Genomic DNA, 57,671 nt, shown 5'->3' with positions numbered 1-57,671 from the left:
GAGAAAACAGAAGTACATTTAAAAGAAACAGGAAACAATCATTTAAGATATTTATCAAATTCACGCAGTCTTGGAATGATACGACTTGTCAGTGGGATGACCTTTGCGAATAACCCACTGAATATGATGGCAAGTTTAAGTAATATTGTAGCGATTGCTTTTACGACAGGCGCATTCGGATTGATTTTTTCAACCATGTGGAATATGGGTCTTGATTTTTCTGTATGGCGATTATTTGGAATTTCCATCATGGCAATTTTAGGTATGCTCGTTTGGATAATGGTCTCCCATGGTCTATGGGAATCTACAAAAAAAGCTAAGCATAAAAGAATTGTAATGTTATATAATTTAACAACCATCATGACTTTATTGATAGCCATTGTTATATATTATATGATTTTATATTTATTATTCTTAATAGCAGAGCTTGTGTTATTACCTCCAGGATTTTTAGGACAACAAGTAGGTTTAAAAGGACCAGCCAGTGTCCAACTTTATTTAAGTATTCCTTGGTTTGCAACCTCAATATCTACTGTTGCAGGAGCAATAGGCGCAGGTTTGCTTAATGATCAATTAATTAAAGAAAGCACATATGGTTACCGTCAAAAAATACGTTATGAAAAGAATAACTAATTAGTAATAATGAAGTGAGAAACACTTCATTATTTTTTATATAATATAATAAATTTATAGAAAATATCTTTAAAGTCGTTTGAAATCATGAATAAATATAAGTGTGAATGGATATATGATTTTTCAAGTATGACTGAAAAGGAAGTTAAAAAGATAGTTGGAAAATATAAAATTCATATAAGAGTGTATAGATTATGAATTGATTACAAGGATTTAGTAGTTAATTATAATCCTAGTTTTAAAGAAAAGGTAGTAATTACAGTTGAAGTTGCTTCAATAATGAAAAAAACGGTTATGAAGTAGGTACTTATTTAAGTAGGAATAAAATAAAACTTATATTTGTAGTTCGAATAAAAAATGTATGTTTATTTTAAAATAAATATTCCCTAAACTTTCTTGACTTTCTCCTCAAAACTCGTTAAAGTATTAGCATATTATTCTGACAATTCTGATAGGTATTAGATTAATAAATTTGTAAATACTGAGGAGGGACCATAGGTTTATGTCAGTATCAAAGATAACGTATGAGAGTTTTGATGGCGATCCATTTATTGACTCCATTTCTACTGACGACGCGACAAAGGGTGCCTATGAAATTTTAAAATGGGCTTATACTACGTATGGTGAAGATATCGTTTACTCATGTAGTTTTGGGGCGGAGAGCATGGTACTTATTCATTTGATTTATCAAATTAAACCAGATGCTCAAATTGTATTTTTAGATACAGATTTACATTTTCAAGAAACATACGATTTAATTGATAGAGTAAAAGAACGTTTTCCTAAGTTACGTATTGAAATGAAGAAACCAGAATTGACGCTTGAAGAACAAGCTGAGAAATACAATCCTGCATTATGGAAAAATAATCCAAATCAATGTTGTTATATTCGTAAAATTAAACCTTTAGAAGAGGTACTAGGTGGTGCGATTGCCTGGATTTCAGGACTACGAAGAGATCAATCTCCGACTCGTGCTAAAACAAATTTCATTAATAAAGATGAACGTTTTAAATCGATTAAAGTATGTCCTTTAATTTATTGGACGGAAGATGATGTTTGGGATTATATTAAACAACATGATTTACCTTATAATGAACTTCATGACCAGCATTATCCAAGTATTGGTTGTATTCCTTGTACAGCGCCAGTATTCAATTCTGATGATTCCAGAGCAGGACGTTGGTCAAGTTTTGAAAAAACAGAATGTGGACTTCATGTTGCAGATAAACCGTGATGTAAGGTTTAAAAAATTTTTTATATAAAACATAGTATTCTGATAAGGATTTAAAAATATTCTATATTCGATTTTTACTGGAAAGTCGAATATAGATTACATAATATAGAGATAGTAAGTATTTTAAATAAAATAAAGATTGAAATGATAGAGGTGGATGAATTGAATCTAAGTGTTACCAATAGTCCTTTTACTGAAGGACAAGCCACACAAATTAATGAATTATTACAGACACTTACGCCAGAACAAAAAGTATGGCTAAGTGGCTATTTAGTTGCAAATCAGCAACTTACATCAGGAACATCTGAGACACAAGGTTCACAAATAGGAGCTGTTTCAAAGGATACTGAAACAATGCTTCAACAAAATGAACCAACAATTCAACCTGAAAAACGTGCGATTACATTATTATATGGTTCAGAAACAGGAAATGCACAAGGTTTAGCAGAAATATTTGAAGAACGTCTTTCAAATATTGGACATAATGTAACGTTAAAAGCAATGGATGAATTTAAACCTAAAAATCTTAAAAATGTCGAAGATTTATTTATTATTACTTCCACACAAGGTGAAGGAGATCCACCGGATAATGCAGCCGAATTACATGAATTTATTCATGGTAGAAAAGCCCCTAAATTAGAAGGAGTAAGATTTTCAGTACTTGCATTAGGTGATCAAACCTATGAATTCTTCTGCCAAACAGGTAGAGATTTTGATAAAAAACTTGAAGAACTTGGGGCCGAACGATTATATGAACGTGTTGATTGTGATGTTGATTATGAAGAAGATGCCGAAAAATGGATGGCTAATGTCATTAATACTATTGAGTCAGCACCTGAAGGTACACAAAGTGAACAAGTTGTAAGTGAATCAATTAAATCTGCGAAAGAAAAAAAATACTCAAAGGCGAATCCATACCAAGCTGAAGTATTAGAAAATATTAATTTAAATGGTAGAGGATCTAATAAAGAAACACGTCATATTGAATTCTTATTAGATAATTTTGGTGAAGAATATGAAGTAGGGGATTGCTTAGTCGTTTTACCACAAAATGATCCAGCTTTAGTTGAATTACTGATGAGTACATTAGGATGGGATCCGGGCCATCAAATTCAAATCTCAGAAGATGGAGATACGATTTCATTAGAAGAAGCATTAACATCTTACTTTGAAATTACAAAATTAACGAAACCATTACTTCAAAATGCAGCAGCATATTTTGATAATGAAGCGTTAGAAGACAAAGTTCAAGATAATGAGTGGATACAAAATTATATTGAAGGTAGAGATTTTATTGATTTACTCAATGATTTCCCACCTGAAGAATTAGAACCTGAAGATTTATATCAAATTCTTAGAAAATTACCTCCTAGAGAATATTCTATATCAAGTAGTTATCAATCATTACCTGATGAAGTTCACATTACGGTTGGTGCAGTAAGATATAACACACACGGTAGAGATCGTTCAGGTGTATGTTCTGTTCAATTTGCTGAACGTATTCAACCAGGAGATACTGTTCCAATTTATCTTAAACGTAATCCAAACTTTAAATTCCCTAAAGATGGAGATACACCTGTCATTATGATAGGACCTGGTACAGGCATTGCACCATTTAGAGCACATATGCAAGAACGTGAAGAATATGGTTATAAAGGTAATACGTGGTTATTCTTCGGCGATCAACACTTTACTACTGATTTCTTATATCAAACAGAATGGCAAGAATGGTTAAAAGATGGTGTTCTTGAAAAAATGAATGTCGCTTTCTCACGTGATACAGATCAAAAAGTATATGTACAACATCGCATTGCTGAACATAGTAAAGAATTTAATGAGTGGCTAGAAAAAGGTGCATCGATCTATATTTGTGGTGATGAAAAAAATATGGCTAAAGATGTACATCAAGCTATTCGCAATGTATTAGTGAAAGAACAAAATTTAACTGAAGAAGATGCTGAAAGCTACTTAAAACAAATGAAAAAAGATAAACGTTATCAACGTGACGTGTACTAAAGAAAGGGTGGAGAGTGAATGGCTAAAACGATTAAACAAATTGCTGATGAGTTAAATGAAAACCTTGATGCGTTAGAACATTTAAAAACTGAAAGTAATTATTTACGCGGTACGATTGAAGAAGGCTTAGCAGATCCTTTAACTGGTGCCATTTCTGATGACGATACTAAATTACTTAAGTTTCATGGGAGTTATCAACAAGATGACCGAGATGTACGTGATGAACGTCGTAAACAAAAATTAGAACCTGCATATGCTTTCATGATTCGTGTGCGACTACCTGGAGGTAAAGCAACACCTGAGCAATGGATTGCAATGGATGATATTTCTAATAATTATGCGAATCATACATTGAAACTCACAACACGTCAAACTTTCCAATTTCATGGTATTTTAAAACGAAATTTAAAATCATCTATGAAAAAAATTAATGAATCAGTGTTAGATACGATTGCAGCATGTGGGGATGTCAATCGTAATACGATGTGTAACCCAAATCCATATCAATCAAATATTAATAAAGAAATACTTGATTATGCTACAGCCATTAGTGATCATTTATTACCTAAAACGAATGCCTATCATGAAATTTGGTTAGATGGAGAGAAAGTGCTTGATTCTAAAGAAGAAGTGGAGCCAATGTACGGGGAAAAATATTTACCACGTAAATTTAAAATTGGTATTGCCGTACCACCATCAAACGATATTGATGTATTTTCACAAGATATTGGTTTAATTGCAATTGTAGAAAATGATGAACTCGTTGGATTTAATGTGGCTATTGGTGGTGGCATGGGTATGACGCATGGTAATCCAGATACATACCCTCAAGTAGGACGCATTGCTGGATTTATTCCTAAAGATAAAGTCATAGATGTATGTGAAGCATTACTTACAATTCAACGTGATCTTGGTAATCGTTCAAATCGTAAAAATGCACGTTTTAAATATACAGTAGATCGTTTTGGTGTAGATAATATTGTTAAAGAATTAAATACACGTCTAGGCTGGGAAATCAGTGAAGCTCGCGAATTTAAATTTGAACATAATGGCGATCGTTTAGGTTGGATTGAAGGTGAAAAAGGTGTATGGAATTATACATTATTCATTCAAAATGGACGTGTAAAAGATACAGAAGACTATAAGTTAAAAACGGCGTTAAGAGAAATTGCAGAAACACATACGGGTGATTTTAGATTATCTCCAAACCAAAATTTAATTATTGCTAATGTAACTGAAGAGAAAAAAGCAGATATTCAATCTCTTATTGATAAATACGGTTTAACTGATGGTAAAAATTATAGTGGTTTAAGACGTAATTCAATGGCTTGTGTAGCATTTCCAACTTGTGGTTTAGCAATGGCTGAATCAGAACGTTATTTACCAACGCTATTATCTAAAATTGAAGATTTATTAGATGAAGCTGGTGTTAGTGAAGAAGAGATTACTATACGTATGACAGGTTGTCCTAATGGATGTGCAAGACCTGCATTAGCTGAGATTGCATTTATTGGTAAAGCACCTGGCAAATATAATATGTATTTAGGTGGAAGCTTTAACGGTGATCGCTTAAATAAACTATATAAAGAAAACATCGATGAAAAAGAAATTCTCGAAAGCTTACGTCCAATTTTAATGGATTATGGAAAATCACGTCTCGAAGGTGAACATTTCGGAGACTTCGTTATTCGTTCGGGTGTAGTAGCTAAAGTTCATGATGGTAGAGATTTTCACAGCTAATGTTTAAAGAAATAGAAGGCGAACGGGGTGATAAGATGGGAAAGGTTTATCTTGTAGGTGCAGGACCTGGTGATCCTGATTTAATAACTGTAAAAGGTATGAAAGCGATTCAAGCGTCAGATGTGATTTTATATGACCGCTTAGTGAACAAGGACATTTTAGATTTTGCAAAACCCAACACAAAGTTTTTCTATTGTGGTAAAGATCCAAATAAACATTCATTGCCACAAGAGGAAACAAATCGGATGTTAGTGAATTTAGCGAAAAAAGGTCACACCATTACACGATTAAAGGGTGGTGATCCTTTCGTTTTTGGACGTGGTGGTGAAGAAGCAGAGATATTAGCGGATAATCAAATTCCATTTGAAATTGTTCCTGGTATTACATCAGGAATTGCAGCTCCTGCTTATGCAGGAATTCCTGTTACTCACAGAGATTATAGTTCATCAGTTGCGTTTGTTACAGCGGTGAATAAACCAGGTATGACGAAAGAAGCATATTGGGAACATTTAGCGCATGGTCCTGAAACATTGTGTATTTATATGGGTGTAAAACGTTTGCCTGAAATTTGTGAACTATTAGTGCGTCATGGTAAGTCAGTAGATACACCTGTAGCGCTAGTACATTTAGGGACAACCGTTTCTCAAAAAACAGTCACTGGGACATTAGGTAGCATTGTACAACGTGCATCTGAAATCAAAAATCCTGCAATGATTGTGATTGGTGATGTGGTAAATATGCGTCAAAAAATTAGCTGGTTTAAAGAACAAATATCAGATGTTGAAATGACATTACCATAATTTGAAAAATATCTAATATAGGAGGACGACAATATGAATCATATGCCGCTCATGATTGATTTAAGCCAGAAATCGATTGTCATAGTAGGTGGCGGGAAAGTTGCAACGAAACGAGCTTCAACTTTAATCGAATATTGTGATGATGTTCATATTGTTAGTCCTATTATTTCAACAACTTTAAAAGAACTATTAGATAACGAAATGATCACTTGGAGCCAAAAAGAATTTGAGCCACAAGATGTTGAACATGCCGATCTTGTAGTGATTGCCACAAATAATAACGACGTCAATACAAAAGTGTTAGAAAGTGTTCCTCATTATGCATTATGTAATCATGCTTCGAAAGCCCAAGTTGGAAATGTTACGATTCCAAGTATTTTAAAACGTGGAAAACTTTCTATTAGCGTGTCAACCAATGGGGCAAGTCCTAAATTGAATAAAAAAATTATTTCAAGAATAAGCGATATGTACGATGAATCATATGAAATGTATATTGATTTTTTATATGAAAGTAGACAACTAATTAAACGATTATCAATCGAGCCATCTAGGAAACAGGATTTATTACAACACATTTTATCTGATGAGTATTTAGATGAGGTTAAGCAACGAGAATTCACACGATGGCTTCATTTACAAGTTTAGGTATGAAGGGATATGTGATATATGAGAAAATTGTTTATATTTGCATTAGCTGGATTTTTAGCACAACTTGTTGATGGATCACTCGGAATGGGATTCGGTGCCTCCTCATCATCCATATTATTAACATACGGAATAGCACCTGCGATTGTTTCAGCAACGGTACATTTTTCAGAAATAGCAACGACTGCTGCATCTGGTACATCACATTGGAAATTTGAAAATGTACATAAGCCAACCATGTTGAAACTTGCAATACCAGGATCGATCAGTGGATTTATCGGTGCAGCATTATTAACTCAAATACATGGTGACTATATTAAACCTTATATAGCACTATTCTTACTTTCAATGGGTTTTTATATTTTGTATCAGTTCTTATTTAAACGTCACAAAGACTTTCATACACATGTAGGAACACTTAGTAGTGTGAAACTTGTTCCACAAGGAGCCGTTGCTGGTTTTCTAGATGCTATTGGTGGTGGAGGCTGGGGACCAGTCAATACACCGTTGTTACTTGCAAGCCATAAAATTCAACCACGCTATGCCATTGGTACAGTGTCTGCAAGTGAATTTTTTGTAACACTTTCAACATCATTAAGTTTTATTATCTTTTTAGGATTTACTCAAATTAATTGGTGGTTTGTCATTGCATTAAGTATAGGCGGTATGATTGCCGCCCCCATTTCAGCCTATTTAACTAAAATATTACCCATTAATATTTTAGCAATTTGTGTAGGTGGCCTTATTATTTTTACAAATAGTAATGCTTTAATGACGTATTTCATCAAAGACACTACAGTGACAAATGTTATTCGATTCGCAATTATTTGTGCGATTATTGTATTAGTTATTATTACTATTATTCGTAACAAAAAATTGTCTTTTTCTTATAAATAAAGCCGAGTAAACTAATCAAAATAATTAGAAAAGGGGTTATCAATGATGACAACAAATGAAGATATTATCAATTATACAATTAAGCCACATGGTGGAGAGTTAATTAATCGAGTTGTAGAAGGAAAGGAAAGAGAAGCATTAATTGAAAAAGCGAACACTTTTAAATCCTTAACTTTAAATCCTTGGTCAATTTCAGATTTAGAATTAATCGCTATTGGTGGTTTTAGTCCACTTACTGGATTTATGGGAGAAGCGGATTATAAAAAAGTTGTTGAAGATACACATCTTGAAAATGGACTAGTATGGAGTATTCCTATCACTTTACCTGTCACTGAGACACAAGCGAATGAATTTAATATTGGTGATGATATTGCTTTATATGGTGAAGATGGAGTACTTTATGGTACTTTAAAACTTGAAGAAAAATATACGTATGATAAAGAAAAAGAAGCTCAAAATGTCTACGGTACGACTGAAGAAGCTCATCCAGGTGTCAAAAAAGTATATGAAAAAGGGAACGTTTATTTAGCAGGTCCTATTCAATTAGTAAATCGTCCTAAACATGATGAATTTTCAGATTATCATTTAGATCCTGCTGAAACACGCCAATTGTTCAAAGACTTAGGGTGGAAAACAGTAGTCGGATTCCAAACACGTAATCCTGTCCACCGTGCACATGAATATATTCAAAAATCTGCATTAGAAATTGTAGATGGTTTATTATTAAATCCTTTAGTTGGCGAAACTAAAGCGGATGATATCCCTGCAGATGTCCGTATGGAAAGTTATCAAGCTATCTTGAAAAATTACTTTCCTAAAGATAGAGCACGTTTAGTTATCTATCCCGCAGCGATGCGTTATGCAGGTCCACGTGAAGCAATTTTACATGCTACAGTTCGTAAAAATTATGGTTGTACACACTTTATTGTTGGACGTGATCACGCAGGTGTGGGTGATTATTATGGTACTTATGAAGCACAAGAACTTATCTCTCAATTTGAAGATGAATTAGATATCCATATTTTAAAATTTGAACATGCATTTTACTGTAAAAAATGTAGCAATATGGCTACAGCTAAAACGTGTCCACATGATGCATCAGACCATGTACATTTAAGTGGTACAAAAGTAAGAGAAAAATTACGTAATGGTGAATCATTACCAAAAGAATTCTCAAGACCTGAAGTTGCAGAAGTATTAATTAAAGGATTAAGACAAAAGTAATTTGGGGGAGTATATAAAATGAGTCAATCAACAAATATTACATGGCATGATTCAGAAGTAACTAAAGAAGATAGACAACATCAAAATGGTCATAAAAGTGCTGTCATTTGGTTTACAGGGTTATCTGGTTCTGGTAAGTCAACAATCTCTGTGGCACTTGAAAAGGCTCTATTTGAAAAAGGTAAACATTCATATCGATTAGATGGCGATAATGTCCGTCACGGTTTAAATAAAAATTTAGGTTTTAGCCCAGAAGACCGTAAAGAAAATATTCGTCGCATCGGTGAAGTAAGTAAATTGCTTGTAGATGCGGGAACAATTGCAATTACTGCATTTATTTCTCCATATAGAGAAGATCGTGATGAAGTACGTGATATTCTAGAAGACGGAGAATTCATTGAAGTATATACGGAGTGTAGTGTAGAAGAATGTGAGAAACGAGACCCTAAAGGTTTATATGAAAAAGCACGTTCAGGTGAAATTAAAGAATTTACAGGAATTAGTGCGCCTTATGAAGCGCCAAAACATCCTGAAATAACTATTAATACTGAAATACAAAGTATAGATGAATCAGTTGAACATATTCTTAATTACTTAAAAGAACACAAATATATTTAATGAATAACCAAACGAGTGAGATAACGAATTCAAAGTGAATGTTGTCTCACTCGTTTTTTGCTATAAATTCTTGAAAATAATAGATAATATTCCCTTATTTTATGAAATAAAACATATTTAAAATAATCAGATATATTACACCGTCTGTAATGACACTGTTGATTAAATTGATAAAAGGGCTGATAATAAAGCATTTTGAATGATGTAATAAAAGAGAGGTTTAATTACAAAAACCGTCGTATTATTATGATTCAATTACAAGGTATTAACAACACCCACAAACGCTTGTTTATCTGATAAAGTATATCTTGTCGTTAATTAACGAGTAAAAATAATTCGAAGTAATTTAATATTGAGATGTCATTTGAAAGTAGCCACGTGATAAATAAAGGAAGAATGTTTTAAATTTCTAGGAGGATATTTAATTATGAAAAAAATCGCTACAGTAACTATCGCCACAGCCGGAATCGCTACAGTTGGATTTGCGCATCATGACGCACATGCAGCGGAAAATAATGGATATAATCCTAATGATCCAACTTCATATAGCTACTCTTATACAATTGATCAACAAGGCAACTATCATTACACATGGAAAGGTAATTGGAGTCCTGATCGTTTAAATCACACTAATGATTCAAATCATAGTCAATCTAACTATAATAATAATTACAGTAATAATAGCTATAATTACAATAGTAATTATTCATATACAACAAACAATAATCAAACATCTACTAACAATAATCAATCTTATACAACTAATAATACGACAGGTGGATTAGGCGCTAACACTGCATCAACATCAAATAGTAATGTAAAAGTTACAACTCAAAGTGCACCAAGAACACAATCAACTGCTTCGACTCAAGCATTTTCAGGTAAAACAAATTCAGGTGCGAATTACTATACTTGGGGTCAATGTACGTATTATGTATATGATAAAGTTGGTGGTTCAATCGGTAACACTTGGGGTAATGCAAATAACTGGGCTAACGCAGCAGCGCAATCTGGTTATACTGTAAACAATACACCTAAAGCAGGTGCTGTGATGCAAACAACTCAAGGTGGTTATGGTCACGTTGCATATGTTGAAAATGTAAATAGTGATGGTTCTGTTACAGTATCTGAAATGAACTATCAAGGCGTAGGTGTAGTATCTACACGTACAATTTCAGCAAGTCAAGCAAGTTCATACAATTACATTTCATAATTTAAGGAAATAAATTATTTAAACAATAATGTTATTTAAAAGAGCAAGTATATGAATTCAAAACGAATTCTACCTTGCTCTTTTTTTATTTTTAAAAATCGCATTTAATATGATTTAAATCGCTTTATAAAGGGAAATATATAACTACTAATTCTTATAGTGTTCAAATATAAAGGTGGTGATTCACAATGGCGTTAGGAGTACTTCAATGGATCCTAGTGATCGCAATTGTGGTAATTACGATTGGCGTCATAGTTGGCCTCATTTGGGGTTCTCTTTTTGAGGAACGCTTTTATAGAAGTCGTTCTAAAAAAGAAGAAGAAGCACGTATTGAGAAAAATCTTAAAATGGCAAAAGGCCATACCGATGATGACGTAGCATATGATGAAGAAGGTCGTGCATCACTCAACGAAGATGATAAAAAACAATAAATATTCATAAACCTTTAAGAATCCGTTTGATTTTTAAAGGTTTTTTCTTATCAAAATATTTATATTAATTAACTTTATGCAATTATATACTTTTAACAAATAAAAGTGATAAAATAGATATGTTAAAAAATTCACATGAATTATTTAAAGTTAGGAGTTATTATAATGCTACTGTTTATAGTAGAAATTATCATAATGATTGTAGCCATTATGCTAGGATTGCGCACAGCAGGTGCTTTAGGCTGTGGTATTTTTGCTATTGTGGCCCAACTGATTATGATATTTGGTTTTCAACTTCCTCCTGGTTCTGCCCCTGTTACAGCAGTCCTAATTATTCTGGCAATTGGTATAGCTGGAGGAACGTTACAAGTTACAGGCGGAATTGATTATCTTGTCTATCTTGCTTCGAAAATCATTGAACGATTTCCAAAATCAATTATTTTTATTGCACCGATGATTGTATTTGTCTTCGTATTTGGAGTAGGGACTGCAAACATTGCTTTATCACTAGAACCTATTATTGCTCAAACCGCAGTAAAAGCTAAAATCCAACCTAAGCGACCACTCATTGCTTCAGTATTAACTGCTAATTTGGCTTTACTTTGTAGTCCAGCTGCATCCGCAACAGCCTATATTATTTCAGTACTTGCAGGTCATGACATTTCAATGGGTCAATATTTGAGTATCGTCTTACCTACATCATTAATCACTATGTTTATGTTAAGTATATTTTGTACGTTTGTAGGACGTAAAAATACAATTACTGAAAGTGAAATTGCCCATACACCTGACGTTGAAGTAAATCATGCTTTTTCTACTAGAGTAAAGATAGGTGTTTTAGCATTTATTTTATGTGTGTTTGGTATTCTTACATTTGGTATTTTTCCTCAATTCATGCCTTCGTTTAATGTCAATGGAAAAGATGTCACTGTATCAATGACAGAGATTGTACAATTCTTTATGTATTTAAGTGCAGCAATTAATTTATTGATGTTAAAAGTGAATACGAGTGATATTCTCTCTTCAAATATTACACAATCTGCTATTGGTGCATTATTTGCAGTACTCGGACCTGGTTGGTTAGGTGCGACAGTATTTAACGCACCTCATAATTTACATATCATACAAAATGATGTTGGCAAAACGATTCAACATATGCCCTGGCTTGTGATTATTCTTGTAGCTGTAGTAGCGATGATTGTTATTTCACAAACAGCAACAGCATCGATTATGGTACCTATCGTCATGAGTATGGGAATTCCACCCATGTATTTTGTAGCAATGGTACAAACATTAAATGTTAACTTTGTTATACCTGCGCAACCCACGTTATTATTCGCAGTTAATTTAGATGAAACAGGACGTACACGACCTACAAGCTTTATTATTCCAGGATTCTTTGCAATAGGTATTTCAGTTATTGTTGGTTTTATAATAAAAACAATATTAGGATATTAGTTTATAATAGAGTATTAGTCATATAAACGATGTAAAGTTTCATGAAAATTTAATAGATTGAGAAGACCTTTTGTGCCTTTTTGAATATTGAAGAGAAGAATGTGAATTCTATTATGAATTGCATTCTTCTCTTATTTTTAATTTAAAACAGAGAATTTCAAAAAAATATATATTCATTAAAAGTGAATAAAAATTCAATGTTTATAATTTAATATTTGTTTAAAACGTTTATTTTTAATTTAACACTATTGATATAGTTAAATTTTTCGATAGTTTCAATGGAATAAAATATATAAATATTCAGTTTTGCTCAAATGATTTTATGAATGTAATTTGCATTTTTATTTAATTTTAGATATTGTCATCATGTGGTTCATTCACGTAAATACATTATAAGTCGTACATATAATATTCAAAGGAGGATCTTAGTTGAAAAAAGAAAAAATAATGGATTGGCCCACCTTTATAGGTACTGTTATTGTCTTACTTGCAGCAGTTATACCTATGATGGTCTTTCCAAGTGCAAGTGAGAAAGTTATTACTGATATAAATAGTGCTATTTCTAACTCGATAGGATCTGTTTACTTATTTATAGGTTTAGCTGTTTTATCCTTTGTACTCTATATTGCTTTCGGCCGATATGGTAATGTGACTTTAGGAAAAGCAAGTGATAAACCTGAATTCAATAATTTTAGTTGGGCTGCAATGCTATTTTGTGCAGGTATTGGTTCAGATATTCTTTATTGGGGTGTTATCGAATGGGCCTTTTATTATCAGGTACCTCCAAATGGAGCTAAAGGAATGACTGATGAGGCGCTTACATATGCAACGCAATATGGTATGTTTCATTGGGGACCTATTGCATGGGCAATTTATGTATTACCAGCTTTGCCTATTGGCTATTTAGTATTTGTAAAGAAACAACCAGTATATAAAATTAGTCAAGCTTGTCGTCCAGTACTTAAAGGACAAACTGATAAATTTTTAGGTAAATTAGTAGATATCTTATTTATATTTGGACTATTAGGAGGAGCGGCAACCTCTTTAGCATTAGGTGTGCCATTAATTTCTTCTGGAATTGAACGATTAACAGGTATAGATGGAGACAATATGGTTATTCGCTCAATTATACTTTTCACAATCACAGTCATTTTTGCAATTAGTTCTTATACTGGTTTAAAAAAAGGAATACAAAAATTAAGTGATATTAACGTATGGTTATCATTCTTACTACTTGCATTTGTATTTATTGTAGGTCCAACAATCTTTATTATGGAAACCACTTTAACTGGCTTTGGGAATATGATGCGAGATTTCTTCCATATGGCAACATGGATGGAGCCATTTGGTGGAATTAGAAACCGTAAAGAAACAAATTTCCCTCAAGATTGGACGATATTTTATTGGTCATGGTGGCTTGTATATGCGCCATTTATTGGTTTATTTATTGCTCGAATTTCAAAAGGTCGTCGTCTCAAAGAAGTCATATTAGGAACAATTGCTTATGGTACATTGGGATGTGTCTTATTCTTTGGTATTTTTGGTAACTATGCCGTTTATTTACAAATTAGTGGACAGTTTAATGTTGTTGATTTTTTAAATAAACATAGTACTGAAGCAACAATTATAGAAGTTATGCACCAATTGCCAATGGGTTCTTTAATTATAGTGTTGTTCTTAATATCTGCATTCTTATTCTTAGCAACGACTTTTGATTCAGGTTCTTATATTTTAGCAGCTGCTTCTCAGAAGAAGGTAATAGGGGAACCATTAAAAGCGAATCGTTTATTCTGGGCTTTCGCTTTATGTCTATTACCTTTCTCCCTTATGTTAGTTGGTGGAGAACGAGCTCTTGAAGTGTTAAAGACTGCTTCATTATTAGCAAGTGTACCACTTCTATTTATATTTACGTTTATGATGATATCCTTTATTATCACACTTAATAAAGATCGGATTAAACTGGAAACAAGAGCAGATAAACTAAAAGAAGTAGAACGACGTTCACTTCGTATTGTTCAAGTTAAATCAGACCCTGAAGACGATAATTTATAATGTAAAAAATGATAGTACATTTAAAAATCCTCAGAAATTAGATAATAAATCTAATTTCTGAGGATTTTTGAATCATATTGATATTGAATTAAGTTATAAATCTTCTTCTTTTGGTATAGGATAATGTTCGAAAATGTCTCCAGATTCAATCGCAGAGATTAAATTTTCTAACCATTTATAATATAATTTTGTGTGGTTCAATTGGGATTGTATACTATCTATTTTTTCTTTTTCTTCTTCACTTAAATTATTAGTTTGTATTATGTTTTGAAGAATGTTTTCTGCTTTTTTCGTCGCTTCTAAATTTGTATCGATTTCACGTTCCCATTTTTGTGTGAAAAAGTTTCGAAAAAAATTAAAAAAATCTTTCTCGGCTATAAAATGCTGTTTTCGACTGCCACGGGTAAATTGTTGCTTAACGATATCGTATTCTTGCAATTTTTTTACACCCGCACTCATACTAGGTTTGCTCATTTGCAAATGTTCACGCATTTCATCAAGCGTCATACTACCTTCAAAAACCATCGTACCGTAAAGATTACCAACACTACGATTTGTACCATATAAATCCATGGTTTCACCAATTGAGTTGATAACTAAATCTTTCGCTTCCTCTATTTTTTGATTAATATTATAAGAATTGTTCATATTGCACCTCACTTATTTTAACCTTCATAAGATGTGAAATATTAACACAAATTTTACATTCTCACTCATTATATGATTTTTTCTTAAGAGTTTCAAAACTCAATTTTAATTCCCACAATATTTAAAATGATATAAAAATATATAAAGATGCTTTTTGCAATGACTTAAAAAGTATGATACGCTACTTTTGTAAAATTCGTTAAATAAAAATTTAACAAACTTAACGGAGGTAGTATGATGGAACTTGTAAAAGCATTGTCTAATCGCCAATATATCAATGGTGAATGGGTAGAGAGCGCTAACAAAAATACTAGAGATATTATTAATCCATATAATCAAGAAGTGATTTTTACTGTTACTGAAGGGACTAAGGAAGATGCAGAACAGGCTATTTTAGCAGCACGTCGTTCATTTGAAAATGGTGAGTGGTCACAAGAAACAAGTGAAGTCAGAGGTAAAAAAGTAAGAGCAATTGCTGATAAAATTACAGAAAATCGTGATGAATTAGCCAAATTAGAAACGTTAGATACCGGTAAAACATTAGAGGAATCTTATGCAGATATGGATGATATTGCAAATGTGTTTAATTATTTTGCAGGTTTGGCGGATAAAGACGGAGGAGAAATTATTGATTCTCCAATACCTAACACTGAAAGTAAACTTGTCAAAGAACCTGTAGGTGTAGTTACACAAATTACGCCTTGGAATTATCCATTATTACAAGCTTCATGGAAAATTGCACCTGCATTAGCAACTGGTTGCTCATTAGTAATGAAACCAAGTGAAATTACGCCATTAACAACAATTCGTGTATTTGAATTAATGGAAGAAGTTGGATTCCCTAAAGGGGTTATCAACCTAATATTAAGTAGTGGTGAAGAAGTAGGAGATACATTATCAGGTCATAAAGAAGTTGATTTAGTATCATTTACGGGTGGAATTGAAACTGGTAAACACATTATGAAGAATGCTGCAAATCATGTAACTAATATTGCATTAGAGCTTGGCGGAAAGAATCCAAATATTATTTTTGATGATGCTGATTTTGAATTAGCTGTAGATCAAGCATTAAATGGCGGATATTTCCATGCAGGTCAAGTTTGTTCAGCAGGTTCAAGAATTTTAGTGCATAACGATATTAAAGATAAATTTGAAAAAGCATTAATTGAACGTGTTGGAAAAATTAAATTAGGTAATGGATTTGATAGTGATACAGAAATGGGTCCAGTGATTTCTCCAGAACATCGAGATAAAATTGAAAAATACATGAAAGTTGCTAAAGATGATGGTGCAACCATTGCTATCGGTGGGAAACGTCCAGACGATGAAGATTTAAAAGATGGTTTATTCTTTGAACCAACTGTAATCACTAATTGCGATACTCATATGAGAATTGTTCAAGAAGAAGTATTTGGTCCTGTTGTTACAGTAGAAGGGTTCGATAATGAAGAAGAAGCGATTGCACTCGCTAATGATTCAATTTATGGTTTAGCAGGTGCAGTATTTTCTAAAGATATAGGAAAAGCACAACGTGTAGCTAATAAATTAAAACTAGGCACAGTTTGGATTAATGACTTCCATCCTTACTTCGCTCAAGCGCCATGGGGTGGTTATAAACAATCTGGTATTGGACGTGAGTTAGGTAAAGAAGGATTAGAAGAATATTTAATCTCTAAACATATTCTTACAAATAGAAATCCAGAACCTGTAAATTTCTTTAGTAAATAACTTTTACAATTTAACTATAAAGGACCGTAGGCGTATTATTTTACGGTCCATTTATTTTGAAGTATAAAGATGTATCAAATTAAACTAAATTGTATTTAAATAGAAGATTTATATTTTTAGGGGAGGACGACAATATATGAGTAAAAATCAATCATATGATTACGTAATTATTGGTGGAGGAAGCGCTGGATCAGTATTAGGAAATCGTTTGTCAGAAGATAAAAATAAAGAAGTACTTGTACTAGAGGCAGGACGTAGTGATTATCCATGGGATTTATTTATACAAATGCCTGCAGCATTGATGTTTCCTTCAGGAAATCCATTTTACGATTGGAGATACCAAACTGAAGAAGAACCGCATATGGGACGTAAGGTAGACCATGCTCGAGGTAAAGTATTAGGTGGTTCAAGTTCAATTAATGGCATGATTTATCAACGTGGTAATCCAATGGATTATGAAGGCTGGGCTGAACCAGAAGGAATGGAAACTTGGGATTTTGCACATTGTTTACCTTATTTTAAAAAACTAGAAAAAACATTTGGAGCTGCGCCATATGATAAATATAGAGGACATGATGGTCCGATTAAATTAAAACGTGGGCCAGCCACAAATCCATTATTTAAATCATTCTTCGATGCAGGTGTTGAAGCAGGTTATCATAAAACAAACGACGTCAATGGATATAGACAAGAAGGCTTTGGTCCATTTGATAGCCAAGTACATAATGGTCGTCGTGTTTCAGCTTCACGTGCCTATTTACGTCCTGCAATGAAGCGTAAGAATTTAACAGTTAAAACACGTGCATTTGTTACTAAAATACATTTTGAAGGTAAGAAAGCTACAGGTGTAACATTTAAACGTAATGGTAAACTTCATACTGTAAATGCCGGTGAAGTGATTCTTTCAGGTGGTGCATTTAATACACCTCAGTTATTGCAATTGTCTGGTATCGGTGATTCTGAATTCTTAAAATCTAAAGGTATAGAACCACGCATGCACTTACCTGGTGTTGGAGAAAACTTCGAAGACCATTTAGAAGTATATATTCAACATAAATGTAAGCAGCCAGTTTCACTACAACCAAGCTTAGATGTAAAACGTATGCCTTGGATTGGATTACAATGGATATTTGCACGTAAAGGTGCAGCAGCTTCAAACCACTTTGAAGGTGGCGCTTTTGTTAGATCTAACAATCAAGTTGCATATCCAAATTTAATGTTCCATTTCTTACCGATTGCTGTAAGATATGATGGTCAAAAAGCACCAGTGGCGCATGGGTATCAAGTACATGTTGGTCCTATGTATTCAAATTCACGTGGTAGTTTAAAAATTAAATCAAAAGATCCATTTGAAAAACCAAGTATTGTATTCAATTATTTATCAACAAAAGAAGATAAACAAGAATGGGTTGAAGCAATTCGAGTTGCACGTAATATTCTATCTCAACCTGCGATGGATCCATATAATGGCGGTGAAATCTCACCAGGACCATCTGTACAAACAGATGAAGACATTCTTGATTGGGTACGTAAAGATGGCGAAACTGCTTTACATCCTTCTTGTAGTGCTAAAATGGGGCCAGCGTCAGATCCAATGGCAGTTGTAGATCCATTAACTATGAAAGTACATGGTATGGAAAATTTACGTGTTGTTGATGCGTCTGCTATGCCTCGCACTACTAATGGTAATATTCATGCACCAGTTTTAATGCTCGCTGAAAAAGCAGCTGATATCATTCGTGGTAAAAAACCATTAGAACCACAATATGTTGATTACTATAAACATGGTGTGAGTGATGAAAACGCTGGAGCAATGGAATTCGATCCATACTATAAACATTAATAAAATAGTTATATGAAATAAGGGTTGGAATCAAAGATGATTCTGACCTTTTTATTTTAAATATCCCCTTCTACAACATTTTTAATACGTAAAGGCATATAATGAATGAAAGAGAAGGAGTGAAATGAAATGATTAAAGATTTAGTGCAACGTTTACAAGATAAGGAAAAACGTATGATCGAGGTTCGCAGACATTTACATGAATATCCTGAGCTATCATTTCATGAAACTGAGACACCCAAATATATTGCTAATTTTTATAAAGATAAAGATTGTAAGGTAGAAACAAATATAGGACAAAATGGTGTAAAAGTAACGATAGATAGTGGTAAACCTGGGAAAACGATTGCTATTCGAGCAGATTTTGATGCGCTTCCCATTCAAGAAGATACTGGTGTATCATTTGCTTCTAAAAACGAGGGAGTCATGCATGCGTGTGGACATGATGCACATACAGCATATATGCTTATTTTGGCAGAAACATTGATAGAAATGAAATCTCAGTTCAGTGGCAAAGTAATTGTTATTCATCAACCCGCTGAAGAAATGCCACCTGGTGGAGCTAAAGGTATGATTGAAGATGGCGTATTGGATGGCGTGGACCATGTTTTAGGTACCCATGTGATGACGAATATGGCGCCTGGTAAAGTCTATTATCATAAGGGTAACGTTCAAACAGGACGTTCTTACTTTAAATTAATTGTAAAAGGTGAAGGAGGACATGGTTCTTCTCCGCATACTGCAAATGATGCGATTGTAGCGGGAGCTCATTTCGTTACTACCGCTCAAACAGTGGTCTCACGTCGTCTTAATCCATTTGAAACGGGTGTCGTCACAATTGGATCATTTGATGGTAAAGGTCAATTTAATGTGATTAAAGATAAAGTAACCATTGAAGGTGACGTTCGCGCTTTGACAGATGCTACACGTGATCGTATTGAAACGGCTTTAAAACAAATGGTTCACGGTTTGGAAGAAACATTTGGTGTAAATTGTGAGTTTACATTTAGTAAAGATTATCCTGCATTGTATAATGATCCTGACTTTACTGAATATGTTGCAGAAACAATTAAACAGTCAAAATTAGCTGATGTTAAAGGCGTAGAAATATGTGAACCTCAACCGCCATCTGAGGATTTCGCTTTTTATGCTAAAACATTGCCAAGTACTTTTATATATTCTGGAGCAAAACCTAGAAAGGGTAAAGCATATCCACATCATCATCCTAAATTTACGATTGATGAATCAAGTATGTTAGTTGCAGCAGAAGCAGTAGGTGCTGTGGTATTAAACTATCTAACTATTGAATAAGCAGTCATACTATATATTTATAAGAAATCAATTTACATTTTTAAAGTAGAAGTCGAGATGATATTCTAGTATTAAAGAATGTGTCATGATAGTATTATTCTATATTTAGATATTGGGGTGAGTTGATGAGTTTCTATGATTTTATGCAAGGATTTATTGATGATAAGACCCCATTAGGTGAACTTGCATCATGGATAAATCAAGACCAAGATTTTCCAAAACATGAATATCTTGCTGAAAATATACTTGATTACTTTTCTAAGATGTCGATGTTAGATCATGAATGCTTAGAAATTGTTAAACGTTCCCTTTCGTTATATGAAGGAAGATAGATGTGAATAGCAAAAATAAAAAATGATAGCTTAAAGCTAGTTAAGAAATGAAGGAACAAAGAAATGACTTTAACTGATAGTTATAAAACATATGTCATAGAAGAAAAAGAAGATCAAACGATGTCTATCGAAAAAAATAATGATGTTCAATTATATACAGTACTTGAGTCAATAAATGAGTTAACAAACGATTCAATGTGTGTTTTAAATCACTTGTTTGTTAATGAAGGTAATGAACCTCAATTTGAATCTAAATTTTTAAAGCGCACTAAATATTTACAAGATGTGCCAGGATTCAAAGCTTTACGTTTTTTACGTCCTCAAACTAAGCATCGTCATTATATTATTTTGACGTTATGGAAAGATCGACAATCGTTCTATGATTGGCAAAGTTCAGACGCTTATGGTAAAACGCATAAAAAAAGAGGCACTAAACAAGGTGTCGATAATAAAATAGTTAATCGCGATTTATCTTATAATGTAAGAATAGAACTTGCTAATTTAGAAACGAGTATTGATATAGATAATATGTTTAATATTCAAAGATTAAGTTTCTAAAAAAGTAATATACTGGTATAGAAACTTAATCTTTTTTATATTTAAAACAAATACCGCGTAGAATTGCATGAAATTAAGATGTATGATTTTATGAACGATGAAGATTTAAAAATTGGAAGGAAAGTAAAGTAATGAATCATTTAAATTTATTAGCACCAGAGATATATAATATTGTATTTGAAATAGAAAAACATGCTTCAAATCAAAATAAACAAGCAATTATTTATGAAAATGGTGTAGAAGAACCCATTAGTGTGACATACTCTGAATTAATTAAAAATGCTAATAAAGTAGGACATGTATTATTAAACCATGGACTAAAAAAAGGCGATAAAGTGTTAATCATGATGCCACGTGCTATCATCACGTATGAACTTTATATTGCAGCATTAAAATTAGGTATTGCAATTATCCCGAGTTCTGAAATGTTAAGAACAAAAGATTTACAATATCGTATTACGCATGGAGAAATTAATGCAGTTATTGCATTAGCTGACTTTATAGAAGAATTTAGAGACATTAAAGAATATCATGAATTAACAAAATTTGTTATTAATGGAAATGAAGAGAATTGGATTAGTATTGAAGATGAAAAAGTAAAGCAAAGTGATGAATTAGACACAGCCAATACAACAAGAGATGATGTTGCTATTTTATCTTATACTTCTGGAACTACAGGTAATCCAAAAGCTGTTACACATTCTCATGGTTGGGGATATGCTCATATGAAAATGGCACCTGAACATTGGTTAGCTATAAAAGAAGATGACTTAGTGTGGGCAACAGCTGCACCTGGTTGGCAAAAATGGGTATGGAGTCCATTCCTATCTATTATGGGATCAGGAGCGACAGCATTTGTGTATAATGGTAAATTTAATCCTTCCCGTTATTTATCATTATTACAAAAATTTAAAATTAATGTGCTTTGTTGTACACCAACAGAATACCGTATGATGGCAAAATTAGATAACTTAGATAAATACAATTTAGATCATTTACACAGTGCAGTATCTGCAGGGGAACCATTAAATAGAGAAGTCGTTGAACAATTCCGTAAACATTTTAATTTAACAGTGCGCGACGGATATGGACAAACAGAAAGTACGTTATTAATTGGTTTCTTAAAAGATACAGAACAACGTCCTGGTTCTATGGGTAAAGCAATTCCTGGTAGTCGTGTAGCAGTTGTTGATGATGAGGGAAACAAAGTGGATACAAATGTAAAAGGTAATATAGCATTACCACTTGATTTTCCTGGATTATTTAAAGGTTACTTTAAAGATGAGAAACGTACAAAAGATGCACATGCAGGAGATTATTATATTACTGGAGATTTAGCACATATCGATGAAGATGGCTATTTCTGGTTTGAAGGTCGCCGTGACGATATTATTATTAGTTCTGGCTATACTATTGGACCTTTCGAAGTTGAAGATGCACTCACAAATCATGAATCGGTAAAAGAATGTGCAGTTGTAGCAAGTCCACATCCAATTCGTGGCAATATTGTTAAAGCATTTATTATTTTAAAAGAGGGCTATAAACCAAGTGATGATTTAGTGAAAGAGTTACAAACTTTCTCTAAAAAAGTAGTCGCACCATATAAATATCCACGGGCGATTGAATTTGTAGAAGATTTACCAAAAACAAACTCTGGCAAAATTCGTCGTGTTGAATTACGCGAAGCTGAACGCACAAAACATAACAACCCTCAAAATAAATAATCATATTCATCACACTGATAAATTAGTATGTCACTAATTTATCAGTGTTTTTTATGCTGATTTTTAATCCTGAGAATACTAATGTATCAGATAGCATCAATATTGAAAATATGTCTATATTTAGAAAAATTAAAAATAAAGATAATTTTAATTGTATTTCACGTATTATTATGACATACTTTTAAATAATTAGTATGACATAATAAAAATTTGAGGTGACTTATAATGACTAAATATATTTATGCTTTTGATGAAGGACAAAAATCAATGAGAGATGTATTGGGAGGTAAAGGAGCCAATCTATCTGAAATGAAACGCTTAGGTTTACCTGTACCAGATGGTTTCACCATTACCACAACAGCATGTATTGAGTATTTAAAACAAGGTAAGTCATTATCTACTGACATCAAAACAGAATTAATTGATCACTTGGCTTCATTTTCAGAGAGAACCGGAAAAATCTTCTCTTCTGATACGAATTTATTGCTTGTTTCTGTAAGAAGTGGTGCAAAAATTTCTATGCCAGGAATGATGGATACAATATTAAACTTGGGTTTAAATGATGAGAATGTAGAAAAATTAGCTGAAAAAACTGGGGATAAACGTTTTGCTTATGACTGTTATCGTCGTTTATTACAAATGTTTGGTGAAGTCGTATATAGTGTGCCTATGCAAGCATTTGATACATATTTCGAACAGTATAAAAAACAACACCATTTTGAGAATGACGCTGCCATTAGTGCAGATGGCTTAAAAGAAATTTGTAAGCGCTTTAAAGAGATATATGTAGAAGAAGTACATCAACCTTTCCCACAAGAGCCTTTGAAACAACTGGAAGAAGCTATAGAAGCTGTATTTAAATCTTGGGATAATGATCGTGCTCGTATTTACCGCGATTTAAATGATATTCCACATGACATTGGTACAGCAGTAAATATCCAAGAAATGGTTTTCGGTAATAGTGGAGATAATAGTGGGACAGGCGTTGCTTTTACACGTAATCCAGTGACTGGCGAAAATAAATTATTTGGTGAATATTTGCTTAATGCGCAAGGAGAAGATGTTGTTGCAGGTATTCGTACACCTAAAGATATCTCAACATTACATGATCAAATGCCAGAGGTTCATCAAGAATTTGTAGATGTGACAAAACAATTAGAAAAACATTATAAAGATATGCAAGATATTGAATTTACAATTGAAAATGGACAATTATATTTACTCCAAACTCGTAATGGTAAACGTACAGCACGTGCGGCTATTCAAATTGCTGTAGATTTAGTGAATGAAGGCATTATTACTAAAAAAGAAGCAATGAGAAAAGTTGAAGTAAAATCAATTGATCAACTTTTACATCCTAATTTCGATGAGTCTTCATTAAAAGAAGCAACAGTTGTATCTAAAATGGGATTGCCAGCGAGCCCAGGTGCTGCAACAGGTCAAATTGTATTTACTGCTGAAGAGGCGAAAGTACAATCAGAGCAAGGTAAAAAGGTGATCTTGATGAGACCAGAAACGTCTCCTGAAGATATTGAAGGTATGATTGCAAGTGAAGCGATTGTAACCACACATGGTGGCATGACGTCTCATGCAGCAGTTGTAGCTCGTGGAATGGGTAAATGTTGTGTGACAGGATGTTCTGATTTAGAAATTAATACGAGTGCTAAGACGGTATACTATGGCGATCAAACACTACATGAAGGAGATATGGTTTCAGTTGATGGTTCAGAAGGTGACATTTATTTAGGTGAGATTAAAACAGTCAATGCTGAGCATAGTGAGTCATTTAATCAATTTATGGAGTGGTCAGAAAAAACAGCTCGTTTAAAAGTACGTATGAATGCAGAAACACCTCAAGATATTAAAGTAGGTTATCAATTTGGTGCTAAAGGCATCGGATTAGTACGTACAGAGCATATGTTCTTTGGAGCTGAGCGACTAGTAGAGATGAGACGTTTCATCTTATCATCATCTCGTGAAGATCGTCTCGAAGCACTGAATCATATTAAACAATATCAAATAGAAGACTTTAAAGAAATTTTTAAATTATCAGGTGAACATCCTACAATAGTGCGTTTACTTGATCCGCCATTGCATGAGTTCTTACCACATTCTGAAGAAGATATTGCGAATGTTGCGAAGCAATTAAATATACCGAAGGAAACATTAGATAAACGCATTGTGGATTTAAACGAAGTGAATCCAATGCTTGGACATCGTGGTTGTCGTTTAGCAATCACATACCCTGAGTTATATGAAATGCAAGTAGAAGCGATTATTGAAAGTGTATTTAAATTAAAAGAAGAAGGCATTCAGTGTAAACCAGAAATTATGATTCCGTTAGTGTCTACAGTAGAAGAATTTACCACTTTAAAAGAAAACCTTGTTAAGACGATTACCCAATTAGAAAAACAACATCAGAAAAGCGTAGATTACTTAATGGGAACAATGATCGAAACGCCTCGTGCATGTCTTGTTTCAGACGAATTAGCAAAACATTGTGATTTCTTCAGCTTTGGTACGAACGATTTAACACAATTGTCATTTGGTTTTTCTAGAGATGATGCAGGGAAGTTTATAAATGTGTATACTGAAAGAAATATATTGAAACTTGACCCGTTCCAAACATTAGATAAAGATGGTGTTGGAAAACTAATTGAAATGGCAGTTAAACAGGCAAAGAAAGTGAACGAAAATATAAAGATTGGTGTATGTGGTGAATTAGGTGGAGATGCAAAATCTATTCATTATTTCAATCACTTATCAATTGATTATGTATCATGTTCACCATTCCGAATTCCAGGAGCAATTTTAGCGACTGCTCAGAGTCAAGTGGAGGAAAGTGAGTAATCAAAAATGAATGAAGTCGAGTCACAAGCACATAATTTAAAATTGTTTATTGTTTCAGATTCAATTGGAGAAACTGCTCAACGTATGATTCATGCAACCTTAACCCAGTTTCCAGATTTAAATAATGTAGAAATAAAAAAATTTCCTTATATTAAAGATGAGGAAGAATTTTTAAATATATTAAATTTAGCGAAAGAACACAACGCAATAGTAGCTACGACATTAGTAAGTGAATCATTTAATGCACTTGGTCACGAATTTGCTAGAGAACATGATATCCCATATGTAGATTATATGTCTGATTTAATTAGCATTGTTGAACACGTGACAGGTGAAAAACCATTGATGGAAAGTGGTGCATTAAGAAAGTTAAATGAAGCTTATTTTAAGCGTATTGAAGCCATTGAATATTCAGTTAAATATGATGATGGTAAGCATTTTTCTGATATAGGTGAAGCGGATGCATTGATTGTAGGGGTATCGCGTACTTCAAAGACACCATTAAGTATGTATTTAGCGAATAAAGGATACAAAATAGCAAACATTCCTTTAGTACCTGAAGTTAGTATTCCAGACAGTGTTTTTAAGCAAAAAGGGTTACAAGTATTTGGATTAACTGCAAGTCCACAGTATATTGCAAATATACGAAAAAGTCGTGCTGAAACATTAGGTTTGTCAAAAGCGTCTCAATATAATAATTTAAATCGTATAAAAGAAGAACTCAGTTATGCAGAAGAAGTATTTAAAAAATTAAATGCTACAGTGATTAATACTGAGTATAAATCAATTGAAGAATCAGCTTTTTATATTGAAAAGTTTTTACAAAATAATAAATAATCATTATATAAGGTTGTAAGTAAATCATTAAGTGATTGTAATGACATCATGTTATAATAAAACTTTGATCATTCAACTATTCTTACTATTTAGCTTGTATTGATAAATATTTCTGCTTAATTTAATGATAATGAATTCGTTAATTCAAATAATTAAGTTTTTCTGATTTACAATTGACTATATTTGTTTTAACATAGTAATGAAAGACTTAACACATTACTAAAAACAATATATTGATTACTAGATATTAGGGAAACAAGAGCAACAGGTAATTATATTATATTGTGAAACATAATTTTTGGAGAGGTGTACAAACATGACAGAATCAAAAGATATGATTATTGTCGGTGCTGGTGTAATTAGTACAACAGTTGCATCTATGTTCAATGAACTTGTACCTAACTGGAACATCGATCTTTATGAACGTTTAGATCGTCCAGGTATTGAAAGTTCAAATGAACGTAACAATGCTGGTACTGGTCACGCTGCATTATGTGAATTAAACTATACTGTAAGACAACCAGATGGTACGATTGACATTGAAAAAGCAAAAGAAATTAACGAACAATTTGAAATTTCTAAACAATTTTGGGGTCATTTAGTAGAATCAGGACAAATTAAAGATCCTAGAGATTTCATTCATCCTTTACCACATATCAGTTTCGTACGTGGTAAAAACAACGTTCAATTCTTAAAAGAACGTTATGAAAAAATGAAAGATTTCCCTATGTTCGATGATATCGAATACACTGAAGACATCGAAGTAATGAGAAAATGGATTCCATTAATGATGCAAGGTCGTTTCGATGATGGCTTAATGGCTGCTAGTAAAATCGACGAAGGTACTGACGTTAACTACGGTGAATTAACTCGTAAAATGGCACATAACTTACAAAACGACGATTCAAACGTAAACGTCAACTATAATCATGAAGTACAAGACTTCAAACGTTTATCTAACGGTAAATGGCAAGTTAAAATTAAAGACTTAGCTAACAATAAAGTCTTTACTAAAGAAGCTGACCATGTATTCATCGGTGCTGGTGGTGGATCTATTCCATTATTACAAAAAACTGGTATCGAAGAAGGTAAACATATCGGTGGTTTCCCAATCATTGGTCAATTTATCGCTTGTACAAATCCAGAAGTTATCGAACAACATGATGCGAAAGTTTATGGTAAAGAGCCACCTGGCACACCACCAATGACTGTTCCTCACTTAGATACTCGTTATATCGATGGTGAAAGAACATTATTATTCGGACCATTCGCAAATGTTGGCCCTAAATTCTTAATTCACGGTTCTAACTTAGATTTATTCAAATCAGTTAAACCACACAATATCACTACGTTATTAGCTGCAGCAGTTAAGAATATGTCATTACTTAAATATTCATTTGACCAAATCATCATGACTAAAGAAGGTTGTATGAACCACTTACGTACGTTCTACCCTGAAGCTCGTGATGAAGATTGGCAAGTATATACTGCTGGTACACGTGTACAAGTTATTAAAGATGATGAAAAAGAAGGTAAAGGATTCATCCAATTCGGTACAGAAGTGGTTGACTCTAAAGACCACTCTATCATTGCTTTACTTGGTGAATCACCAGGGGCTTCTACATCAGTTTCAGTAGCGTTAGAAGTTATCGAAAGAAACTTCGAACAATATTTAGATGAATGGAAACCAAAAATCAAAAAAATGATTCCTTCATATGGTGAATCATTAATTCATGATGTTGACTTAATGAGAAAAACTCGTCGTTTAACATCTAAACAATTAGAATTAGGTTTCTATGAAAATACTAATGCTAAATAAGAAAAATTAGAAAACTGTTAACAGGACATCACGTTCTGTTAACAGTTTTTTTATTAAATAAATTTAATGGTTATAACTGCTTAAAAACATGAAAAAAGTGATGAGCACGTTACTCATCACTTTTGAATAAAAATCTGACTATTAATTTTTATTTACTGAAGCATCGTAGATTGAATCTACTGCATCGCCTAAAGCTTTATCAAATTCTTCTTTTGATTGGCCTGCACGTAAATCACTTGCTAATGCACGTGAGAAGCTTGCAATTAATTCATCATTGTCTTTTAATAATTTGTTTGCTTCGTCTCTGCTGTAGCCACCAGATAATACAACAACACGAACCACATTTGGATGATCAGCTAATTCTTTGTATAAGTTAGCTTTAGTAGGGATAGTTAATTTTAGCATTACTAATTGATCATCATTTAAAGAATCTAAGCCTTTTTTAAGTTCAGCTTTTAATACTTCTTCGATTTCAGCTTTGTCTTTAGCGTTAATGTTTACTTCAGGTTCAATGATAGGTACTAAACCTTTAGCAATGATTTTTTTAGCAATTTCAAATTGTTGTTCAACAACGTCTTTGATACCTTGTTCATTTAATTCTAAGATGTTAGAACGCATTTTAGTACCGAAGATATGACGTTCAACTGCACGGTCTAAAGTTTCATCTAAGTTATCGATAGGTTTCATTAATTGAACACCATTTTGCTCTTCAGCTAAACCTTTGTCGACTTTTAAGAAAGGAACGACACCTTTATCAGCTAAGTAGTCACCAGTATATTTACCTTCAACTTCACGATCCATAGTTTGTTCAAATAGAATCGCACCTAAAATTTTATCTGAAGTAAATGAAGGTGAAGTGACAACACGTGTACGCATATCATGTACAAGTTGGAACATTTCGTCATCATTGCTGTATTGATCTTCGTTTACACCATATTCTTTTAATGCTTTTGGAGTACTACCACCACTTTGGTCTAATGCAGCGATGAATCCTTTCCCATGACTTACTTTTTCTAATTGTTCTTTATTCATTATGCCTTTCACTCCTTTAATAAACTTTCAATATCATTATCGTAAAAAATAATAATATTCTCAAGTATAAAGTAATTAATTATTGAAATTTCTTAATTAACAATTTACAATTTTATGAAATTACCGTATTTTATACATTTAATGTAAACAGTCAAACATATTCAAAGGGGATTGTTATGAAACAACGTATATTAATTATTGGTAGCCCTGGTTCTGGAAAATCAACATTGGCATATCAACTACACTTAAAATATCAACTGCCACTTTACCATATTGATCAAATTCAATGGCTTAATAATAAAAACGTCATTACTTTTGAAGAATTAAAACAAAAACTTGAATCTATTGTAGTAAAAGAGGAATGGATTATTGATGGAAATTATTCTAGTACACTTAGTATGAGATTAAAATATACAACTAAAGTCATATGGATTAAAGAACCAAGAGTAAAATGTATACTTAGAGTAATCAAGCGTTATATATATTCACTATTTAAAAGAGAACATATCGGAGGAAATCCTAAAACATTAAGTTTTGAATTTATTAAGTATATTTGGGATTTTCCTAAAAATAATGAGCAATTTATCATGCAACAAATGAAAAGATCAACATCAAATGTTCAGTGGATTATCGATGATTCTAAAGCATTATCTTTACGTTTTCTTTAAAAAATATAAACTAATTTCTTTAAAATTTTAATATATTTAAATATTAAATAGAATATTTTATAAAACTTTAGTGTATCGTATATTTTTTGTTGAAATATGATATTCTAAAATAAGTTAAGTTCTTATTAATTGAAGTTAGTCTTTATTTTTAAATCGTTTATATATGATAACTAAGTTCTTAATTAATACGTATATACTTTCTTGGAGGAACAGTAATGAAGAAAAATAAAATTTTTGCTGTATTAACAACAAGTGCTCTATTACTGGCGGCTTGTAGTAATGGAGATAATGCATCTGATAGTGGACAAAAAGATGGAAATCAGAAAAATGAGCAATCTAGTAATAAAAGTGGTAATAGTCAAAGTGATGAATTGAAAAAGAATAATGATAAAAATACAAATGAAAATAAAGTAGATTATCCTAAAGATGGTGTTAAAGGGATTTATGTAACAAGTAATTCTACACAGGGCAAAAAAATGGATGAGTTAGTTAAATTCATCAAAGATTCTAATTTAAATACCATGGTTATCGATGTGAAAGATGATACAGGTAACATTACTATGAAATTAAATACTGGCAATAAACAAGTGGATAAAAATACGCTTGATATTGTAGATGGTAAAAAATTATTAAAAAAACTGCATGATAATAATATTTACCCAATTGCACGTATTGTAACATTTAAAGATACAAAATTAGCAAATGAACACCCTGAATGGACATTCAAAAATAGTGATGGTTCTGTTTGGACAAATGGTAAAGGGGATAGCTTTGTTAATCCATTTATGAAGGAAGTATGGAAGTATGATATTGATGTTGCAAAAGCAGCTGCAAAAGCAGGCTTCCAAGATATTCAATTTGACTATGTACGCTTCCCTGAAGGATTTGAAAATCAAGCGGATAGCTTAACGTATAATAAAGGGGAATATAAAAATAGTCAGATGAGTTCAGGCGACCAACGTGTAGATACAATTACTAAATTCTTAGAATATGCAAATAAAGAATTAAAACCAATGGGCGTCAATGTGTCAGCTGATGTATTTGGTTATTCTGCATTAGTTGAAAATGCGCCTGGTATTGGTCAAAGCTTCCCTAAAATCTCTAAAAATGTAGATGCCATTTCATCAATGATTTATCCATCTCATTGGAGCAATGGAGATTTCGGTTTACAAGCACCAGATACTGAACCATATAAAACAGTCAATCGCTATATTCAAAAAGAAAATAATTTATTAGATACATTAGGTAAAGATAAGCCTATTTCAAGACCATGGATTCAAGACTTTACCGCTTCATATTTAGGTGCTGGCAATTATATTGATTATGATGCAAAAGCGATATCTGAAGAAGTTCAAGCTTTAAAAGATAACGGGGTTAATGAATTCTTATTATGGAATGCAGGTAATGATTATACAGAAGGTGTTAATTATAATCCTAAAAAAGGTAATGCTAAAGAACAAGATCCTGAAGGTGCAGAGCAAACTAATAACAAAGATGATCAACATTCTGATAGTCAAGATAATGAACAAGCGGATAATAAAAATAAATAATACGGAGATAGTTTCTCGTGTATTCATTTAGTATGGAAATGATTTATCTTGTAGAACTATTTAAACGAAAGGAGTGAGTCAGAATTCATTTTGAATTCGTTGATTCACTCCTTTTTTATTTATTAAAAATGTTTAGTAGATCAATAAGAATGACTATGATGTTTTCGTTTCAGTAATAATGAAGTTCCCATAACTAATAGAAGTGAGGCTAAAAGTTGAGTTGAGTGTTGTTGTGTAACGTCTCCAGTACTTGGGAGTGTTTTAACAGAAGATTGTGATGTTTGAGTATCTTTAAGTGACTTAGATGATGGTACCTCAGAAGAAGCAACCGTTCCTACATAATAACGGTTGAGTTCACGTGCACAATCAACAGAATGAACTTGTTTATGATTAGAAGAGGTTGTTTTAGCGGCTTTAGCGATACCTGATTCTGCATGAATGCGTGTATCTTGAAGTTGATTAAAGTCACTATATCTACCATTTTTGTACTCAACTTCGCCATTTTTATGAACTTTATACATTCCACTACCTTCATTTAACCTATTATGACTTATAATTTCAAAGTAGTCTCCTTTGTTAACAGTACGACCCAATCGTTGTAGGTTTGGATTACCTCCACTATTAGATAATGCCTCTGTAGCAATTTGTTTAGCATTTTCTTTAGTCACTAAGTTAGTAGTATGTGCTTCTACAGATTGAGTCGTTGTAAGTAGCATTGTACTTGTTAAAAGTGTAGATGCAACGAAAGATACTTTCTTCATAATGAAAACCCCATTTCATTCATGATCAATTACAACTAGAGTGTAGCATTTGAATAGATCAGAAACAGGGATTTAAAAAAAACATAATAAATCTTTAACTTAACTTAAAGAATAAATAATTTGTAAACATTAAATCAATATTTATCACATGATTTATATAGGACATTAATACTTCTTTTTAGAAAAATATGGAATGGAACAAGCCATTAAAATCATAAAAATAATATGAGCAATCATCCATAAACCGTATTCATTCCAGCTAAAGTGAAAGAATGAACGCTTTGCCATAACGACGAGTGACGGATAAAGAGAGGCAAAAACAATCATTAATAAGACATAACTTATTTTATATAATGGTTTAAAGACGTGATAAATAAGTAAGAAAATAAAATATATTAACCATCCTATAAAAACATGAATGGCTAGTTCTAATAATAACGGCGTTTTGCTTGGATCAATTAAGAAATCGATGTTAATTAACAATAAAGTAAGATGAGTCGATTGAACTATGCCATCCATGATAGTCATTGTAATTAATAAGATAATACTTATCACTAAAGCACTAAGACAATGATAAAAATAACGGATCATAATTTTCCTTCCTTCTTATATACATACTATAAGAATATTCCCTGAAATATTAGATTTAACACTTTTTAAATTTTTAGAATATTGAAAAAACATGTTGACCAAAGTTTAAATCAATGATAAGTTATTAATAATTCAATAATCTATTAACTCTTATCAAGAGTGGTGGAGGGATGTGCCCTACGAAACCCAGCAACCGTCATTGTATGACACGGTGCTAATTCACATAAAGTTAATCATACTTTAGAAGATGAGAGAAAGTGTGTCGATGCTTTCTCTTAATAGTTGAAAGTATTTTTTTATGTCTTTACATATCTAGTAAGAGGAAATGAGAATTGAAAATTTATAAAAAGGTGTCAATACATATGAAAAAATTAATAGGTATGATCAGTATTTTGTTAGTAACGATAACGCTAGCAGCTTGTGGAAATCAGAAAGAAGATAATAAAAAAATTACCGTAGCAGCGTCGCCAGCACCTCATGGTGATGTGTTAAAAAAAGCTAAGGAAGAAATGAAGAAAAAAGGATATGATTTAGAAGTCAAAGAAGTTAATGATTATAAGGTGCCTAATAAATTATTAGATAAAGGCGATGTTGATGCGAACTTCTTCCAACATGTCCCATATTTGAATGCTGAAAAGAAAAGTCATGGTTATAAAATTGAAGAATTAGGTAAAGTGTTTACGACGCCTATGGGTGTATATAGTGAAAAATATAAAAATTTAAAAGACATTCCAGATGGATCGACGATTTACGTTTCTAATAATCCTGCAGAAGAAGGACGTTTTTTATCATTCTTTGTTAATGAAGGATTAATTAAATTAAAAAAAGGCGTTAAAATTGAAAATGCAAAATTTGAGGATATTGCTGAAAATAAAAAACACTTGAAATTTAACCATCAACAAGGTGCAGAGTTTTTACCAAAAACATATAAGAATGGTGAAGGAGCTGCAGTCATTATAAATTCAAACTATGCGCTTGATAATGGTTTAAAACCGTCTAAAGATGCTATTGTTATGGAAGGTAAATCATCACCATTTGCGAATACGATTGCCGTTCAAGAAGGTCATAAAAATGATGAAAAATTCCAAACATTATTAAAAGTTATGCAATCTAAAGAAATCAAAGCGTATATTAAAAAAGAATATGGCGATGATGTTATTCCATACGAAAACAAATAAGTCATAAAAGGTCTCTATTAGAGGCCTTTTATGATTTATATTTATCATTGTTTAAAAGATAGAAACAATATATTTTAATTTTTCTGAAAATATTTACAAATCTGACAATTATTAGTAAGATATTGATTATTATCACAAGAATTGAAGTCAATAAAGAAAGTTAGATATAAGTTGTTGATACTTTGGGAGAGGATGAGTCAATTTGAGTAAAGCAGAGGATATGATAAAAGAAGATAGTAAGTATTTTGCTACTTCAGGACGTATAAAATATTATCCACTAGTGATTGATCATGGATATGGAGCAACTTTAGTAGATATAGATGGAAAAGAATACATCGATTTGTTAGCTAGTGCAAGCTCACAAAATGTGGGTCATGCACCAAAACAGGTAACAGAGGCGATTAAAAAGCAAGTAGATAAATTTATTCATTATACCCCCGCATATATGTATCACGAGCCTTTAGTGAAACTGTCTAAAAAGTTATGCGATATTGCGCCAGGTGATTATGAAAAACGTGTCACATTTGGTTTAAGTGGTTCGGATGCGAATGATGGTATTATCAAATTTGCACGTGCTTATACAGGACGACCCTATATTATCAGCTTTACAAATGCTTATCATGGCTCTACATTTGGAGCGTTATCAATGTCGGCTATCAGTTTAAATATGCGTAAACATTATGGCCCTTTATTAAATGGTTTTTATCATATTCCATTTCCAGATAAATACAGAGGGATGTTTGAACAATCTAAATCAAACACTGTTGAAGAATATTTAGCGCCATTGAAAGAGATGTTTGCTAAATATGTTCCAGCTGAGGAAGTAGCTTGTATTGTGTTAGAAACGATTCAAGGAGATGGTGGACTATTAGAACCAGTAGAAGGCTATTTTGAAGCACTTGAAGCGTTATGTCGAGAATACGGTATTTTAATTGCTGTTGATGATATCCAACAAGGATTAGGTCGTACAGGTTCTTGGAGCTCTGTGGACCACTTTAACTTTACACCAGATCTCATTACATTTGGTAAATCATTAGCAGGTGGATTACCAATGTCAGCGATTGTGGGTCGAAAAGAAATTATTGAAAGTCTTGAAGCACCAGCACATCTATTTACGACAGGGGCAAATCCAGTAAGTTGTGAAGCGGCTCTTGCTACGATTGAAATGATAGAAAACGACGACTTACTAACAGCTAGTTCTGAAAAAGGAAACTACGTGCGTCAACGTATGAATCAATGGGTAGATCAATACAATTACGTAGGAGATGTGCGCGGTATTGGGTTATCTATTGGAATTGATATTGTTAAAGACAAACAGTCAAAAGAAAGAGCTGCTGAAGAAGCATTGAAAATTTGTAATTACTGTTTTGAACATGGTGTAGTGATTATTGCAGTTGCTGGGAACGTCTTACGTTTTCAACCGCCACTCGTTATTACTTATGAACAGTTAGATAAAGCGTTAGATGTTATTGAAGAAGCGCTTCAAGCACTACAAGATGGTAATTTAAATCAATATAGTATAGAAGGACAAGGTTGGTAAAATATATTAAAAGAGCAAGAAAAGACGTTAAGTGAATGTCTTTTCTTGCTCTTTTTACTCCCCTTAAAAAACAATTGAATGTTTCTAAAGGGGATATGAGAAATATAAGTGAGTTCATTATCTTAATCTTTTGGTACGACATAATCATCTTCATCATTCTTTTTAGAATGTTTAATACCATAGAATATATAAATAACAATACCAACTAAGAACCAGATTAATGTATAAAGTTTAGCTTCAAAACTTAATCCCCAGAATACAAGCAAGACTAATAAAAAGGTAATGACAGGTAATACAGGGAAGAACGGTACTTTAAATGCTGGAACCGGTAAATCTTTGCCTTCACGTTTTCTTAAACTATACATTGCAATAGATACAAACATAAATGCGATTAATGTACCTGCTGAAATTAATTGAGCTAAGAAAGCAAATGGGAACATTGAACCAATTAAAACACCGATAATAGTGAGAATAACAAGCGCTCTATTAGGTAAATGTTTATCATTTAATTTGGCTAACCAAGAAGGTAATAATCCGTCACGACCAAATGAATAAAGTAAACGTGAACCAGCTAACATCATACCGATTAATGCTGTAAACATACCGATGACTGAAATAGCTTGAACTACTGCTGCTACTACACCATGTCCACTTTGACGAAGTGCCCAACCAACAGGTTCAGCATTCCCAGCATATTTTGAATAATGGAACATACCAACTAATACTAAAGCTACAGCTACGAATAAAACAATCGCAATGATTAATGAACCTAAAATACCACGTGGCATCGTTTTTTGCGGATTAATAGCTTCAGCTGAGTTGGCAGCAATTGAATCAAATCCTATGTATGCCAAGAAAATCATTGATACACCTGCATAAATACCTTGCCATCCACCAAAATCACCAGTTGCAGTGACTTTATGCTCAGGAATAAATGGAACATAATTACTTGCTTGAATTGCTGTTAATCCAACAATAACGAATAAAACAATCGCTAGAACTTTTAAAATAACAAGAATATTTTCGATACGAGCAGCTTCACTCATACCACGAGATAATAATAATGCAGTTAAAATAATAACAATTGCTGCAACTAAGTCTATAATTCCTCCATTTGCACCAAAAGGGTTAGATAAAGACTTAGGTAACTCTATACCTAAAGGAGACACAAGTCCTCTTAAATTGGCTGAAAAACCAGAAGCTACAAAGGCAACGGCAATAAAGTATTCGGCAAGTAATGCCCAACCAGCTACCCATCCAAAGAATTCACCAAATAAAACGTTAATCCAAGAATATGCAGAACCAGCAAAAGGCATGGCTGCAGCCATTTCGGCATATGAAAATGCAACTAAACCAGCAACAATTGCAGCTAATAAGAAAGATAAAGCTACGGCTGGACCAGCATGCTCTGCTGCTACTACACCAGGTAAAGTGAAAATGGATGTTGATACAATAGTACCTACACCTAATGCAAGAAAATCTTTAACACGTAAAGTACGTTTTAAATGTCCATCTTTACTTTGATAGATAGTGGGATCTTCTTTTCTAGTAAAATTTTTGAAAAAACTGGCCATAATTATGAACCTCCACTAATAAGTTTAAAATTTAATTAATTAGCTTGTTAGCTATATAACATTTATTATCATAGCATAAAAGAATGGTATTTTGTCTAAAATTTCTGAAAATTTTAATTTTTCTTACTTTTAATTAAACAAGAACACAAAACTAGAAAATTTAAATGATAGATTCGATTATATCAGATAAATCTAAAATAAAAACAACAAAAAAGAGTATATTTACTCTCAAAATATAAAAAGTAGTAATTATATCAATATTGGCACTATAATTATAGAAGACAAGTCAAGTCATTAGACCTGTTTAATTGTGTCATTTTACAATGGTTAAAGTATATTGACCTATTCCAATATGGAATGGTTACTATCGAAAATATGTATTTTATTAATGTTTCGATGCGTACTATAATAAGAAACGTAATAAAGTTACAACGTATTCAAATGTTCTAATAAGTATGTCTTACTATCATTCCCTTAAACATGACATATATAATAGAAAACTCCCATCTCATATTTGAATATGTCTAATTAACTGAGGTTACACTTCAACTTTAAAAATTGAAGTTATTTAAATATAAAGAAGCCGCAATTAACATGTGACTAAGTCTTTCCCTCTTTTTCCCTAAAAAAATAGACATGTGTGTGGCTTCTTTTTAATTGAGTATAAAAAAATAGAAAAGTAATTTTGAAATAAAAACTTTAAATTACAAATGTAAACTTGAAAGGATATGAATATAAAATGGCTAAAGAAAACTATTCTGCTGCAGATATGGTCATTGATACTTTAAAAAATAATAATGTGGATTATGTATTTGGTATTCCAGGTGCAAAAATCGACTATTTATTCGATGCATTAGAAGATGATGGCCCAGAACTTATTGTTACACGTCACGAACAAAATGCTGCAATGATGGCACAAGGCATTGGACGTTTAACAGGTAAACCTGGTGTTGCATTAGTAACAAGTGGTCCAGGGGTAAGTAACTTAACAACTGGATTATTAACAGCTACTTCAGAAGGTGACCCTGTATTAGCAATCGGTGGTCAAGTTAAACGAAATGATTTATTACGTCTTACTCACCAAGCTGTAGATAACGCTGCGTTACTAAAATCATCAACTAAATATAGTGCAGAGGTTCAAGATCCTGAATCATTATCTGAAGTTATGACAAATGCAATCCGCACTGCAACTTCTGGTAAAAATGGTGCAAGTTTCATTAGTATTCCACAAGACGTTATTTCATCTCAAGTGCAAAGTAAAGCAATCGACTTACCAGAAAAACCTCATTTAGGCGTACCAACAGATGAAGAAGTGAATGAAGTGCTTCAAGCAATTAAAGATGCTAAATTCCCTGTATTACTTGCAGGTATGAGAAGTTCTAGTGAAAAAGAAACAGAAGCAATTCGTAAATTTGTTGAAAAAACAAGCTTACCTGTTGTAGAAACTTTCCAAGGTGCTGGTGTAATTAGTCGTGAATTAGAAGACCATTTCTTTGGTCGTGTTGGTTTATTCCGTAACCAAGTGGGTGACGAATTACTAAGAAAAGCTGATTTAGTAGTTGCAATCGGTTATGATCCAATTGAATACGAAGCAAGTAACTGGAATAAAGAATTAGATACTGAAATTATCTCAATTGACGAAGTACATGCTGAAATTACAAATTACTTACGTCCTAAAAAAGAATTAGTAGGTAATATTGCAGGTACAATTCAAATGATGTCAGAAAAAGTATCTGAACCAATTATTGATCAAAAACATTTAGATGACTTAGAAGAATTAAGAGCAAATATTATCGAAGCTACTGGTATTAAATATGAACATGAAGATGGTATTTTACATCCAGTAGAAATTATTAATACAATGCAAAAAACGTTAACTGATGATACAACTGTTACAGTAGACGTAGGTAGTCACTATATTTGGATGGCTCGTAAATTTAGAAGTTACAATCCAAGACACTTATTATTCAGTAACGGTATGCAAACTTTAGGTGTTGCGTTACCATGGGCTATAGCAGCTGCATTAGTACGTCCAAACACACAAGTTGTGTCAGTTGCTGGTGATGGCGGTTTCTTATTCTCAGGTCAAGATTTAGAAACTGCTGTACGTAAAAAATTAAATATCATTCAATTAATTTGGAATGATGGTAAATACAACATGGTTGAATTCCAAGAAGAAATGAAATATAAACGTGCAGCTGGTGTAGCATTTGGTCCAGTAGATTATGTTAAATATGCAGAGTCATTTGGTGCGAAAGGTATTCGAGTAACAAGCCCAGAAGAACTTGAAGCTGCAATTAAAGAAGGTTACGAAACAGAAGGACCTGTTTTAATTGATATTCCAGTAAATTATAAAGATAATATTAAATTATCAACAAATATGTTACCAGATTCTTTAAATTAATTTTCTAAAAAATAGGAGTGAATATTAATATGGGTCATGTATTATATCAACATGGTACATTAGGTACATTGATGGCAGGTTTATTAGAAGGAACTGCCACAATCGATGAATTATTAAAACATGGTGATTCAGGACTAGCAACACTTACAGGTTCAGACGGTGAAGTTATCTTCATTAATGGAGAAGCGTACCATGCAAATGAAAAAAAAGAATTCGTTAAACTTAAAGGTGATGAATTAACACCTTTTGCAACAATTACTAAATTTGAAGCAGATGAATCTTATGAAACTTCTAATAAAGATTCTGAAACAGTATTAAATGAAGTTAAAGAACATATGCTAAGTGATAATTTATTCTCAGCAGTAAAAATCACTGGTAAATTTAAAAAAATGCATGTTCGCATGATGCCAAAACAAGAACCACCATATACAAGATTAATTGATTCAGCACGTAGACAACCTGAAGAAACTCAAGAAGATGTTAACGGTACAGTGATTGGCTTCTTTACACCTGAATTATTCCATGGCATTGGTTCTGGTGGTTTCCATATTCATTTCGCCAACGATGATCGTAATTTCGGTGGACACATTTTAGATTTTGAAGTAGATGATGTAAAAGTTGAAATTCAAAACTTTGAAACATTTGAACAACACTTCCCAATCGATAATAAAACGTTCACTAATACTGAAATTGATTATGCAGATATCGATGCAGAAATCAGAGAAGCTGAATAATATATCATCATTAGAGTTCGAATCTATTAAGATTCGAACTTTTTTTATTTTATGAAAATAATATTTTAAGCAATTCAATTTAATGGTATAATAATTTCGGATTTTATGTTTATGGAAGTATATAGGATGCAATGTCCAAATTGTGGTCATTTATATCAACAAGGAGATTTATTTTGTGGAGAATGTGGGACAAAATTAGATCAGATTACACTATCTACAACAGCAACATCAGAATCATTAAACTTGGATAGTCATGTAAACAAAAGTATAAATCACTCTACTTCAAATTCTGTTAATTAGTCAATTCGATGATTTTGGAGTACTACGTAGATTATTTGGAAGTCGTTTTAGTGGCTTATTGTAAGCATTGTGGAAGTAAATTCGTTCCAGTTCAAAATGTATGTACTCAATATGGTACGTGTGTCATTAATGAATTTAAGCAATCACCATCTTTAAGAAATAATATAAAAAAATACAGATAGCAATAAAAATTTTCAAAGAAATAGAAGAATATGCTACTAAAAAAGTTCAAGATATAGTGAATCGATAGTAGCTGATATATCCTTATTGTATAAGTTCCAAACTAACAATAATATATAATAATTTTATAAGGAGAATTGAGAAATGTTAAATGCTGAACCTATGATTAAGAAGATGAAAAATCAAAAAATCAATTATGATAGGGTATTGAAAAAACTGATTAGTCAATGGGAGCGTGAAGGCGTTCGCCCTAAAATTTTATTACATAGCTGTTGTGCACCTTGTAGCACATATACATTAGAATATCTATCTCAGTATGCAGATATTGCTATTTATTTCGCTAATCCTAATATTCATCCTAAAAATGAATACTTAAGACGTGCCAAAGTCCAAGCACAATTTGTAAAAGATTTTAATGAGAAAACTGGACATTCGGTAAAATATATTGAAGCTGATTATCAGCCATATGAATTTATGAAGATGGCGAAATCGCGTGGTCTTACTGATGAAACTGAAGGTGGAAAACGTTGTACAGCGTGTTTTGAGATGCGTTTAGAGCTTGTCGCAGAAGCAGCAGTGAAGTATGGATATGATTATTTCGGTAGTGCATTAACATTATCTCCTAAAAAGAATGCTCAATTAATTAACGAACTCGGCATGGAAGTTCAACGATTATACAATACATATTATTTACCTAGTGATTTTAAGAAAAATAAAGGTTATGAACGATCTATAGAAATGTGTAATGATTATAATATATTTAGACAATGTTATTGCGGATGTGTATTTGCAGCAATGGAGCAAGGTATTGATTTTAAAAAAATTAATCGAGAAGCTAAAACATTTTTAGAACAATTTTAAAAAGGAGTAAGAGAGAATGAGTTAAACATTCTTTCTTACTCCTTCGCTTTTATTTATAACGTACGATGGATAAAACGCACAATAGCTAAAATAGCAATAACAAGGGTAGATAGTAGTCCAGCAATTTTTATGCCTTTCTTCTCTTTTTTAGGTTCAGGATCTTTATTTTCCATCATTTCTAATAGTTCACGTTCAATTTCAAGATCCAAAGCTGTTTTCTTTTCACCATTGTAACCGATACTATTATCGTATTCTTGAGAAGATTTGGTGTCTTCAATGTTATGCTTATCTTTAGTTTGTGATTCTTTTTGTTTAGTTTCTATAGTCATCAATATGCCCTCCGATAGTACATGCTACGTGTAATATTAGTATAGTGCACTTTATCGTTTAGTGAAATAATTTAACGTCTAGCATCTAGTCCAATAATCTCACTAATATGACTATAATGGTTTGCTTTTAAATATTTAGCAATATCTCGATTAATCTTTTTAGTTAAACCAGGGCCTTCTATCACGAGAGATGAGTAGATTTGTACAAGTGACGCACCATTTCGCATCATTTGAATAGTATCTTGCGCACTAAAAATACCACCTGTACCAATGATTAAAAATTCGCCATTCGTTTGTTGATAAGCCCATTTTACAAGTTCTAAATTACGTTTAAATAAAGGTCGACCACTTAATCCTCCGTCTTCTACTTTATTTGGAGAAGATAATCCATCACGTTGACGTGTGGTATTGGCTAAAATCATACCATCAAAGGTTTCTGTAATTTGAGGTAAAATAGTTTTAAAACCTTTAAGTTCTAAGTCTGAAGTTAGCTTTAAAAAGATTGGGACATTCACTTCGTGTTGTGCTTTATAATCTGTTAAAGCATGACATAACATTGAAAATTCATCTTTATCATGGAAACTTTGTAAGTTTTCAGTATTAGGTGAGCTAATATTCACAGTGAAAAATGATACATCTGCTTTAAATGCATCGATGACTTTAATATAATCTTGATAACGTTCTTCGTAAGGTGTCGTTTTATTAACGCCCACATTTAAACCTACAGGAATAGTGTAAGCATGACGTCTTAAATTCCATAAAGCTTTATTCATACCCATATTATTAAAGCCCATACGATTGATTAAGGCATCATCTTCAAGTAAGCGATACATACGCGGTTTAGGATTGCCATCTTGTGGTTTAGGTGTAATGCCACCAAGTTCAAGAGCACCGAAACCAGCATTTTCAAGTGCTTTAGGCACTTCACATGATTTATCAAAACCAGCAGCTAAACCAACTGGATTTTTAAATGTTATCCCTTTAATGTTTTGTGAAAGAGAGGGGTGTTCATATGTAAATAATTTATTTACAAAAGGTAGTAAAAAAGCGTTTTTCTGAGTGAATTTTAAGGCATCTACTGTTAATCCATGTGCCTTTTCAGGTTCGATTTTGAATAAAAGAGGTTTAATTAATTTGTACATAATAATGCTCCATTTCATTGTATTTGAGGCTTACGATCCTCATTTAATATCATTGAAAAAACATTCCTTTAATAGACTAGCACGTTCGCTTAAAAATGAATAGTCTAATTTGAAAGTGTTTGAAAAATTGCCTAACTTTATATCATTTTGGAATGACAAAGGTTAAAGCACATCCATTTAGGTAATAGAATAGTAGATAAAGAATTGGACTAAGGAGGATAATTAATGAAATCAGAATGGAAAAATCAATTACCTTTAGAAGGTATTCAAGATATTTCACCAGTAAGCGGTGGAGATGTAAATGAAGCATTTAAAATTACAACAAACGATGATATATATTTTTTATTAGTTCAAAGAAATCGTAAATCCTCTTTCTACGCTGCCGAAATAGCTGGACTAGAGGCATTTGAAAAAGCAGATATTACAGCACCAAGAGTGATTGAAAATGGCGAAATTAATGGCGATGCGTATCTATTACTCAGTTATTTAGAAGAAGGCAGTAAAGGCAGTCAAAAAGAATTAGGACAACTTGTAGCCAAAATGCATAGTCATCAACAGTCAGAAGGTAAGTTTGGATTCGAGTTACCTTATGAAGGGGCTGATGTCTCATTTGATAATACATGGTCAGAGTCTTGGAGTGAAATTTTCGTAGAACGTCGTATGGATCATTTAAGAGATGAACTATTACGTAAAAATTTATGGAACGAAGAAGATAATAAAGTATACGAACAAGTACGTTCTGTTATGATTAATGAATTAAAAAATCATAACAGTAAACCGTCTCTTTTACACGGTGATTTATGGGGTGGTAATTATATGTTTTTAAAAGATGGACGTCCTGCCTTATTTGATCCAGCACCGTTATATGGAGATAGAGAATTTGACCTAGGTATCACTACTGTCTTCGGTGGATTTACACAAGAATTTTATAATGAATATGAAAAACATTATCCTTTAGGAAAAGGAGCAGAAAAACGTTTAGAGTTTTATAGATTATATTTATTCATGGTGCATTTAGTTAAATTTGGTGGTATGTATGCAAGTAGTGTGAATCGCTCAATGGATCAAATATTAGCCTAATAGAAAACTTCGGGTTAAGTCTTCTTAATCCGAAGTTTTTTATTTCGTCTTTAATGAAGTCATCATATCATTAGATGTTAAAACGAACGATGAAGTGGATGAATTAATGCATAAAGTGGAAGCATTAGGTGGTAAGGTGATTGATGAACCTAAGACTTCTCAAGGATATTATGGTGCAACATTTGCTGATCCAGATGGACATAAATATAATTTCTTAGTTTGTTAGTTCAATTAATATACGCCCCAAAGTTAGAATGAGATCTAATGGTGGGGCGCATTTTTAATGAAAAAGTTATCATGAAGACGTTTTTTTATCTTTATATAGATTCATATAAATGATAGAAATAATGATTAAAATCGCGCCGGTTATGAATTTAGGCGTTAATGGTAAAGGGAAAAACGGGAAAGAAAATATAAACACAAATATAGGATTGAGGGTTCTTATAATATTCGCTTCACGAAACGAAATGTATTTCAAACCTTCATAAAATAATAAAAGTCCTATTACGCCACTACACAAAGCAGAAAGTAAAATAGAGAACAAGCCTATACTTATATGTATGGTATGTAAATGATTAGTCACAATTAATATGATACCTAGCAACAAAGTAGAAGTCGCCTGATTGTATAGTAAGATGGTTTTAGAATCAATGTCTTTGACGGTCTTTTTAGCTAACATATTCGTTAGCGCAAAAAAGAATGTATAAGATAGGGTGGCAATCACACCTAATATACTGTTAAAATCACCTGAAAAATGAGTAATCAAGAATGAACCTATAACAGCAAAAATTATAGGAAGGGTATCGTTTTTGCACAACGTTTCATTTAGAAAGAGCACTGAAAGAAACAACGCAAATATAATATAAAATCTTCCTAATAATCCAACACTAACTGGATCTAACAAACTTAAACTTACATATTGGAGTAAAATACCTATTGTATTAGTAATACCTAAGAGCCATATAAATTTGTTATGATAGATTTTTATTTTACTTTTATCGAGTAATACAGTTATTAATAATATTAAAGTTGAAAACAAAGCATTAAAAAAACTTGCTTGAATAGGTGATAAATCAGTGAGTGAAAGTTTATTTAATATTGGGGTTAAAGACATGATTGCTACGGAAATAATACTAAATAAATACCCTTTTTTAACTTTATTCATGGTATGCCCCTAAATATTTAAAGATTTCTTCATATAACCCATTTTGAAATGATAATAAATTTTTGTCTAATGGTTCTTTCGTAAGTATTCTTTCAGTAGTTTCTGAATATTTCGGTATATCTTTAAAATAGCTTACTTCAGCTTTTGTAATTGTAGTGGTATGGCCATTTGGTAGTATATAGTAACCTAAATAGTTTATATCACTTTCATTGATGACAGCGCCAGACTCTTCATAAGCCTCTCTGATAGCTGTCTCATTCATCGTTTCATTATGGTTTACCTTACCTCCTGTTAATTCCCATGCTCTTTTTTTATTTTTAATAAAAACAAGATGTTCTTGATAGGTTAAAACAATTAAAACAGAATCATATTTTGTAACTGTCTCATTAAATTGAAGTTTGATATGATTTATAATCATTTTTATCTACCTCCTTTATGAGGTAGATATAACTGTAGAATCCAAAATTTTTATTAAAAACATTTAATATTTGATTAATTGATGAAATCAGTTTAAAACTGATTGAGTCGTTCTTAAAAGTCTTTCGTAGTTCAGTATTTCGTGAGACTACTTTAAAACCATATTTATTAGCTATCTTTTCTAAATCATTTACGCTATATTCCGTTTGATAACCAAATTCCCAAACTTTTAATAAAATTTTTATTTTCTTATCTAAAATACCAAACGAATATTTATTTGGTGTCATTAATATAAGGTGTCCATTAGTTTTCAATACTCTATACATTTCATTCATGACTTTATCAGGGTTTAGAAAATGTTCTATAACACCTAATGAAATAACTGTATCAAATGTATTTTGAGGGTAAGGTAAATTTTGAACATCTCCAATAACATACTTAAATTTGATTCCAGTTTTAATCATATACTCAGTTGCAATACTTTTTGCATTTTCAGAAATATCAATACCATGTCCTTCAATTTTATATTTCTCAATAAGTTTGAATAGGATGACCCCATCCCTGCATCCAGCTTCTAATACTTTATCGCCTGGACTAAAATAATATTCATTATAAATAAATGTTTTTAATTTATCTTTTGCTCTTTCAATTCTTGATGGGGGGAAATTATATGATTCTTTGTTGTTAGAAAACTTCCATACATTTTCCCAATGGTGTTTACTTGATACTTTATTCATAGATGCACCTTCTTAGTTGTTTTATATATTATTATATATTTATTTTATATAATACCATAATTATTATCGTGATAAGTTATGATGTTTGATTCTATACCTGAATATATCTTATAAATAAACATTTGTGGCTTGAACTATTCTACGATAGACTATGAAATATATTTGTTGAGTGGCATATAGAATCAGTCGCATAAACGAACATAAGTGAGCAATCACTTCATTAAGTAGTTTTAATTATTAAAATCAAAGAACTACTTTATAGTTTCCCTAGGAAAGGGTTTCAACAAAATGAGCTGTGATTCAATTAAGAACTTTACTCAAAATATGGACATAAAAAATCTGCCCTCAAAGTCAGAACTTTGAAGGCAGTCTAAGTCTTGATAATAAAATTTTAGTTTTCTTGAATGTTGCCGTATTCTTCTCTTAAGGCATACACTTTATCAGGTGTCACGTCTTGACCAAGTGGATCGACAACTTTCATCGTTGAGAACGTATGAAGGACTTGGCCTCTAATCATTCCCAAATATTCTTGTTTTAATTGATGTTGTTCTTGTTTTTCTTCAACACTCAAGCTTTCCACTTTTTCTTTATTTGCTAATTGATTAATTCTATCTAGTAATTCTCTCATTATTTCTTCCTCCTAAATGGTATGAGCTGGGAAGTGGGGTACAATATACGTTCCAACTTCTTCTATGAGTGCTTCGATATCACGATCATCATTTTTAAACTATTATAATAGAAGAAACTCGTTTTTTCTTTTTAAATTACATATATATTGTTGGTCAAAATTCTTAAAATATCCATAAAACCAGAAAAATTTAAGAAAATGATAAAATAAATATTCTGAAAATTTAGAAAATGTGTTATAGTATTTTTTATCATTACTTAATACAACAACAAAATATTATAGGAGGTATAAGAATGACAACAGAACTTAGAAAAATAAGCGTTGGAGATTTTATTTTTAGAGTACTTTCCGGAGTGGCTATTGGGATTGTAGTAGGTTTAGTACCGAATGCCATTTTAGGTGAAATCTTTAAAGCACTTATGCATCACCATCCTATTTTTGCAACATTACTACATGTTGTTCAAGCATTACAATTTACTGTACCAGCATTAGTAGGTGCGTTAATTGCAATTAAATTTAATATGACTCCTCTTGCGATTGCAGTCGTATCAAGTGCAGCTTATGTAGGAAGTGGCGCTGCTCAATTTAAGAATGGGGCTTGGATTATTGCAGGTATTGGTGACCTCATCAATACGATGATTACTGCAGCAATTGCAGTTTTATTTATTCTACTTATTGAAAAACGTGTAGGAAGTATGGCATTGATTGTTTATCCAACAATTGTTGGAGGTCTCTCAGCTACAATTGGTGTGCTCATCCTACCATATGTACATACTATAAATATTGCGATTGGTAATATGATTAATAGTTTCACTGAATTACAACCTGTATTGATGTGTATGTTAATCTCAATGGTATTTAGTTTTATTATTATTTCTCCATTATCAACAGTAGCTATCGCGATTGCCATTGGTATTACAGGTTTAGCAGCAGGTTCAGCTTCAATTGGTATTTCAGCTACTGAAGCTGTTTTACTTATTGGCACAAGTCAAGTAAATCGTGTTGCAGTACCAATTTCTATTTTCTTTGGTGGCGTGAAAATGATGATGCCAAATATGGTGAAATATCCAATTATTATGTTACCTATTTTGATTACCGCAGCGATTTCTGGTGTAGTGGGTAGTCTTATCGGTATTGCTGGAACAAAAGAATCTGCAGGATTTGGATTTATTGGCATGATTGGGCCGATTAGTGCATTTAAATTTTTACATGTCGATTCAGCCGTTATGAGTATCATCCTAATTATTATTGGTTTTTTTGTTGTACCTTTAGTAACAGCATTTATACTAGATGTTATTTTACGCAGAGTCTTAAAATTATTTACAAATGATATTTACAAATTTATGGGATAAACGTATTAAGCCTGGGACATGATGAATTGTCTCAGGCATTTTTAAATTTAAATGATAAACGTCAATAATGTTACAATAAAATAGAAAAAAGATTAAAAGGATGAAGGGTTAATGGCGAAAAAAATTGAAGCTTTAGCATTAAAAACAGCAGAATTAACACGACGTACACATGCACTAGGCATTCCAGTGATGATATTATTTGAAGGTGTACCTGCATCTGGGAAGACGCGCTTATCTAATGAGTTATTATTAAATTTAGATGCGAAGTATACACAATTTATTGCGACACAGTCACCTAAACAGGATGATTTAAGATATCAACTTTTACAAAAATATTGGAATACCTTACCTAAAAAAGGTGATATAAATATTTATTTTAGAAGCTGGTATTCTCATTATCTAGATTATAGAGAAAATAAAATTAAACACGACAAATATAAAAACTATGATGTACTCAAACAACAAATATCTTCTTTTGAAAATATGCTTAAACGAGATCACTATGAAATCATTAAGTTTTTCATAGAAATTAATGAAGAAAAGCGTCAAGAGCATATTCAACAAACCAAAGATAACCCATTGACGCGTTGGAAAGTTCAAGAATATAGTAATGTACTTCCAACAGATATTTACCTTAAAGATATGCGTCAATTTATAAAAAATGATAAAGCATGGGAAATCATTGATTATACCGAAAGAGAAAAAGCAATCGAAACAATGTATGAACATATTATCAAACGTCTTGAAACAGCGATTGAGAAGCATGAGCAAAAAGAAGAACAGCGAGACGGTAAATTTCATTCTAATTTTAAAACACACCTTTTTGATAGAAAGGTGGATAAAGTAAAAAAAGATGAATATAAACAGCTCATCGAGGAATTACAAAATCGTATGAGAGAAATTCAATTCGCTTTATATGATAGAAAGATTCCACTTATTTTAGTATTTGAAGGTATGGATGCAGCTGGTAAAGGTGGAAATATTAAACGAATTAGAGAAAAATTAGATCCAACGGGTTATCGAGTGAATGGCATTAGTGCCCCTACAGATGTTGAATTAAAACATCATTATTTATGGAGATTTGCGAAGGAAATGCCAAGAACAGGGCACATCGAATTATTCGATAGAAGTTGGTATGGTCGTGTATTGGTAGAGCGTGTCGAAGGTTTTGCTACTATCGATGAATGGCAACGTGCATATGATGAAATAAACGCATTTGAGAAAATGTGGACAGATGAAGGAGCGATTATTTTAAAATTCTTCCTTACATTAGATAAAGAAGAACAATTAAAACGTTTTAAAGATCGTCAAGAAAATATTAATAAACAATGGAAAATTACAGATGAAGACTGGCGAAATAGAGAAAAATGGGATTTATACGTGGAATCAAGTCACGATATGGTTGAGAAAACAAATACATCCTATGCACCATGGCTTGTTGTCCCTGCTGATCATAAAAAAACCTCTCGTATTGAGATACTAAAATATATTATTCGTAATTGTGAAAAGGTACTTTGGGGAGTAAAAGATTATTAAAAATAAATAAGGAAACTTAATACGTGCAAGCTCTTGTTTTTTATCAAAAGTAAAGAATTTAAATAGCCAATTACATTTTAAAAATATTACAGTAATGTAACAAAACATTAATTTGTAATATGACTAATGACGTTAAAGTATTGTAAATTTTGTAAGAAAGTATTGTAAAACGTTAATTTATAATAAAAATAAACTCCATATTGATAGTTTTTTTATATTACAAGAAGTATTTAATATGTTTCAATATTACAAAATGATGGATTAATTGTAATTTTTTGTAAAACAAGTGTAATACTATTCTACAAATTTTGTGTTATAGTAGCTATTGTCAAAAGTTAAATAACAAATCAAAACAGAAATTAATCTTAAATAAAGAATGAAACATAACGAAAATATATATTTCAATTTTGGAGGAATTATCTATTATGAAAAAAACAGTAATCGCTTCGTCATTAGCAGTAACTTTAGGTTTAACAGGATATGCTTTAACAAACGATCACAGTGCACATGCATCTGAACAAACAACTAACTATTCTCATTTAGCTGACTTAGCTCAAAATAACCCATCTGAATTAAATGCTCACCCAGTACAAGCTGGTGCATATAACATTTCATTTGTAAAAGACGGTTTCAAATATAACTTCACTTCAAATGGTAACACTTGGTCTTGGAACTACACTTACGCTGGTGGTGCTGACACAGTTCAATCAACTACTGACTACACTGAGTCTTATAATCAAGCTTCAACTCAATCAGTAAGTTCAAATAATCAAGCTAGCACTTCAAATGTAAAAGCTGTTTCAGCTCCAGTACAAAGAACTTCTAGCTACAATAACTACAGTGCTCGTACAACTTCATACTCAGCACCAAAAACTACTTCATACTCAACTGCTTCAACTGGTGGATCAGTTAAAGCTCAATTCTTAGCTAACGGTGGTACTGAAGCTGCTTGGAATGCTATCGTAATGCCTGAATCAGGTGGTAATCCAAATGCTGTTAACCCAATTGGTTACAGAGGTTTAGGTCAAACTAAAGAAGCTTGGGGCACTGGTTCAGTAGCTACACAAACTCAAGGTATGGCTAACTATGCTAAATCACGTTATGGTTCATGGGATGCAGCAATTGCTTTCCGCCAAGGTCACGGTTGGTGGTAAGATTTAAGTAGATAACTGGATAGAACATCGAGTTATCAAAAAAGGAGGACGACAATGTCGTTCTCCTTTTTTTATTTTTTAATATAATATTTTTAATTTCTTGCTTAATACATATAAAGATAGATAAAATGGATTATTCATGTTCTGCATTTTTAATTTATGCAGGAATAAACAGAGATTTGAAAGATAAAGTTCATTTGCATAATGTGATTTTTGCTGAAGATTTTAGAGGGAATATTGACGATATCTTTGAAGGAAGATTGCCGAAAGACCCTTCTATATATCTTTATTTCCCCTCCGTTGAAGATGAGGAATTGGCTCCTGAAAGAAAAACAAGTATGTATATTTTAATGCCAGTAGCTGAGCTTAAAACAGGTCAAATTGATTGGAACAATCCAGTCATAATTAAACAGGTTAAAAATGAAATTTACAAAAAAACAGAAACAATTGAATCACTTAAAGGATTACGTAACGATATCGTATCCGAAACTATTTTTACACCCTTAGATTTTGAAACACATTATAATGCTAAATTCGGTACAGCCTTTGGATTAATGCCTACTTTAGCACAAAACAATTATTACCGTCCGCCTAACGTGTCCCGTGATTATAAAGATTTATATTTTGCAGGCGCAAGTACACATCCAGGCGCAGGCGTACCCATTGTATTAACAAGTGCTAAAATAACAGCAGAAGCTATGTTAGAAGATATAAAAAATATGAAATAAAATAAATAAATCTGAAAATTGACAATTATTAGTGTAATGTTAAAATAAGACTTAATACGTAACAACTTATCGAGAGAAGTGAAGGGATTTGGCCCAATGAAACTTCAGCAACAGGCTTCATAAATATAAAGTACTGTGCTAATTCCAAGAGGATAATAAATAACCTCAAAGATAAGTGACATATATCTTATGAAGCTATATGCCACACAAAAGTGGTATATAGTTTTTTATTTAAGGAGGAATAACATGGTTATTTCAAAAAGATTAGCAGCCATTCCTGATAGCTATTTTGGAAAAACGATGGGCCGTAAAGTAGAACATGGCCCTTTACCACTTATTAATATGGCAGTAGGCATTCCCGATGGTGAAACACCAGAAGGTATTATTGAGCATTTTTCTGAAGCGATTCGCATTCCTGAAAATCAAAAATATGGTGCCTTTCATGGTAAAGAATCATTTAAAGAGGCCATTGTTAATTTTTACCAACGTCAGTACAATGTGACATTAGATAAGGAAGATGAAGTATGTATTTTATATGGTACAAAAAATGGATTAGTAGCGTTACCTACATGTGTTGTTAATCCTGGAGAAAATGTGCTACTTCCAGATCCTGGATATACAGATTATTTAGCAGGAGTGATGCTTGCAGATGCCAATCCGGTTCCATTAAATTTAGATCCTCCAGATTATTTGCCAAATTGGGATAATGTAGATAAGAGAGTACTAGACAACACAACGCTTGTTTATTTAACGTATCCCAATAATCCAACAGGATCAACGGCTACAAAAGAAGTATTTGATGAAGTAATTGAACGATTCAAAGATACAAAGACAAAAATCGTGCACGACTTTGCTTATAGTGCTTTTGGCTTTGATGCTAAAAATCCAAGCATACTTGCTTCAGAACACGGTAAAGATGTCGCCATTGAAATTTTCTCACTTTCAAAAGGATATAATATGTCAGGTTTCAGAGTAGGGTTTGCAGTAGGAAATAAAGACATGATTCAAGCATTAAAGACATATCAAACGCATACAAATGCTGGAATGTTTGGTGCGTTACAAGATGCAGCGACGTATGCACTTAATCATTATGATGAATTTTTAGAAGAGCAGAATGAAACATTTAAACGGCGTAGAGATAAGTTTGAAGCAAAATTAAGTGAAGCCCATCTACCATTTGTGCATTCTAAAGGCGGTATCTATTCATGGTTACGTACACCTCCAGGTTATGATAGTGAAACCTTTGAACAATATTTATTAAAAGAGAAATCTATTTTAGTTGCTCCAGGTATACCATTTGGTGAAAATGGAAAACATTACGTGCGTATCTCACTTGCATTAGACGATAAATGGTTAGAAGAAGCAGCTAGTAGATTAATGGACCTAGCTGATATGTATAAAGCAAAGCATAGTTAAAAAATTATGAAGGAAGATGATCAATATATGACCAAAATAAAAATTATGAGTGTAAGAGATGAAGATATACCATATATTAACGAGTGGGCGAAACAAAACAATGTTGATGTTGATTTAACCAAAGACATGTTAACAGAGACAACAGTTGATACTGTAAAAGGATTTGATGGTCTATCGTTATCTCAACAACATCCAATTTCAGAAGAGGTTTTTGCGAAATTGAAACAATATGGAATTAAGCAAATTGCACAACGTAGTGCAGGATTTGACACGTATGACTTAGATTTAGCTACTAAATACGACATCATTATCTCAAATGTACCCTCGTATTCTCCAAGTTCAATTGCTGAATTTGCTGTTACACAAGCTATCAATATTGTAAGGTATCAAAAACGTATTCAACATAAAGTGCGCAATTATGACTTTCGCTGGGAACCTTCTATATTATCACAATCTATCCGAGATTTAACTGTGGCGGTAATTGGTACTGGACGCATCGGTTCGATTGTGGCAGAAATTTTTGAAAAAGGTTATAACAGCAAGGTTGTTGCTTATGATCCATTTCCAAATACCGATTTAGCAAAATTCGTTGATTATAAAGATACATTAGAAGCAGCAATTAAAGAAGCTGATATTGTTACCGTGCATATTCCAGCTACGAAATATAATCATCATTTGTTTAATAACGTTGTTTTTTCAAACTTTAAAAAAGGTGCCGTATTTGTGAATGCGGCAAGGGGATCAATTGTAGATACACAAGCTTTACTTTCTGTTATAGATAGTGGTCGAATTAAAGGGGCTGCATTAGATACATATGAATATGAAAGAGGATTATTCCCAGGTGATTATCGTGGAAAAGAAATCGATGATGTATTGTTAAAGCAACTTATCAAAAGAGAAGATATTATTTTAACACCACATATTGCTTTCTATACAGAAGCAGCTGTTAAAAATCTCATAGTAGATGCTCTTGATGCAACTATGGATGTTTTAACTAGTGGTACGACTAAACTAAGAGTAAATTAAAATAAAAAAAGTTGGAGTGTTACCTCCAACTTTTTTATTATTCTTTAACATCATAGCCTTGATCTTCAATAGTATCATGTAAATCTTTCGTTGAAACGAGTTCATCATTATAATCTACACGAACTTCATTTTTATCAAGGTCTACTTCAGCAGTGCTTACACCATTAATTTTAGCTAATGCTGATTCGATTGTATTTTTACAATGGTCACAACTCATACCATCTACTTTAATGACTTTATTAATCATTGATTGCCACCTCCTAGTACTTCATAATGACTATACCCATATTTTACGCTTTTTAAATTTTTATGAAAGTATAAAGTTTAAAATTCATTTATAATTTCATTCGTTTTAGACGTAATGCATTAGTTACAACGCTTACAGAACTTAATGCCATTGCTGCACCAGCAATCCATGGAGCGAGTAAGCCCATAGCAGCAATAGGAATACCAGCAGCATTATAACCGAATGCCCAAAAAAGATTCTGTTTGATATTTCGAATGGTTTTATGACTTGCGTGAATCGCTTTAGGAACTAAGGCAATGTCTCCACCTAAGATAGTAATATCAGCCGCTTCAATTGCGACTTCAGTACCTGTTCCCATGGCAATACCAATATCTGCTTGAACTAAAGCAGGTGCGTCATTAATACCATCGCCAACCATCGCAACGTTCTCACCTTTATCTTGAAAATGAGCAACATGTTTAGCTTTATCTTCTGGAAGAACATTGGCGATCACATGATCAATACCAACTTCATTTGCGATAGCTTGAGCTGTAGAGTGGTTATCACCTGTAATCATTACCGTACGTAAATTCATGTCTTTTAGTTCTTGAACCGCAACTTTGGCTTCAGATTTAACAGTGTCTGCTACAGCGATATAACCACGTAATATCTGATCATATGCAATCAACATGACAGTTTGTCCTTTTTGTTCAATTTGGGTAATTTCATCTAATAAAGATGTTGTATCAATATGATGATTTGACATTAATGACCGGTTGCCTATGAATAATGTCTTATTATTGATTGTAGCTTTAATACCATGACCTGGTAATGTTTCATAGTGCTCTATATTTGTTAAAGTAAGCTGTTTTGTTTTAGCGTACTTAACAATCGCGGTTGCTAAAGGATGTTCAGAATTATTTTCAGCAGAAGCTACATATTGTAATAAAGTATCATCACCTTTAAAGTAAGTCACTTCTGGTGTACCATGTGTCAACGTACCCGTTTTATCAAATACCACTGTATCAATTTGATGAGTACGTTCTACATATTCGCCACCTTTAAACAAGATACCTTCTTCTGCTGCACGTCCTGTACCAACCATAATAGAAGTTGGCGTTGCAAGTCCTAATGCGCATGGACAAGCAATCACTAATACAGAGATCATGGCAACGAGTGCATCTTCAAATTGACCAGGATGAACGAAAATAATCCATATGATAAAGGTGAGTACGGCAATACCAATAACAATAGGTACGAAATAGCCAGAAATCATATCTGCTAAACGTTGAATAGGTGCCTTTGAACTTTGCGCTTCTTCAACTACTTTAATAATATTAGATAAAGCAGTATCTTGACCTACTTTTGTTGCTTGAACGGTAATGACACCATTTTTATTTAGTGTTGCACCAATCACTTCATTATCAACTGTTTTATCTATAGGCATGGATTCTCCAGTTAGCATTGATTCATCTACGGTTGTTGTCCCTTTAATGACTTTTGCATCTACTGGAATTTTTTCTCCTGGTTTAACAAGTAAGGTGTCTCCAACTTGAACATTTTGAAGCGGAACCATTGTTTCTGTTCCATCATCTTTAATGAGACGTGCTTCTTTGGCTTGTAAATTTAATAATTGATTTAAAGCATGTGTTGTTTGTGATTTTGCACGTGCTTCTAAATACTTGCCAAATAAAATTAAAGTGATTAAAACAGCACTGGTTTCAAAATAAAGGTGAGGCTGTGCGTTTGAGTCTAATAACCATTTACTCATTTCATAAATACTATAGAAATAAGCTGCACTAGTACCAAGTGCTACAAGAACATCCATATTGGCACCACCATTACGTAAATTCTTGTATGCGCCAACATAAAATTGCCATCCTATAATAAATTGAATGGGAGTGGCTAAGATAAATTGAAACCAAGGATTCATAAATATTTCAGGTAACGGTACATTAAATAAATGAACAAGCATCGTTAAAAGTAATGGAAAAGCTAATATTGCTGAAATAATGAGTTTATTACGTTTTCTTTTTAATTCTTGAACTTTACGAGAAGCTTGTTCTTTTTTTGATTGTTTAGGTTTAGCATCATAGCCGAGATGTTGTATTCGTCCAATGAGCGTATCAACATCCGTTTGACCTGGATAATAATCGATTGTTGCTTGTTCTGTGTTTAGATTGACTGTTGCTTGCTTAACGCCTGTTGTTTTATTTAATACTTTTTCAATACGATTAGAACAAGCAGCACACGTCATACCTATAACGTCTAGTTCACTTTTATCTGTTTCAACGTCATATCCTAATTTTTGAATCGTTTTAATAAAATCGCTTACTTCATATTGATCGTTAGGATAATCAATGGTTGCTTTTTCAGTTGCCAGATTCACTTGAGCATGAACGCCATCTATTTTATTCAATCGTTTTTCAATACGATTAGAACAAGCGGCACATGTCATGCCAATGATATTCAAGGTGATTTGATGATTTTGAGTCATATGTTCATCCTCCTATCACCTTCAATATACCCACTTAGGGTATATTAGTCAATGACTTTACTTAATAAAAAAGAACAACGTTACTCTAAATAAAATGAGTACATTGTTCTCTTATTCATGATAGCTATGAATACTAAAAGAAATCAGATGGTTTAAAATAACTTAAATCTAAATCTTTAAAATTATTGAAGTTTGGGTGAGTGATAGATCGTATAAGTTCACCACTTTTAGCTTCATTATAGTATTGGTTGGCT

The 57,671-nt window shown here is 32.4% G+C and carries 51 protein-coding genes, 2 pseudogenes and 2 riboswitches (2 of these 55 running past the window's edge); of the genes and pseudogenes, 39 read left to right on the top strand and 14 right to left on the bottom strand.

What is annotated here, in order from left to right; translation table 11 throughout:
• From HMPREF2953_RS09585 to HMPREF2953_RS09525, 13 genes are all read left to right on the top strand, one after another.
• Nucleotides 1-633, top strand: partial view of a 5,10-methylene-tetrahydrofolate dehydrogenase gene (locus HMPREF2953_RS09585; protein ID WP_070673065.1) — the 3' portion only. The gene continues 474 nt to the left of window position 1, outside the view; the window shows 633 of its 1,107 coding nt (coding positions 475-1,107); its start codon lies beyond the left edge, outside the window; it ends in the stop codon at nt 631-633.
• A 502-nt stretch (nt 634-1,135) separates the two neighbouring features.
• Entirely contained in the window at nt 1,136-1,867 is a 732-nt protein-coding gene (locus HMPREF2953_RS09580; protein WP_002454782.1) for a phosphoadenylyl-sulfate reductase, read from the top strand.
• Nucleotides 1,868-2,029: 162 nt separating this feature from the next.
• On the top strand, nt 2,030-3,883 hold the full coding sequence (locus HMPREF2953_RS09575; protein WP_070673063.1) for an assimilatory sulfite reductase (NADPH) flavoprotein subunit: 1,854 nt from the start codon (nt 2,030-2,032) through the stop codon (nt 3,881-3,883).
• Nucleotides 3,884-3,901: 18 nt separating this feature from the next.
• The gene (gene cysI, locus HMPREF2953_RS09570) at nt 3,902-5,623 is read left to right on the top strand and encodes an assimilatory sulfite reductase (NADPH) hemoprotein subunit (RefSeq protein ID WP_049334804.1); all 1,722 of its coding nucleotides are present in this window, start codon (nt 3,902-3,904) and stop codon (nt 5,621-5,623) included.
• 35 nt (nt 5,624-5,658) lie between these two features.
• Nucleotides 5,659-6,423, top strand: coding sequence for a uroporphyrinogen-III C-methyltransferase (gene cobA / locus HMPREF2953_RS09565; RefSeq protein WP_070673421.1), 765 nt, complete (start codon nt 5,659-5,661; stop codon nt 6,421-6,423).
• A 33-nt stretch (nt 6,424-6,456) separates the two neighbouring features.
• Complete coding sequence (locus tag HMPREF2953_RS09560; RefSeq protein WP_019835186.1) at nt 6,457-7,068, top strand: NAD(P)-binding protein; 612 nt, start codon at nt 6,457-6,459, stop codon at nt 7,066-7,068.
• A 21-nt stretch (nt 7,069-7,089) separates the two neighbouring features.
• Nucleotides 7,090-7,965 (top strand): sulfite exporter TauE/SafE family protein, encoded by an 876-nt coding sequence (locus HMPREF2953_RS09555; RefSeq protein WP_070673061.1) that lies wholly within the window; start codon nt 7,090-7,092, stop codon nt 7,963-7,965.
• A gap of 45 nt (nt 7,966-8,010) precedes the next feature.
• A complete protein-coding gene (gene sat, locus HMPREF2953_RS09550) occupies nt 8,011-9,189 on the top strand; it encodes a sulfate adenylyltransferase (RefSeq protein ID WP_070673059.1) in 1,179 nt (392 codons plus the stop codon).
• 18 nt (nt 9,190-9,207) lie between these two features.
• On the top strand, nt 9,208-9,807 hold the full coding sequence (gene cysC, locus HMPREF2953_RS09545) for an adenylyl-sulfate kinase (RefSeq protein ID WP_070673057.1): 600 nt from the start codon (nt 9,208-9,210) through the stop codon (nt 9,805-9,807).
• A 427-nt stretch (nt 9,808-10,234) separates the two neighbouring features.
• Nucleotides 10,235-11,020, top strand: a complete 786-nt coding sequence (locus HMPREF2953_RS09540; protein WP_002449208.1) for a CHAP domain-containing protein — start codon at nt 10,235-10,237, stop codon at nt 11,018-11,020.
• Between the two features lie 188 nt (nt 11,021-11,208).
• Nucleotides 11,209-11,451 carry a hypothetical protein gene (locus HMPREF2953_RS09535; RefSeq protein WP_049334802.1) on the top strand — a complete coding sequence of 81 codons (243 nt, stop codon included), beginning with the start codon at nt 11,209-11,211 and terminating at the stop codon, nt 11,449-11,451.
• 165 nt (nt 11,452-11,616) lie between these two features.
• Nucleotides 11,617-12,909: an anaerobic C4-dicarboxylate transporter family protein gene (locus HMPREF2953_RS09530; protein WP_070673055.1), complete on the top strand. Its 1,293-nt coding sequence runs from the start codon at nt 11,617-11,619 to the stop codon at nt 12,907-12,909.
• 429 nt (nt 12,910-13,338) lie between these two features.
• A complete protein-coding gene (locus HMPREF2953_RS09525; protein ID WP_019835179.1) occupies nt 13,339-14,961 on the top strand; it encodes a BCCT family transporter in 1,623 nt (540 codons plus the stop codon).
• A 93-nt stretch (nt 14,962-15,054) separates the two neighbouring features.
• Here the strand turns inward: HMPREF2953_RS09525 and HMPREF2953_RS09520 are convergent, their stop codons facing one another.
• Nucleotides 15,055-15,609 carry a choline uptake/conversion transcriptional regulator CudC gene (locus HMPREF2953_RS09520; protein WP_070673053.1) on the bottom strand — a complete coding sequence of 185 codons (555 nt, stop codon included), beginning with the start codon at nt 15,607-15,609 and terminating at the stop codon, nt 15,055-15,057.
• A gap of 237 nt (nt 15,610-15,846) precedes the next feature.
• Between HMPREF2953_RS09520 and betB the strand changes: the two genes are divergently transcribed.
• The 9 genes from betB to lqo all read left to right on the top strand — a co-directional run bounded on the left by betB (nt 15,847) and on the right by lqo (nt 28,611).
• Entirely contained in the window at nt 15,847-17,337 is a 1,491-nt protein-coding gene (gene betB / locus HMPREF2953_RS09515; protein WP_002449244.1) for a betaine-aldehyde dehydrogenase, read from the top strand.
• Nucleotides 17,338-17,473: 136 nt separating this feature from the next.
• Nucleotides 17,474-19,180 (top strand): choline dehydrogenase, encoded by a 1,707-nt coding sequence (gene betA, locus HMPREF2953_RS09510; protein WP_049334798.1) that lies wholly within the window; start codon nt 17,474-17,476, stop codon nt 19,178-19,180.
• Nucleotides 19,181-19,309: 129 nt separating this feature from the next.
• Entirely contained in the window at nt 19,310-20,491 is a 1,182-nt protein-coding gene (locus HMPREF2953_RS09505; RefSeq protein WP_070673052.1) for an amidohydrolase, read from the top strand.
• 125 nt (nt 20,492-20,616) lie between these two features.
• A complete protein-coding gene (locus HMPREF2953_RS09500; RefSeq protein WP_002449386.1) occupies nt 20,617-20,823 on the top strand; it encodes a sterile alpha motif-like domain-containing protein in 207 nt (68 codons plus the stop codon).
• Nucleotides 20,824-20,886: 63 nt separating this feature from the next.
• On the top strand, nt 20,887-21,381 hold the full coding sequence (locus HMPREF2953_RS09495; protein ID WP_002454796.1) for an antibiotic biosynthesis monooxygenase family protein: 495 nt from the start codon (nt 20,887-20,889) through the stop codon (nt 21,379-21,381).
• A 131-nt stretch (nt 21,382-21,512) separates the two neighbouring features.
• Nucleotides 21,513-23,105 (top strand): acyl-CoA synthetase MbcS, encoded by a 1,593-nt coding sequence (gene mbcS / locus HMPREF2953_RS09490; RefSeq protein ID WP_070673049.1) that lies wholly within the window; start codon nt 21,513-21,515, stop codon nt 23,103-23,105.
• Nucleotides 23,106-23,330: 225 nt separating this feature from the next.
• Nucleotides 23,331-25,955, top strand: a complete 2,625-nt coding sequence (gene ppdK, locus HMPREF2953_RS09485) for a pyruvate, phosphate dikinase (protein WP_070673048.1) — start codon at nt 23,331-23,333, stop codon at nt 25,953-25,955.
• A gap of 6 nt (nt 25,956-25,961) precedes the next feature.
• The gene (locus HMPREF2953_RS09480) at nt 25,962-26,792 is read left to right on the top strand and encodes a pyruvate, water dikinase regulatory protein (RefSeq protein ID WP_002449455.1); all 831 of its coding nucleotides are present in this window, start codon (nt 25,962-25,964) and stop codon (nt 26,790-26,792) included.
• 316 nt (nt 26,793-27,108) lie between these two features.
• The gene (gene lqo, locus HMPREF2953_RS09475; RefSeq protein WP_002449218.1) at nt 27,109-28,611 is read left to right on the top strand and encodes an L-lactate dehydrogenase (quinone); all 1,503 of its coding nucleotides are present in this window, start codon (nt 27,109-27,111) and stop codon (nt 28,609-28,611) included.
• 141 nt (nt 28,612-28,752) lie between these two features.
• On the opposite strand, the gene HMPREF2953_RS09470 is transcribed toward lqo, so the two are convergent.
• On the bottom strand, nt 28,753-29,643 hold the full coding sequence (locus tag HMPREF2953_RS09470) for a fructose bisphosphate aldolase (protein WP_002449395.1): 891 nt from the start codon (nt 29,641-29,643) through the stop codon (nt 28,753-28,755).
• Between the two features lie 176 nt (nt 29,644-29,819).
• On the opposite strand from HMPREF2953_RS09470, the gene HMPREF2953_RS09465 reads away from it, so the two are divergent.
• Together HMPREF2953_RS09465 and HMPREF2953_RS09460 are read left to right on the top strand one after the other, a co-directional pair.
• Nucleotides 29,820-30,311 (top strand): P-loop NTPase family protein, encoded by a 492-nt coding sequence (locus HMPREF2953_RS09465; protein WP_070673046.1) that lies wholly within the window; start codon nt 29,820-29,822, stop codon nt 30,309-30,311.
• Nucleotides 30,312-30,526: 215 nt separating this feature from the next.
• Nucleotides 30,527-31,861, top strand: a complete 1,335-nt coding sequence (locus HMPREF2953_RS09460) for a putative glycoside hydrolase (protein ID WP_049334791.1) — start codon at nt 30,527-30,529, stop codon at nt 31,859-31,861.
• Nucleotides 31,862-32,001: 140 nt separating this feature from the next.
• On the opposite strand, the gene HMPREF2953_RS09455 is transcribed toward HMPREF2953_RS09460, so the two are convergent.
• Both HMPREF2953_RS09455 and HMPREF2953_RS09450 read right to left on the bottom strand, forming a co-directional pair.
• Nucleotides 32,002-32,622 carry an LPXTG cell wall anchor domain-containing protein gene (locus HMPREF2953_RS09455; protein WP_070673044.1) on the bottom strand — a complete coding sequence of 207 codons (621 nt, stop codon included), beginning with the start codon at nt 32,620-32,622 and terminating at the stop codon, nt 32,002-32,004.
• Between the two features lie 165 nt (nt 32,623-32,787).
• Nucleotides 32,788-33,213, bottom strand: coding sequence for a hypothetical protein (locus HMPREF2953_RS09450; protein ID WP_002449431.1), 426 nt, complete (start codon nt 33,211-33,213; stop codon nt 32,788-32,790).
• 147 nt (nt 33,214-33,360) lie between these two features.
• Nucleotides 33,361-33,467, top strand: a riboswitch (SAM riboswitch).
• A 108-nt stretch (nt 33,468-33,575) separates the two neighbouring features.
• Here HMPREF2953_RS09450 and HMPREF2953_RS09445 point away from each other — a divergent pair.
• The gene (locus HMPREF2953_RS09445; RefSeq protein WP_070673042.1) at nt 33,576-34,391 is read left to right on the top strand and encodes a MetQ/NlpA family ABC transporter substrate-binding protein; all 816 of its coding nucleotides are present in this window, start codon (nt 33,576-33,578) and stop codon (nt 34,389-34,391) included.
• Between the two features lie 202 nt (nt 34,392-34,593).
• Nucleotides 34,594-35,931: an aspartate aminotransferase family protein gene (locus HMPREF2953_RS09440; RefSeq protein ID WP_070673041.1), complete on the top strand. Its 1,338-nt coding sequence runs from the start codon at nt 34,594-34,596 to the stop codon at nt 35,929-35,931.
• Nucleotides 35,932-36,053: 122 nt separating this feature from the next.
• On the opposite strand, the gene HMPREF2953_RS09435 is transcribed toward HMPREF2953_RS09440, so the two are convergent.
• Nucleotides 36,054-37,505, bottom strand: coding sequence for an APC family permease (locus HMPREF2953_RS09435; protein WP_070673039.1), 1,452 nt, complete (start codon nt 37,503-37,505; stop codon nt 36,054-36,056).
• A 739-nt stretch (nt 37,506-38,244) separates the two neighbouring features.
• Between HMPREF2953_RS09435 and alsS the strand changes: the two genes are divergently transcribed.
• The 5 genes from alsS (at nt 38,245) to HMPREF2953_RS09420 (ending at nt 41,984) form a co-directional block, all read left to right on the top strand.
• Nucleotides 38,245-39,909 carry an acetolactate synthase AlsS gene (gene alsS, locus HMPREF2953_RS09430; protein WP_017175103.1) on the top strand — a complete coding sequence of 555 codons (1,665 nt, stop codon included), beginning with the start codon at nt 38,245-38,247 and terminating at the stop codon, nt 39,907-39,909.
• 29 nt (nt 39,910-39,938) lie between these two features.
• Nucleotides 39,939-40,643 (top strand): acetolactate decarboxylase, encoded by a 705-nt coding sequence (budA, locus tag HMPREF2953_RS09425; protein WP_002449310.1) that lies wholly within the window; start codon nt 39,939-39,941, stop codon nt 40,641-40,643.
• A 111-nt stretch (nt 40,644-40,754) separates the two neighbouring features.
• Entirely contained in the window at nt 40,755-40,943 is a 189-nt protein-coding gene (locus HMPREF2953_RS11355) for a zinc ribbon domain-containing protein (protein ID WP_256263330.1), read from the top strand.
• 50 nt (nt 40,944-40,993) lie between these two features.
• Nucleotides 40,994-41,125 carry a hypothetical protein gene (locus HMPREF2953_RS11700; protein WP_002488302.1) on the top strand — a complete coding sequence of 44 codons (132 nt, stop codon included), beginning with the start codon at nt 40,994-40,996 and terminating at the stop codon, nt 41,123-41,125.
• A gap of 142 nt (nt 41,126-41,267) precedes the next feature.
• A complete protein-coding gene (locus HMPREF2953_RS09420; protein ID WP_070673037.1) occupies nt 41,268-41,984 on the top strand; it encodes an epoxyqueuosine reductase QueH in 717 nt (238 codons plus the stop codon).
• Nucleotides 41,985-42,037: 53 nt separating this feature from the next.
• Here HMPREF2953_RS09420 and HMPREF2953_RS09415 read toward each other — a convergent pair whose 3' ends face one another.
• Nucleotides 42,038-42,313: a hypothetical protein gene (locus tag HMPREF2953_RS09415; RefSeq protein WP_070673035.1), complete on the bottom strand. Its 276-nt coding sequence runs from the start codon at nt 42,311-42,313 to the stop codon at nt 42,038-42,040.
• A 71-nt stretch (nt 42,314-42,384) separates the two neighbouring features.
• Nucleotides 42,385-43,455, bottom strand: a complete 1,071-nt coding sequence (locus tag HMPREF2953_RS09410) for a quinone-dependent dihydroorotate dehydrogenase (RefSeq protein WP_070673033.1) — start codon at nt 43,453-43,455, stop codon at nt 42,385-42,387.
• A 225-nt stretch (nt 43,456-43,680) separates the two neighbouring features.
• Between HMPREF2953_RS09410 and HMPREF2953_RS09405 the strand changes: the two genes are divergently transcribed.
• Nucleotides 43,681-44,535, top strand: coding sequence for a fructosamine kinase family protein (locus tag HMPREF2953_RS09405; protein WP_064207421.1), 855 nt, complete (start codon nt 43,681-43,683; stop codon nt 44,533-44,535).
• Nucleotides 44,536-44,587: 52 nt separating this feature from the next.
• Nucleotides 44,588-44,761, top strand: a pseudogene (locus HMPREF2953_RS09400) (VOC family protein); the annotation flags it as partial.
• 69 nt (nt 44,762-44,830) lie between these two features.
• Here the strand turns inward: HMPREF2953_RS09400 and HMPREF2953_RS09395 are convergent.
• The 4 genes from HMPREF2953_RS09395 to HMPREF2953_RS09380 form a co-directional block, all read right to left on the bottom strand.
• The gene (locus HMPREF2953_RS09395) at nt 44,831-45,700 is read right to left on the bottom strand and encodes a DMT family transporter (protein WP_049432758.1); all 870 of its coding nucleotides are present in this window, start codon (nt 45,698-45,700) and stop codon (nt 44,831-44,833) included.
• Nucleotides 45,693-46,118 carry an NUDIX domain-containing protein gene (locus HMPREF2953_RS09390; protein WP_070673031.1) on the bottom strand — a complete coding sequence of 142 codons (426 nt, stop codon included), beginning with the start codon at nt 46,116-46,118 and terminating at the stop codon, nt 45,693-45,695. The genes HMPREF2953_RS09395 and HMPREF2953_RS09390 overlap by 8 nt, the downstream gene beginning before the upstream one ends.
• The gene (locus tag HMPREF2953_RS09385; RefSeq protein WP_070673029.1) at nt 46,087-46,854 is read right to left on the bottom strand and encodes a class I SAM-dependent methyltransferase; all 768 of its coding nucleotides are present in this window, start codon (nt 46,852-46,854) and stop codon (nt 46,087-46,089) included. Before HMPREF2953_RS09385 ends, HMPREF2953_RS09390 begins: the two co-directional genes overlap by 32 nt.
• Before the next feature lie 391 nt (nt 46,855-47,245).
• Entirely contained in the window at nt 47,246-47,482 is a 237-nt protein-coding gene (locus HMPREF2953_RS09380; protein ID WP_070673028.1) for a DUF896 domain-containing protein, read from the bottom strand.
• A 293-nt stretch (nt 47,483-47,775) separates the two neighbouring features.
• Here HMPREF2953_RS09380 and HMPREF2953_RS09375 point away from each other — a divergent pair, with 293 nt between their 5' ends.
• From HMPREF2953_RS09375 to HMPREF2953_RS09350, 6 genes and pseudogenes are all read left to right on the top strand, one after another.
• Complete coding sequence (locus HMPREF2953_RS09375) at nt 47,776-48,834, top strand: PTS sugar transporter subunit IIC (RefSeq protein ID WP_002449546.1); 1,059 nt, start codon at nt 47,776-47,778, stop codon at nt 48,832-48,834.
• Between the two features lie 111 nt (nt 48,835-48,945).
• The gene (locus tag HMPREF2953_RS09370) at nt 48,946-50,370 is read left to right on the top strand and encodes a phosphate--AMP phosphotransferase (protein ID WP_070673026.1); all 1,425 of its coding nucleotides are present in this window, start codon (nt 48,946-48,948) and stop codon (nt 50,368-50,370) included.
• A 425-nt stretch (nt 50,371-50,795) separates the two neighbouring features.
• A complete protein-coding gene (locus tag HMPREF2953_RS09365; RefSeq protein ID WP_002488225.1) occupies nt 50,796-51,524 on the top strand; it encodes an aggregation-promoting factor C-terminal-like domain-containing protein in 729 nt (242 codons plus the stop codon).
• Between the two features lie 116 nt (nt 51,525-51,640).
• A pseudogene (locus HMPREF2953_RS09360) lies at nt 51,641-52,252 on the top strand (phytoene desaturase family protein); the annotation flags it as partial.
• 63 nt (nt 52,253-52,315) lie between these two features.
• Nucleotides 52,316-52,430, top strand: a riboswitch (SAM riboswitch).
• A 68-nt stretch (nt 52,431-52,498) separates the two neighbouring features.
• Nucleotides 52,499-53,668: an aminotransferase class I/II-fold pyridoxal phosphate-dependent enzyme gene (locus HMPREF2953_RS09355; protein ID WP_070673023.1), complete on the top strand. Its 1,170-nt coding sequence runs from the start codon at nt 52,499-52,501 to the stop codon at nt 53,666-53,668.
• 27 nt (nt 53,669-53,695) lie between these two features.
• Nucleotides 53,696-54,694 carry a D-lactate dehydrogenase gene (locus tag HMPREF2953_RS09350; RefSeq protein ID WP_070673021.1) on the top strand — a complete coding sequence of 333 codons (999 nt, stop codon included), beginning with the start codon at nt 53,696-53,698 and terminating at the stop codon, nt 54,692-54,694.
• 37 nt (nt 54,695-54,731) lie between these two features.
• On the opposite strand, the gene copZ is transcribed toward HMPREF2953_RS09350, so the two are convergent.
• The 3 genes from copZ to HMPREF2953_RS09335 form a co-directional block, all read right to left on the bottom strand.
• On the bottom strand, nt 54,732-54,941 hold the full coding sequence (gene copZ, locus HMPREF2953_RS09345) for a copper chaperone CopZ (RefSeq protein WP_049334773.1): 210 nt from the start codon (nt 54,939-54,941) through the stop codon (nt 54,732-54,734).
• An 88-nt stretch (nt 54,942-55,029) separates the two neighbouring features.
• On the bottom strand, nt 55,030-57,417 hold the full coding sequence (locus HMPREF2953_RS09340) for a heavy metal translocating P-type ATPase (protein ID WP_070673020.1): 2,388 nt from the start codon (nt 57,415-57,417) through the stop codon (nt 55,030-55,032).
• A 133-nt stretch (nt 57,418-57,550) separates the two neighbouring features.
• Nucleotides 57,551-57,671: the 3' portion of a hypothetical protein gene (locus HMPREF2953_RS09335; protein WP_070673018.1), read on the bottom strand. It continues 86 nt past the right edge of the window; 121 of the gene's 207 nt are visible here — the last part of the coding sequence; its start codon lies beyond the right edge, outside the window — the gene reads right to left on this strand; it ends in the stop codon at nt 57,551-57,553.

The sequence above is a fragment of the Staphylococcus sp. HMSC072E01 genome (genome assembly GCF_001814125.1).
In the GTDB taxonomy this organism is placed as follows: Bacteria; Bacillota; Bacilli; order Staphylococcales; family Staphylococcaceae; genus Staphylococcus; species Staphylococcus hominis.
Note: the sequence above shows the minus strand (reverse complement) of the source record. Positions and strands in the feature narration are given on the sequence as shown.

Bases quoted from the DNA above. Each gene is read 5' to 3' on its own strand.
- HMPREF2953_RS09465 (WP_070673046.1), top strand. From the start codon at position 29,820: ATGAAACAACGTATATTAATTATTGGTAGCCCTGGTTCTGGAAAATCA.
- HMPREF2953_RS09495 (WP_002454796.1), top strand. From the start codon at position 20,887: ATGACTTTAACTGATAGTTATAAAACATATGTCATAGAAGAAAAAGAA.
- HMPREF2953_RS09505 (WP_070673052.1), top strand. From the start codon at position 19,310: ATGATTAAAGATTTAGTGCAACGTTTACAAGATAAGGAAAAACGTATG.
- HMPREF2953_RS09385 (WP_070673029.1), bottom strand. From the start codon at position 46,854: ATGAATAAAGTATCAAGTAAACACCATTGGGAAAATGTATGGAAGTTT.
- HMPREF2953_RS09365 (WP_002488225.1), top strand. From the start codon at position 50,796: ATGAAAAAAACAGTAATCGCTTCGTCATTAGCAGTAACTTTAGGTTTA.
- HMPREF2953_RS09340 (WP_070673020.1), bottom strand. From the start codon at position 57,417: ATGACTCAAAATCATCAAATCACCTTGAATATCATTGGCATGACATGT.
- HMPREF2953_RS09455 (WP_070673044.1), bottom strand. From the start codon at position 32,622: ATGAAGAAAGTATCTTTCGTTGCATCTACACTTTTAACAAGTACAATG.
- HMPREF2953_RS09520 (WP_070673053.1), bottom strand. From the start codon at position 15,609: ATGAACAATTCTTATAATATTAATCAAAAAATAGAGGAAGCGAAAGAT.
- HMPREF2953_RS09555 (WP_070673061.1), top strand. From the start codon at position 7,090: ATGAGAAAATTGTTTATATTTGCATTAGCTGGATTTTTAGCACAACTT.
- HMPREF2953_RS09500 (WP_002449386.1), top strand. From the start codon at position 20,617: ATGAGTTTCTATGATTTTATGCAAGGATTTATTGATGATAAGACCCCA.
- cysC (WP_070673057.1), top strand. From the start codon at position 9,208: ATGAGTCAATCAACAAATATTACATGGCATGATTCAGAAGTAACTAAA.
- lqo (WP_002449218.1), top strand. From the start codon at position 27,109: ATGACAGAATCAAAAGATATGATTATTGTCGGTGCTGGTGTAATTAGT.
- HMPREF2953_RS09540 (WP_002449208.1), top strand. From the start codon at position 10,235: ATGAAAAAAATCGCTACAGTAACTATCGCCACAGCCGGAATCGCTACA.
- HMPREF2953_RS09580 (WP_002454782.1), top strand. From the start codon at position 1,136: ATGTCAGTATCAAAGATAACGTATGAGAGTTTTGATGGCGATCCATTT.
- HMPREF2953_RS09395 (WP_049432758.1), bottom strand. From the start codon at position 45,700: ATGAATAAAGTTAAAAAAGGGTATTTATTTAGTATTATTTCCGTAGCA.
- betB (WP_002449244.1), top strand. From the start codon at position 15,847: ATGGAACTTGTAAAAGCATTGTCTAATCGCCAATATATCAATGGTGAA.
- mbcS (WP_070673049.1), top strand. From the start codon at position 21,513: ATGAATCATTTAAATTTATTAGCACCAGAGATATATAATATTGTATTT.
- HMPREF2953_RS09535 (WP_049334802.1), top strand. From the start codon at position 11,209: ATGGCGTTAGGAGTACTTCAATGGATCCTAGTGATCGCAATTGTGGTA.
- HMPREF2953_RS09380 (WP_070673028.1), bottom strand. From the start codon at position 47,482: ATGAGAGAATTACTAGATAGAATTAATCAATTAGCAAATAAAGAAAAA.
- HMPREF2953_RS09420 (WP_070673037.1), top strand. From the start codon at position 41,268: ATGTTAAATGCTGAACCTATGATTAAGAAGATGAAAAATCAAAAAATC.
- HMPREF2953_RS09470 (WP_002449395.1), bottom strand. From the start codon at position 29,643: ATGAATAAAGAACAATTAGAAAAAGTAAGTCATGGGAAAGGATTCATC.
- budA (WP_002449310.1), top strand. From the start codon at position 39,939: ATGGGTCATGTATTATATCAACATGGTACATTAGGTACATTGATGGCA.
- HMPREF2953_RS09390 (WP_070673031.1), bottom strand. From the start codon at position 46,118: ATGATTATAAATCATATCAAACTTCAATTTAATGAGACAGTTACAAAA.
- HMPREF2953_RS11355 (WP_256263330.1), top strand. From the start codon at position 40,755: ATGGAAGTATATAGGATGCAATGTCCAAATTGTGGTCATTTATATCAA.
- alsS (WP_017175103.1), top strand. From the start codon at position 38,245: ATGGCTAAAGAAAACTATTCTGCTGCAGATATGGTCATTGATACTTTA.
- HMPREF2953_RS09415 (WP_070673035.1), bottom strand. From the start codon at position 42,313: ATGACTATAGAAACTAAACAAAAAGAATCACAAACTAAAGATAAGCAT.
- cobA (WP_070673421.1), top strand. From the start codon at position 5,659: ATGGGAAAGGTTTATCTTGTAGGTGCAGGACCTGGTGATCCTGATTTA.
- HMPREF2953_RS09435 (WP_070673039.1), bottom strand. From the start codon at position 37,505: ATGGCCAGTTTTTTCAAAAATTTTACTAGAAAAGAAGATCCCACTATC.
- HMPREF2953_RS09410 (WP_070673033.1), bottom strand. From the start codon at position 43,455: ATGTACAAATTAATTAAACCTCTTTTATTCAAAATCGAACCTGAAAAG.
- HMPREF2953_RS09350 (WP_070673021.1), top strand. From the start codon at position 53,696: ATGACCAAAATAAAAATTATGAGTGTAAGAGATGAAGATATACCATAT.
- HMPREF2953_RS09445 (WP_070673042.1), top strand. From the start codon at position 33,576: ATGAAAAAATTAATAGGTATGATCAGTATTTTGTTAGTAACGATAACG.
- HMPREF2953_RS09355 (WP_070673023.1), top strand. From the start codon at position 52,499: ATGGTTATTTCAAAAAGATTAGCAGCCATTCCTGATAGCTATTTTGGA.
- HMPREF2953_RS09450 (WP_002449431.1), bottom strand. From the start codon at position 33,213: ATGATCCGTTATTTTTATCATTGTCTTAGTGCTTTAGTGATAAGTATT.
- cysI (WP_049334804.1), top strand. From the start codon at position 3,902: ATGGCTAAAACGATTAAACAAATTGCTGATGAGTTAAATGAAAACCTT.
- HMPREF2953_RS09560 (WP_019835186.1), top strand. From the start codon at position 6,457: ATGAATCATATGCCGCTCATGATTGATTTAAGCCAGAAATCGATTGTC.
- HMPREF2953_RS09375 (WP_002449546.1), top strand. From the start codon at position 47,776: ATGACAACAGAACTTAGAAAAATAAGCGTTGGAGATTTTATTTTTAGA.
- HMPREF2953_RS09480 (WP_002449455.1), top strand. From the start codon at position 25,962: ATGAATGAAGTCGAGTCACAAGCACATAATTTAAAATTGTTTATTGTT.
- betA (WP_049334798.1), top strand. From the start codon at position 17,474: ATGAGTAAAAATCAATCATATGATTACGTAATTATTGGTGGAGGAAGC.
- HMPREF2953_RS09530 (WP_070673055.1), top strand. From the start codon at position 11,617: ATGCTACTGTTTATAGTAGAAATTATCATAATGATTGTAGCCATTATG.
- copZ (WP_049334773.1), bottom strand. From the start codon at position 54,941: ATGATTAATAAAGTCATTAAAGTAGATGGTATGAGTTGTGACCATTGT.
- HMPREF2953_RS09460 (WP_049334791.1), top strand. From the start codon at position 30,527: ATGAAGAAAAATAAAATTTTTGCTGTATTAACAACAAGTGCTCTATTA.
- ppdK (WP_070673048.1), top strand. From the start codon at position 23,331: ATGACTAAATATATTTATGCTTTTGATGAAGGACAAAAATCAATGAGA.
- sat (WP_070673059.1), top strand. From the start codon at position 8,011: ATGACAACAAATGAAGATATTATCAATTATACAATTAAGCCACATGGT.
- HMPREF2953_RS09370 (WP_070673026.1), top strand. From the start codon at position 48,946: ATGGCGAAAAAAATTGAAGCTTTAGCATTAAAAACAGCAGAATTAACA.
- HMPREF2953_RS09405 (WP_064207421.1), top strand. From the start codon at position 43,681: ATGAAATCAGAATGGAAAAATCAATTACCTTTAGAAGGTATTCAAGAT.